Source organism: Brevundimonas diminuta 3F5N, from assembly GCF_900163625.1.
In the GTDB taxonomy this organism is placed as follows: domain Bacteria; phylum Pseudomonadota; class Alphaproteobacteria; order Caulobacterales; family Caulobacteraceae; genus Brevundimonas; species Brevundimonas diminuta_A.
On the sequence record NZ_FUIE01000085.1, the window covers coordinates 1 to 55,359 of the forward strand.

The 55,359-nt window shown below is 68.4% G+C and carries 53 protein-coding genes and 1 pseudogene (1 of these 54 only partly in view); 21 read left to right on the plus strand and 33 right to left on the minus strand.

Translation table 11 applies throughout. From position 1 onward, the window contains the following. Positions 1–200: 200 nt before the first annotated feature. From dnaA to mutM, 6 genes are all read right to left on the minus strand, one after another. Entirely contained in the window at positions 201–1,619 is a 1,419-nt protein-coding gene (dnaA, locus tag FM111_RS15240) for a chromosomal replication initiator protein DnaA (RefSeq protein ID WP_256968368.1), read from the minus strand. Positions 1,620–2,133: 514 nt separating this feature from the next. After that, entirely contained in the window at positions 2,134–2,403 is a 270-nt protein-coding gene (gene rpsT, locus FM111_RS15245) for a 30S ribosomal protein S20 (RefSeq protein ID WP_025978008.1), read from the minus strand. Between the two features lie 166 nt (positions 2,404–2,569). Continuing rightward, on the minus strand, positions 2,570–3,355 hold the full coding sequence (locus FM111_RS15250; protein WP_087141775.1) for an enoyl-CoA hydratase: 786 nt from the start codon (positions 3,353–3,355) through the stop codon (positions 2,570–2,572). Between the two features lie 40 nt (positions 3,356–3,395). Further along, entirely contained in the window at positions 3,396–3,614 is a 219-nt protein-coding gene (locus FM111_RS15255) for a helix-turn-helix transcriptional regulator (RefSeq protein ID WP_087141776.1), read from the minus strand. Beyond that, positions 3,614–4,102: a hypothetical protein gene (locus FM111_RS15260; RefSeq protein WP_143276142.1), complete on the minus strand. Its 489-nt coding sequence runs from the start codon at positions 4,100–4,102 to the stop codon at positions 3,614–3,616. The genes FM111_RS15255 and FM111_RS15260 overlap by 1 nt, the downstream gene beginning before the upstream one ends. Positions 4,103–4,194: 92 nt before the next feature. After that, complete coding sequence (gene mutM, locus FM111_RS15265; RefSeq protein ID WP_087141778.1) at positions 4,195–5,058, minus strand: bifunctional DNA-formamidopyrimidine glycosylase/DNA-(apurinic or apyrimidinic site) lyase; 864 nt, start codon at positions 5,056–5,058, stop codon at positions 4,195–4,197. A 104-nt stretch (positions 5,059–5,162) separates the two neighbouring features. Here mutM and FM111_RS15270 point away from each other — a divergent pair, with 104 nt between their 5' ends. Beyond that, positions 5,163–7,211, plus strand: coding sequence for an OPT family oligopeptide transporter (locus FM111_RS15270; protein ID WP_087141779.1), 2,049 nt, complete (start codon positions 5,163–5,165; stop codon positions 7,209–7,211). Between the two features lie 6 nt (positions 7,212–7,217). On the opposite strand, the gene FM111_RS15275 is transcribed toward FM111_RS15270, so the two are convergent. Next, a complete protein-coding gene (locus FM111_RS15275) occupies positions 7,218–8,105 on the minus strand; it encodes a LysR substrate-binding domain-containing protein (protein ID WP_087141780.1) in 888 nt (295 codons plus the stop codon). Positions 8,106–8,186: 81 nt separating this feature from the next. On the opposite strand from FM111_RS15275, the gene FM111_RS15280 reads away from it, so the two are divergent. Together FM111_RS15280 and typA are read left to right on the plus strand one after the other, a co-directional pair. Next, positions 8,187–9,233: a YeiH family protein gene (locus tag FM111_RS15280; protein WP_087141781.1), complete on the plus strand. Its 1,047-nt coding sequence runs from the start codon at positions 8,187–8,189 to the stop codon at positions 9,231–9,233. A gap of 156 nt (positions 9,234–9,389) precedes the next feature. Beyond that, positions 9,390–11,222 (plus strand): translational GTPase TypA, encoded by a 1,833-nt coding sequence (gene typA, locus FM111_RS15285; RefSeq protein ID WP_087141782.1) that lies wholly within the window; start codon positions 9,390–9,392, stop codon positions 11,220–11,222. A gap of 63 nt (positions 11,223–11,285) precedes the next feature. On the opposite strand, the gene FM111_RS15290 is transcribed toward typA, so the two are convergent. Continuing rightward, entirely contained in the window at positions 11,286–12,950 is a 1,665-nt protein-coding gene (locus FM111_RS15290; protein ID WP_087141783.1) for a GNAT family N-acetyltransferase, read from the minus strand. Positions 12,951–13,080: 130 nt separating this feature from the next. Between FM111_RS15290 and FM111_RS15295 the strand changes: the two genes are divergently transcribed. Beyond that, the gene (locus tag FM111_RS15295) at positions 13,081–13,542 is read left to right on the plus strand and encodes a superoxide dismutase (protein WP_087141784.1); all 462 of its coding nucleotides are present in this window, start codon (positions 13,081–13,083) and stop codon (positions 13,540–13,542) included. A gap of 71 nt (positions 13,543–13,613) precedes the next feature. On the opposite strand, the gene FM111_RS15300 is transcribed toward FM111_RS15295, so the two are convergent. Next, a complete protein-coding gene (locus FM111_RS15300) occupies positions 13,614–13,871 on the minus strand; it encodes a GlsB/YeaQ/YmgE family stress response membrane protein (RefSeq protein WP_087141785.1) in 258 nt (85 codons plus the stop codon). Positions 13,872–14,044: 173 nt separating this feature from the next. On the opposite strand from FM111_RS15300, the pseudogene FM111_RS15305 reads away from it, so the two are divergent. Then, a pseudogene (locus tag FM111_RS15305) lies at positions 14,045–14,266 on the plus strand (helix-turn-helix domain-containing protein); the annotation flags it as partial. A 127-nt stretch (positions 14,267–14,393) separates the two neighbouring features. Continuing rightward, positions 14,394–15,176, plus strand: a complete 783-nt coding sequence (hisN, locus tag FM111_RS15310) for a histidinol-phosphatase (protein ID WP_087141860.1) — start codon at positions 14,394–14,396, stop codon at positions 15,174–15,176. Between the two features lie 4 nt (positions 15,177–15,180). Here the strand turns inward: hisN and FM111_RS15315 are convergent, their stop codons facing one another. From FM111_RS15315 to FM111_RS15325, 3 genes are all read right to left on the minus strand, one after another. Beyond that, a complete protein-coding gene (locus tag FM111_RS15315) occupies positions 15,181–16,212 on the minus strand; it encodes an alpha/beta fold hydrolase (RefSeq protein ID WP_087141787.1) in 1,032 nt (343 codons plus the stop codon). After that, a complete protein-coding gene (locus tag FM111_RS15320; RefSeq protein WP_087141788.1) occupies positions 16,209–17,120 on the minus strand; it encodes a class I SAM-dependent methyltransferase in 912 nt (303 codons plus the stop codon). Before FM111_RS15320 ends, FM111_RS15315 begins: the two co-directional genes overlap by 4 nt. Before the next feature lie 94 nt (positions 17,121–17,214). Beyond that, a complete protein-coding gene (locus FM111_RS15325) occupies positions 17,215–18,015 on the minus strand; it encodes a class I SAM-dependent methyltransferase (protein WP_179205127.1) in 801 nt (266 codons plus the stop codon). A 264-nt stretch (positions 18,016–18,279) separates the two neighbouring features. On the opposite strand from FM111_RS15325, the gene FM111_RS15330 reads away from it, so the two are divergent. Then, positions 18,280–18,759 carry an Hsp20 family protein gene (locus FM111_RS15330; protein WP_087141790.1) on the plus strand — a complete coding sequence of 160 codons (480 nt, stop codon included), beginning with the start codon at positions 18,280–18,282 and terminating at the stop codon, positions 18,757–18,759. A gap of 67 nt (positions 18,760–18,826) precedes the next feature. Here FM111_RS15330 and FM111_RS15335 read toward each other — a convergent pair whose 3' ends face one another. The 3 genes from FM111_RS15335 to gpmA all read right to left on the minus strand — a co-directional run bounded on the left by FM111_RS15335 (position 18,827) and on the right by gpmA (position 21,523). After that, positions 18,827–20,098: a pentapeptide repeat-containing protein gene (locus tag FM111_RS15335; RefSeq protein ID WP_087141861.1), complete on the minus strand. Its 1,272-nt coding sequence runs from the start codon at positions 20,096–20,098 to the stop codon at positions 18,827–18,829. Positions 20,099–20,183: 85 nt separating this feature from the next. Then, entirely contained in the window at positions 20,184–20,813 is a 630-nt protein-coding gene (locus tag FM111_RS15340) for a bifunctional diaminohydroxyphosphoribosylaminopyrimidine deaminase/5-amino-6-(5-phosphoribosylamino)uracil reductase RibD (RefSeq protein WP_087141791.1), read from the minus strand. Then, positions 20,810–21,523: a 2,3-diphosphoglycerate-dependent phosphoglycerate mutase gene (gene gpmA, locus FM111_RS15345; protein ID WP_087141862.1), complete on the minus strand. Its 714-nt coding sequence runs from the start codon at positions 21,521–21,523 to the stop codon at positions 20,810–20,812. The genes FM111_RS15340 and gpmA overlap by 4 nt, the downstream gene beginning before the upstream one ends. Before the next feature lie 210 nt (positions 21,524–21,733). On the opposite strand from gpmA, the gene FM111_RS15350 reads away from it, so the two are divergent. The 3 genes from FM111_RS15350 to FM111_RS15360 all read left to right on the plus strand — a co-directional run bounded on the left by FM111_RS15350 (position 21,734) and on the right by FM111_RS15360 (position 25,991). Next, a complete protein-coding gene (locus FM111_RS15350; RefSeq protein WP_087141792.1) occupies positions 21,734–23,233 on the plus strand; it encodes a phosphomannomutase/phosphoglucomutase in 1,500 nt (499 codons plus the stop codon). A 43-nt stretch (positions 23,234–23,276) separates the two neighbouring features. Beyond that, positions 23,277–24,587, plus strand: a complete 1,311-nt coding sequence (locus FM111_RS15355; RefSeq protein ID WP_087141863.1) for an FAD/NAD(P)-binding protein — start codon at positions 23,277–23,279, stop codon at positions 24,585–24,587. A 117-nt stretch (positions 24,588–24,704) separates the two neighbouring features. After that, positions 24,705–25,991, plus strand: coding sequence for a cystathionine gamma-synthase family protein (locus FM111_RS15360; protein ID WP_087141793.1), 1,287 nt, complete (start codon positions 24,705–24,707; stop codon positions 25,989–25,991). 19 nt (positions 25,992–26,010) lie between these two features. On the opposite strand, the gene glmM is transcribed toward FM111_RS15360, so the two are convergent. After that, on the minus strand, positions 26,011–27,360 hold the full coding sequence (gene glmM / locus FM111_RS15365; protein WP_087141794.1) for a phosphoglucosamine mutase: 1,350 nt from the start codon (positions 27,358–27,360) through the stop codon (positions 26,011–26,013). A gap of 185 nt (positions 27,361–27,545) precedes the next feature. On the opposite strand from glmM, the gene glmS reads away from it, so the two are divergent. The 4 genes from glmS (at position 27,546) to FM111_RS15385 (ending at position 32,896) form a co-directional block, all read left to right on the plus strand. Then, positions 27,546–29,360: a glutamine--fructose-6-phosphate transaminase (isomerizing) gene (gene glmS / locus FM111_RS15370; RefSeq protein WP_087141795.1), complete on the plus strand. Its 1,815-nt coding sequence runs from the start codon at positions 27,546–27,548 to the stop codon at positions 29,358–29,360. A gap of 83 nt (positions 29,361–29,443) precedes the next feature. Beyond that, positions 29,444–30,322 carry a UTP--glucose-1-phosphate uridylyltransferase GalU gene (galU, locus tag FM111_RS15375; protein ID WP_087141796.1) on the plus strand — a complete coding sequence of 293 codons (879 nt, stop codon included), beginning with the start codon at positions 29,444–29,446 and terminating at the stop codon, positions 30,320–30,322. Between the two features lie 436 nt (positions 30,323–30,758). Beyond that, complete coding sequence (locus FM111_RS15380) at positions 30,759–31,991, plus strand: NAD-dependent epimerase/dehydratase family protein (protein WP_087141797.1); 1,233 nt, start codon at positions 30,759–30,761, stop codon at positions 31,989–31,991. 14 nt (positions 31,992–32,005) lie between these two features. Then, on the plus strand, positions 32,006–32,896 hold the full coding sequence (locus FM111_RS15385) for an NAD(P)-dependent oxidoreductase (protein WP_087141798.1): 891 nt from the start codon (positions 32,006–32,008) through the stop codon (positions 32,894–32,896). A gap of 221 nt (positions 32,897–33,117) precedes the next feature. Here the strand turns inward: FM111_RS15385 and FM111_RS15390 are convergent, their stop codons facing one another. From FM111_RS15390 to FM111_RS15430, 9 genes are all read right to left on the minus strand, one after another. Continuing rightward, positions 33,118–33,738 carry a DUF1134 domain-containing protein gene (locus FM111_RS15390; RefSeq protein WP_087141799.1) on the minus strand — a complete coding sequence of 207 codons (621 nt, stop codon included), beginning with the start codon at positions 33,736–33,738 and terminating at the stop codon, positions 33,118–33,120. 159 nt (positions 33,739–33,897) lie between these two features. Beyond that, positions 33,898–36,306 carry a phenylalanine--tRNA ligase subunit beta gene (gene pheT, locus FM111_RS15395; protein ID WP_087141800.1) on the minus strand — a complete coding sequence of 803 codons (2,409 nt, stop codon included), beginning with the start codon at positions 36,304–36,306 and terminating at the stop codon, positions 33,898–33,900. Continuing rightward, positions 36,303–36,722, minus strand: a complete 420-nt coding sequence (locus FM111_RS15400; protein WP_087141801.1) for a hypothetical protein — start codon at positions 36,720–36,722, stop codon at positions 36,303–36,305. Before FM111_RS15400 ends, pheT begins: the two co-directional genes overlap by 4 nt. Before the next feature lie 17 nt (positions 36,723–36,739). After that, a complete protein-coding gene (gene pheS, locus FM111_RS15405; RefSeq protein ID WP_087141802.1) occupies positions 36,740–37,816 on the minus strand; it encodes a phenylalanine--tRNA ligase subunit alpha in 1,077 nt (358 codons plus the stop codon). A gap of 88 nt (positions 37,817–37,904) precedes the next feature. Continuing rightward, complete coding sequence (rplT, locus tag FM111_RS15410; protein WP_087141803.1) at positions 37,905–38,258, minus strand: 50S ribosomal protein L20; 354 nt, start codon at positions 38,256–38,258, stop codon at positions 37,905–37,907. Between the two features lie 112 nt (positions 38,259–38,370). Continuing rightward, the gene (rpmI, locus tag FM111_RS15415) at positions 38,371–38,568 is read right to left on the minus strand and encodes a 50S ribosomal protein L35 (protein WP_003166435.1); all 198 of its coding nucleotides are present in this window, start codon (positions 38,566–38,568) and stop codon (positions 38,371–38,373) included. Between the two features lie 174 nt (positions 38,569–38,742). Next, positions 38,743–40,020 carry an MFS transporter gene (locus FM111_RS15420; RefSeq protein ID WP_087141804.1) on the minus strand — a complete coding sequence of 426 codons (1,278 nt, stop codon included), beginning with the start codon at positions 40,018–40,020 and terminating at the stop codon, positions 38,743–38,745. Positions 40,021–40,100: 80 nt separating this feature from the next. Then, on the minus strand, positions 40,101–40,622 hold the full coding sequence (gene infC / locus FM111_RS15425) for a translation initiation factor IF-3 (protein ID WP_003166438.1): 522 nt from the start codon (positions 40,620–40,622) through the stop codon (positions 40,101–40,103). A gap of 145 nt (positions 40,623–40,767) precedes the next feature. Further along, complete coding sequence (locus tag FM111_RS15430) at positions 40,768–41,730, minus strand: glycosyltransferase family 9 protein (RefSeq protein ID WP_087141805.1); 963 nt, start codon at positions 41,728–41,730, stop codon at positions 40,768–40,770. Positions 41,731–41,812: 82 nt separating this feature from the next. Here FM111_RS15430 and FM111_RS15435 point away from each other — a divergent pair, with 82 nt between their 5' ends. Continuing rightward, a complete protein-coding gene (locus tag FM111_RS15435) occupies positions 41,813–42,553 on the plus strand; it encodes an alpha/beta fold hydrolase (RefSeq protein WP_087141806.1) in 741 nt (246 codons plus the stop codon). A 139-nt stretch (positions 42,554–42,692) separates the two neighbouring features. Here the strand turns inward: FM111_RS15435 and hslU are convergent, their stop codons facing one another. Next, complete coding sequence (gene hslU / locus FM111_RS15440) at positions 42,693–44,000, minus strand: ATP-dependent protease ATPase subunit HslU (protein WP_087141807.1); 1,308 nt, start codon at positions 43,998–44,000, stop codon at positions 42,693–42,695. A gap of 69 nt (positions 44,001–44,069) precedes the next feature. Continuing rightward, positions 44,070–44,639: an ATP-dependent protease subunit HslV gene (hslV, locus tag FM111_RS15445; RefSeq protein ID WP_179205129.1), complete on the minus strand. Its 570-nt coding sequence runs from the start codon at positions 44,637–44,639 to the stop codon at positions 44,070–44,072. A gap of 174 nt (positions 44,640–44,813) precedes the next feature. On the opposite strand from hslV, the gene FM111_RS15450 reads away from it, so the two are divergent. Both FM111_RS15450 and FM111_RS15455 read left to right on the plus strand, forming a co-directional pair. Further along, entirely contained in the window at positions 44,814–45,224 is a 411-nt protein-coding gene (locus FM111_RS15450; RefSeq protein ID WP_087141808.1) for a BLUF domain-containing protein, read from the plus strand. Between the two features lie 61 nt (positions 45,225–45,285). Then, positions 45,286–46,032, plus strand: coding sequence for a HesA/MoeB/ThiF family protein (locus tag FM111_RS15455; RefSeq protein ID WP_087141809.1), 747 nt, complete (start codon positions 45,286–45,288; stop codon positions 46,030–46,032). On the opposite strand, the gene FM111_RS15460 is transcribed toward FM111_RS15455, so the two are convergent. After that, complete coding sequence (locus FM111_RS15460) at positions 46,029–47,015, minus strand: 2-hydroxyacid dehydrogenase (protein WP_087141810.1); 987 nt, start codon at positions 47,013–47,015, stop codon at positions 46,029–46,031. The genes FM111_RS15455 and FM111_RS15460 overlap by 4 nt on opposite strands. A gap of 119 nt (positions 47,016–47,134) precedes the next feature. On the opposite strand from FM111_RS15460, the gene FM111_RS15465 reads away from it, so the two are divergent. The 3 genes from FM111_RS15465 (at position 47,135) to fabB (ending at position 49,553) form a co-directional block, all read left to right on the plus strand. Further along, positions 47,135–47,641 carry an SH3 domain-containing protein gene (locus FM111_RS15465; RefSeq protein WP_087141811.1) on the plus strand — a complete coding sequence of 169 codons (507 nt, stop codon included), beginning with the start codon at positions 47,135–47,137 and terminating at the stop codon, positions 47,639–47,641. An 80-nt stretch (positions 47,642–47,721) separates the two neighbouring features. Beyond that, entirely contained in the window at positions 47,722–48,261 is a 540-nt protein-coding gene (fabA, locus tag FM111_RS15470) for a 3-hydroxyacyl-[acyl-carrier-protein] dehydratase FabA (protein WP_087141812.1), read from the plus strand. 62 nt (positions 48,262–48,323) lie between these two features. Continuing rightward, positions 48,324–49,553: a beta-ketoacyl-ACP synthase I gene (gene fabB / locus FM111_RS15475; RefSeq protein ID WP_087141813.1), complete on the plus strand. Its 1,230-nt coding sequence runs from the start codon at positions 48,324–48,326 to the stop codon at positions 49,551–49,553. 330 nt (positions 49,554–49,883) lie between these two features. Here the strand turns inward: fabB and FM111_RS15480 are convergent, their stop codons facing one another. Both FM111_RS15480 and FM111_RS15485 read right to left on the minus strand, forming a co-directional pair. Then, entirely contained in the window at positions 49,884–51,230 is a 1,347-nt protein-coding gene (locus FM111_RS15480; protein WP_087141865.1) for a S1C family serine protease, read from the minus strand. 127 nt (positions 51,231–51,357) lie between these two features. Next, a complete protein-coding gene (locus FM111_RS15485; RefSeq protein ID WP_087141814.1) occupies positions 51,358–52,563 on the minus strand; it encodes an acyl-CoA dehydrogenase in 1,206 nt (401 codons plus the stop codon). A gap of 141 nt (positions 52,564–52,704) precedes the next feature. Between FM111_RS15485 and FM111_RS15490 the strand changes: the two genes are divergently transcribed. Next, positions 52,705–52,971, plus strand: a complete 267-nt coding sequence (locus tag FM111_RS15490) for a DUF6356 family protein (protein ID WP_087141815.1) — start codon at positions 52,705–52,707, stop codon at positions 52,969–52,971. Positions 52,972–52,986: 15 nt separating this feature from the next. Here FM111_RS15490 and FM111_RS16430 read toward each other — a convergent pair whose 3' ends face one another. The 3 genes from FM111_RS16430 to odhB form a co-directional block, all read right to left on the minus strand. Next, positions 52,987–53,505 carry a hypothetical protein gene (locus FM111_RS16430; protein WP_087141816.1) on the minus strand — a complete coding sequence of 173 codons (519 nt, stop codon included), beginning with the start codon at positions 53,503–53,505 and terminating at the stop codon, positions 52,987–52,989. A 74-nt stretch (positions 53,506–53,579) separates the two neighbouring features. After that, complete coding sequence (locus FM111_RS15500; RefSeq protein ID WP_087141817.1) at positions 53,580–54,023, minus strand: hypothetical protein; 444 nt, start codon at positions 54,021–54,023, stop codon at positions 53,580–53,582. Between the two features lie 91 nt (positions 54,024–54,114). Continuing rightward, on the minus strand, positions 54,115–55,359 hold the 3' portion of the coding sequence (odhB, locus tag FM111_RS15505; RefSeq protein ID WP_087141818.1) for a 2-oxoglutarate dehydrogenase complex dihydrolipoyllysine-residue succinyltransferase. Its footprint extends 261 nt past the window's final position; the window shows 1,245 of its 1,506 coding nt (coding positions 262–1,506); the start codon falls outside the window, past its right edge — the gene reads right to left on this strand; it ends in the stop codon at positions 54,115–54,117.

The following is a 55,359-nucleotide window of genomic DNA, read 5'->3' on the forward strand; positions in this document are numbered from 1 at the left end:
CGCGTAAACTGCGCGGCTAAGCGCCTCTCCCCGCTCATCCCGGCGAAGGCCGGGACCCAGATTGTAAGGCTCGCCATCTGCCGTTGCGGCTCCGGTGGGCCTTTCTAACCAACCGCCAGGTTTGCATCTGGATCCCGGCCTTCGCCGGGATGAGCGGGGAGAGGCGCTTAGCCGCGCAGTTTACGCGCCATTTTTCCTTGTTACCCGCGCAGTTTGCGCGTCAGGGCCTCGACGTCGCGGGCGATCTGGTCGTCCTTGGGTATCAGCTCTTCGATCTTGCGGACCCCGTGCAGGACGGTGGTGTGGTCGCGCCCGCCGAAGCGACGGCCGATGTCGGGATAGGAGCGGGTCGTGTGCTGCTTGCACAGGTACATGGCGACCTGACGCGGGCGGGCGATGGCGCGGGTGCGGCGCTCGCTCAGCAGGTCGGCCTGCTTCAGGTTGAAGTGCTCGGCCACCGTCTTCTGGATCTCGTCCACGGTGATGCGGCGCTCCGGCCCCGTGCGCAGGGCGGCGCCCAGCAGGGTCTGGACCTCATCCACCGTCAGGGCCGACAGGCGGCTTCCGGCGACGGCGGCCAGGGTGTTCACGGCGCCTTCCAGCTCACGCATAGAGCCGGGGGTGCGGTCGATCAGATGCTCCAGCACGTCCGCGCGCGCCTCGCCCGAGACGACGCCCAGCTGGGCCAGGGCGTTCAGGCGCGACTGGGCCACGGCGACCTTGAGATCGCGGTCCGCCGCCTCGACCGGGCAGGTCAGGCCCGCCGCCAGGTGGCTGCGCAGGCGCGGCTCGACGTCGGTCAGGGCCATCGGCGCGCGGTCGGCCGACAGGACGATGCGCTTGCCGTCCTCGATCAGGGCCGTGAGGGTGTTCAGCAGCTCTTCCTGGGTCGAGGTCTTGCCGCCGACGAACTGGACGTCGTCCAGCAGCAGCATGTCGGCCGAACGCAGGCTTTCCTTGAAGGCGGCGGTCGAGCGGTCCTGCATGGCGCGCACGAAGGTCGAAAGGAAACGCTCGGCGGTCAGATAGACCACCTTGGCGTCCGGGCGCAGGCGCTGAGCCTCCCAGGCGATGGCGTTCAGCAGGTGCGTCTTGCCGTAGCCGTAGGGGCCGCAGAAGAAGACGGGGTTGAAGTGGCCGTCAGCCCAGGTCGCCACCTGCTTGGCGATGGCCAGGGCGAAGGCGTTGCCGTGGCCCTCGACGAAGCTGTCGAAGGTCAGGCGCTCCTGCAGGCCGGCGGCGCGCACGGCGCGGGCGCCGTCGGTCGCTGCGGCGAAGGCGGGCGCGGAAGCGGCAGGAGCGGCCGGGGCGGGGCTGATCGAGGCCAGGCGCGGGGCGTCGCGCAGACCGGACGGCGGCGCCGAACCCATCTCGGCGCGGCAGCGCACCTCCAGGCGACGCGACAGACCGTCCAGACCCAGCCACAGCTCGTTCATGCGACGCAGGGCGTTCTTGCGCACCCAGTCGCGGGCATAGGCCGTCGGGGTGACCAGGATCAGATTGCCCTGGGAATCCACGCGCACGGCGGAAGGCGCGATATAGGAGCTGAAGGGACCATCCCCGATCTCAGCCTTCAGGCGGTCCGCCGCCTCGGTCCAGATACGGTTGGGATCCGTCATTCCCGCCATTACCGCGCCCCCGATCATTCAGAACACCCGCCACAAGAGTTATCACCGACGAACGCCCTTCGAGAGGCCATATCCAGGGACGACTTCTCTCGCCTCGCGAAGCCGGGCTTCGCAAGCGGGGTCGTACTCACAGACAGACATCTCGCACCAAGGGAAACCATTGATTTCCCTCGTCTTCATCCAGAAAGGACGGAAGTGCGTTACCCCTTCAACTTACCCCCGGCGCGGCGGAGATCAACGCTGATTCGAGTCGAGATTCGCACTTAAATTGATTGACTCCAGCAAACCTCGGCAGGGCTTGGGAAAATGGCGATTTCGCCTCAATCGAGAACCAGAATCCGTAAGCGTGACTTAGGAGCAGACAGCAAGACGGCGAGGGAGCTTGCGCTTCCTCGCCGTTGAATTTCTTGCATTCTTTTACGAAACGCCCGTTACAGGCCCTCCGTAGCCGTCACATTGCGCCGTTTGACGAAGCCGTGAAGACCCGTCCGAGCGCCGTGCGAAATCAGGCGGCCGACAGCTTCTTCAGCTGGGCGGCCAGACGGCTGACCTTGCGCGAGCCGGTGTTCTTGTGAACGACGCCCTTGGACACGGCGCGCATCAGTTCCGACTGGGCGGTGATGAAGGCGGCCTTGGCGCTTTCCACGTCGCCGCCCGTGACGGCTTCCTGGAACTTGCGCAGGTAGGTACGGACGCGGGTACGGCGGGCCTTGTTCACTTCGGTCCGCGCTTCGATCTTGCGGATCGCCTTGCGGGCGCCTGCATTGTTGGCCATCGGGTAAAAACCTTCGAACGAAAACGCCGTAAACCACACGTCCACGGCGAGAAAATCTCAAGAGCGGGCGGCTATAGCGGAAAGCCCTCGGACGGTCAACGCGATCCCGCTGGAATTGAGTCGGGGCCGGGGTTTGCGCCCCATATCATCCGGCCCCGACATGGATTCAGCGGCCGGTGAAGGCGGGTTTGCGCTTCTCGACGAAGGCGGCCATGCCTTCCTTTTGATCGTCGAAGGCGAACAGGGAGTGGAACAGGCGGCGCTCGAACACCACCCCTTGCGCCAGGGTCGTCTCGAAGGCGGCGTTGACCAGCTCCTTATTGGCCATGACGGCCAGGATCGACTGGCCGGCGATCTTGGCGGCGGCCGCGCGCGCCTCGTCCAGCAGGGCGTCGGCCGCCACAACGCGCGAAACCAGGCCCGAACGCTCGGCCTCGGCCGCGTCCATCATCCGGCCGGTCAGGCACATGTCCATCGCCTTGGCCTTGCCCACGGCGCGGGTCAGGCGCTGAGAGCCGCCGATGCCGGGCGCCACGCCCAGGTTGATCTCGGGTTGCCCGAACTTGGCCGTGTCCGAGGCGATAATGAAGTCGCACAGCATGGCCAGCTCGCAACCGCCGCCCAGGGCATAGCCCGACACCGCCGCGATGATCGGCTTGCGGAAGCTCGCCACCCGGTCATGAGCGCGGGCGAAGAAGTTGCCGCGATACATGTCGGCATAGGCCTGGTCCGCCATCTCCTTGATGTCGGCGCCGGCGGCGAAGGCCTTCACCGAGCCGGTCAGGACGATGCACCTGACGGAGTCATCGTCGGCCACGCTCTCCAGGAAGTCGCCCAGTTCGCCGGTCAGGGTGGTGTTCAGCGCATTCAGCGCCTCGGGCCGGTTCAGGGTGACGACCGCATAGCCGTCGGCGTGGCGTTCGATCAGCAGGGTGGAATAGGCGTCGGCCATCAGGCGCTCCTCTATGCTCGTTGCAGGGAGGTCTAGCGCCTCAGCCCTCCCACTGGAACACCTCGCCGATCTCGACGCCGAAGACCTGGGCGATGCGGAAGGCGGCCTCCAGGCTGGGCGAGTATTTACCCTGCTCCATGGCGACGATGGTCTGACGCGTCATGCCGATGCGGGCGGCCAGATCCGCCTGGGTCATCTCATGGGCGTGGAAGCGCAGCTCGCGGATGCGGTTCCTGATCGGCGGCGGCGCCTTGCCCATCACCGCCCCCGCTTCAGCAGGGCCAGCGACAGGCCCCAGCGCGCCAGTTCCGACAGCATGATGCAGCCCAGCACCGCATTGGCGACCAGCACTAGGCCGTTGCCGGGGATCATCCACCGCGCCAGCCCCTCGGGCTTTACGCTGCCCCAGAAGCCGACGCCGTAGGCGACCGCCGATACCGTGACCAGCAGGCCGATCAGCACCATCAGGGAGACATGGCTGGCCTGCAGCGTCGCCAGTCCCTCGCGCTCGTCACGCGCCCGGCGCTCGGCCTTGGAGGTGGTCAGCATGGCCAGGGCCGTCAGCCCGCTTTCCAGCACCACCACGGCGATCAGGCCGAGCACGAACAGCCCGCCCATGTCGGCGGCGAAGTCCGCCTGCTTCAGCCCTCCGGCCAGCATGCGCTCGCCGAATCGCCAGGCGTAGGCGCCCCAGACCACCAGGCCGGCGACGATGGCGACCCACAAGTGTTTTTCGCGAAACGTCATGACGCGCTCCTGACTGCTGTCACGGAGAAAAGTCACATCATACTGACACGATGTCTATTATTTTTTACATCAAGTCGAAATTTTACGACATATCACCGCTTCTGACAGATCGAGCAGAAGAAGGTCGAGCGGCCGCCCTGAACGATGCGGCCGACCACGCCGGAGCAGCCCTCGGTGCGGCACGGCTCGCCCTCGCGGCCGTAGACATCGAAGCGATGCTGGAAATAGCCTTGGCCGCCCTCGACGTTGGCGAAGTCCTTCAGGGTCGAGCCGCCCGCCGCGATGGCGTCGGCCAGAACGTTGCGCACCTCGACCGCCAGCCGCTCCAGCCGGGGGCGGCTGACCTTGCCCGCCGCCGTCAGGGGCGAGATGCGCGCCCGGTACAGCGCCTCGCACACATAGATGTTGCCCAACCCCGCCACGATGCTCTGATCCAGCAACGACACCTTGATGTTCTGGGCCTTCCCCGCGAAGGCCTCGACCAGATGCGCGCCCGAGAAGGCGTTGCCCAGCGGTTCCGGCCCCAACTTGGCGAACCAGGCGTGATCCGCCACCCCTTCGGTCGGAATCAGGCCCATGAAGCCGAAACGCCGCGCATCGGCGTAGCCCAGCCGCGTCAGCACCCCGCCCCGGTCCGCCGTCAGGCTCATATGTTCATGCTTGCCCGCTAGCGGCGCCTCGGTCTCGAACACGCCCGGCGCGACGCCTTCCAGCGTGAACCGCCCCGTCATGCCCAGATGCGTCACCCAGGTCTCGCCGGTCGACAGGGGGAACAGCAGATACTTGGCCCGCCGGTCCAGCCGCAGCACCGTCGCCCCGTCCAGCCGCTCGATAAAGCGCTCCGGGAAAGGAAAGCGCAGGTCCGCCCGATTCTGGCGCGGCGCGGTCAGACGCGCGCCTTCCAGCACAGGCTCCAGGCCGCGACGGACAGTTTCGACTTCGGGCAATTCGGGCATGGATGCAGAGGTAGCGGTTGAAAGGACGTCAGAGAAGAGGCGCGCCCCGTTGTCACGGCCCGGCTTTCAGGCTTAGCCTCCCGGCAAATTCACGAGGCTACCGCATGACGGACAAACTCGCCGGAACCGGCAAACGCATCGAACTGACGATCCGCGCCCTGATCCTGGGCTGCGTGCTGGCGGCGGTCTTCACGGCGGCCAACACCTATCTGGGCCTGAAGGTCGGCCTGACCTTCGCCTCGGCCATTCCGGCGGCGGTCATTTCGATGGCCCTGCTGCGTGCGTTCCGCGGTTCGACCATCTGGGAGAACATGACCGTCCAGACCGTCGCCTCGGTCGGCGGCTCGATGAGCGCCATCATCTTCGTCCTGCCCGGTCTGGTGATGATCGGCTGGTGGATGAACTTCCCCTTCTGGGAGTCGGTGATGATCTGCGTGCTGGGCGGGGTGCTGGGGGTGACCTTCTCCATTCCCCTGCGCCGCACCCTGGTCGTCCAGGGCGGCCTGCCCTACCCAGAGGGCGTCGCCGCCGCCGAGGTGCTGAAGGTCGGCTCGCCCGGCGCGGAGCAGACCGAGGAGGCCGTGCGCGAGAACAAGTCCGGCCTGTTCGTGGTCATGGGCGGGGCGATCGCTTCAGCCTTCTTCGGCTTCCTGGCCGCCGCCCGCGTCTTCGCCCATGAGACCACCGCCTTCCTGCGCCTTCCGGCCGCGATGGGCGGCGGCGCGACCGGCGTCGGCTTCTCCATGCAGTTCGCCCTGCTGGGCGCCGGCCACCTGATCGGCCTGGCGGTCGGCCTGACCCAGCTGTTCGGCCTGATCCTGGCCTGGCTGATCTTCGTGCCCATCCTGACCTCGCCCGAATTCGTCGCCTGGGCCGCCGCCAACGGCGTGCCGTCCATCGCTGCCGGGGTTCCCGCCGAAGCCGGCGCCGAGGGCCTGGCCATGAGCGTCTGGGCCCAGGAGGTCCGCTTCATCGGCGCCGGGGTCATCGGCGTCGCCGCCCTGTGGACCCTGGCCAAGCTGGCCAAGCCCCTGGTCGCGGGCCTGGCCTCGGCCATCTCCGCCCAGGCGCGCCGCGCCCACGGCGAGACGCTGGAACTGGCCGAGCAGGACATTCCCATCAAGCTGGTCGGCCTGATCTCCGTCGCCGCCCTGGTCGGCATCGCCGTCCTGCTGGCCGTCGTGGCCCAGGGCACCAGCCTGGCCGGATCGGCCCCGCTGCTGGTGATCGGCGGCCTGGTCTATGTCGTGGTCATCGGCTTCGCCGTGGCGGCCATCTGCGGCTACATGGCCGGCCTGATCGGCTCGTCCAACAGCCCGGTGTCCGGCGTCGGCATCCTGGCCATCATCATCGCCTCCCTGCTGATGCTGGGCGTGCTGGCCATCGCCGGGGTGCCCGCCGATCCGTCGATCGTCGCCTTCGCCCTGATCGTCACCGCCGTGGTCTTCGCCGTGGCCGTGATCGCCAACGACAACCTGCAGGACCTCAAGACCGGCCAGCTGGTCGAGGCCACGCCCTGGCGTCAGCAGACGGCCCTGCTGGTCGGCGTCGTCGCCGGCGCCCTGGTTATCCCCTTCGTGCTGGACATGATGAACCAGGCCTTCGGCTTCGAAGGCGGCCCGCCCGCCATCGTCCAGGGCTCGCAGACCCTGGCCGCGCCCCAGGCGACCCTGATCTCGGCCCTGGCCAAGGGCGTCATCAGCGGCGACCTGCGCTGGGACCTGATCGGCATCGGCGCCGTGGTCGGCGTTCTGGTCATCATCCTCGACGTCATCCTGCGCCGCACGACCAATGATAAGATCAAGCTGCCGCCGCTGGCTGCGGGCATCGGCGTCTATCTGCCGGCCGCCGTCACCACCATGCTGGTCATCGGCGCGGTCTGCGGCTGGCTGTACGACCGGGCGGTCAAGTCGACCCGTTACGCCGATGTGGCCCGCCGCATGGGCGTGCTGCTGGCGTCCGGCCTGATCGTGGGCGAGAGCCTGTTCGGCGTCTTCACCGCCGCCGTCATCGTCGGCACCAAGAAGGAGGCGCCCTTCGCCCTGCTGCCTGCCGACAGCGGCTGGCCCGCGATGTGGGCCGGTCTGATCGCCTTCGCCGTCCTGACCTACGCCCTTTACGCCTGGGTGCGCCGCCGCTCGGCGCAGGTCTAAGCCGAACTAGAGGGTGGCGGCGAAGGCTTCCGCCGCCCGACTGGCGCTGCGCTCGCGGTGGCGCAGCCGATAGAAGGGCCGCTCGGGCAGATCCAGCGGCAGACGAACCAGCCGCCCCGCCTCGATCAGGGGCCGGGCGGCCAGTTCCGAAATCGCTGTCACCAGCCCGCCGCCTTCTCCTGTGCTGGCCGCCACCGCCGTCAGGATCGCCTCATTGGACGGCAGCACCAGCGCCGTCTTCAGGTCCGACGCAGCCATACCGCGCGGCAGGGCCGCCTCGAACTCGCTGCGGGTGCCGGACCCCGCCTCACGCAAGGCCCAGTCCAGCGCCTTCAGATCAGACGCCGCCAGAGGCCCGTCCCGATCCACCAGCGGGTGCTCCGGCGCCGCCACCACGATCAGCCGGTCGGCGGCGATGCGCGTCCGCTCCAGCCGGGGCGCGTCCTCGGCGCCCTCGATCAGACCCAGTTCCGCCTCGCCCGCCAGCACCGCCTCGACCACCTGATGGGTGTTGCCGATCGACAGACGCAGCTCGATGCCCGGATGGCTTTGGGCGAAGGCGGCCATGCGCGGCGGAAGCCAATAGGCGGCGATGGTCTGGCTGGCGAACAGCCGCACCGAACCGCGCTTCAACCCCGCCAGTTCGTCCAGCAACCGCTCGGCCGCCTCGGCCCGCGCCAGCACGGCCCTGGCCTCCGGCAGGAACGCCGTTCCCGCCGCGTTCAGCGCCAGGCCGCGCCCGACCCGGTCGAACAACCGCGCCCCGTGCCGCGTCTCCAGTGCATTGACCGCCGCGCTGACCGCCGACTGCGTCAGGTGCAAAGCCTCGGCCGCCCGCGTCATATGCAGACGCTCGGCCACGGCGACGAAGATGCGGAGTTGTTCCAGCGTCATACGTCATTGATCAATTAGATCGATCATTAAGTCCATAACTACGCGTTGGATCGATCAGATGGCGGAGCGGATAAGAACCGCATGACCGCCGTTCTCGACCATGCCGCTTCCTCTCGCCGCCTGACGGGCCTGGCGCGCCTGCTGCCTGGCGTCGCCCTATCGGCCGTGATCGGCGCCGTCGCCTATGGGCTGCAGATCGTCGAGACCCGGCTGTTCGAGCATCCATGGGTCGAGGGCCTGGTGCTGGCCATATTGATCGGGGCGGGACTGCGCCTGGTCTGGACGCCGTCGTCACTGTGGACCCCGGGTGTGACCTTCAGCGCCAAGACCCTGCTGGAGGTCGCCGTGGCGCTGCTGGGCGCCACCGTCTCGGGCGCGGCCGTGGCGGCGCTGGGGCCTTGGCTGCTGCTGGCGATCGTCGGCGTAGTCGCCGTTGCCATCGTCGGCGGCTATGCGCTGGGGCGGGCGTTCGGCCTGCCGCACGCCATGGCCCTGCTGGTCGCGTGCGGCAACGCCATCTGCGGCAACTCGGCCATCGCCGCCGTCGCCCCCGTCATCGAGGCGGAGGGAGAAGACGTGGCCGCCGCCATCGGCTTCACCGCCGTGCTGGGTATCGCCGTGGTGCTGCTGGTACCGGCCGTCGGGGCCATGATGGGCTATGACGCCACGCGGGTCGGGGTGCTGGCGGGCCTGACCGTCTACGCCGTGCCCCAGGTGCTGGCCGCCGCCGCACCCGCAGGCATGGCCGCCGTCCAGACGGGCGCCGTGGTCAAGCTGGTGCGCGTGCTGATGCTGGGGCCGGTCTGCCTGATCCTGGGCCTGATGCGTTCAAAGCAGAGCGAAGCCGGGCGCGGACCCAAGCTGCATCAGATGGCGCCCTGGTTCATCCTGGTCTTCCTGGCCCTGATGGCCGCGCGCTCGCTGGGCTGGCTGCCCGAGGCGGTCCTGCCGCCGCTGCAGGTCTCCGTCTCGGCGCTGACGCTGATCGCCATGGCGGCGCTGGGACTGATGGTCGATCCGCGCGCCGTGGTCCGCGCCGGGCCGCGCGTGGCCGCCGTCGCCGCCTTGTCGGCCCTGCTGATCGGGCTGCTGGCGCTGGCGGTGATCGCCTTCCTGCCGCTGGGCTGACTCCTGGGGTCGCCCGCCTGCTGAACGCGATTACGCACTGGACTGGCGTTTTGGCCCGCATCCCTGTAAGAGGCGCCCCGAACCCTTCCCTTCTCTGCAACCTTCTTGCAGCGGCGCGGCCCATCCGTGACCGAACACAGTCCGCCCGAGCCCGAAATGAACCTGCGCAACATCGCCATCATCGCCCACGTCGACCATGGCAAGACGACCATGGTTGACGCCCTTCTCGCCCAGTCGGGCCTGTTCCGCGCCAATGAGGCGACCACGGAACGCGCCATGGACTCCAACGACCAGGAGCGCGAGCGCGGCATCACCATTCTGGCCAAATGCACCTCGGTGCTGTGGAACGGCAAGGCGGGCGAGACCCGCATCAACATCATCGACACCCCTGGCCACGCCGACTTCGGCGGCGAGGTCGAGCGCATCCTGGGCATGGTGGACGGCTGCGTCCTGCTGGTCGACGCCGAAGAGGGCGTCATGCCCCAGACCAAGTTCGTGCTGACCAAGGCCCTGCGCATGGGCCTGCGTCCCATCCTGTGCATCAACAAGGTCGACCGCGCCCACGCCGATCCGGACCGCGTTCTGAACGAGACCTTCGACCTGTTCGCCGCCCTGGGCGCGACGGACGAGCAGTTGGACTTCCCGGTCATCTACGCCTCGGGCCGTTCGGGCTGGGCCACGCTGGACCTGAACCAGCCGAGCGAGAACCTGCACCCGCTGTACGACCTGATCGTGGACCACGTTCCGGCTCCGGTCGCCCAGGCGCGCGTCAACGAGCCGTTCCAGATCCTGAACGTGCTGATCGAAAGCGATCCCTTCCTGGGCCGTCTGCTGACCGGCCGCATCCACTCGGGCAAGGCGGTTCCCGGCATGGCCATCAAGGCCCTGTCGCGCGACGGCAAGACCATCGAGCAAGGCCGCATCACCAAGGTGCTGGCCTTCCGCGGCCTGAAGCGTCAGCCGATCGATGACGGCGTCGAGGCCGGGGACATCGTGGCCATCGCCGGCATGTCGAAAGCCACCGTGGCCGACACCCTGTGCGCCCTGGAAGTGACCGAGGCCCTGCCGTCGCTGCCGATCGACCCGCCGACCATCTCGATGACCGTGGGCGTGAACGACAGCCCGCTGGCCGGCCGCGAAGGCGACAAGGTCCAGTCGCGCGTGATCCGCGACCGCCTGCTGAAGGAAGCCGAAGCCAACGTCGCCATCCGCATCACCCAGACGCCCGACTCCGACGCCTATGAAGTCGCCGGCCGCGGCGAACTGCAACTGGGCGTGCTGATCGAGAACATGCGCCGCGAGGGCTTCGAACTGTCGATCTCGCGTCCCCGCGTGGTCTATCAAACCAACGAGAACGGCCAGAAGCTTGAGCCGATCGAAGACGTCATGATCGACGTCGACGACGAATTCTCGGGCGTGGTTATCGAGAAGCTGTCGGCCCGCAAGGCCGAACTGACCGACATGGGCCCGTCGGGCGCCGGCAAGACCCGCATCCAGCTGAAGTGCCCGTCGCGCTCGCTGATCGGCTATCAGGGCGAGTTCCTGACCGACACGCGCGGCTCGGGCGTGCTGAACCGCGTGTTCTCGCACTATGAAGAGCACAAGGGCGCCATCGAAGGCCGCCTGAAGGGCGTTCTGGTGTCGAACTCGGACGGCGACACCGCCGCCTTCGCCCTGTGGAACCTCGAAGACCGGGGCGTCATGTTCGTGAACGCCGGCGAGAAGACCTATCAGGGCATGATCATCGGCGAGAACAGCCGCTGGGACGACCTGGACGTCAACCCGATCAAGGGCAAGCAACTGACCAACGTCCGCGCCTCGGGCAAGGATGAGGCCGTGCGCCTGACCCCGCCGCGCAAGATGAGCCTGGAACAGGCCATCGCCTATATCGAGGAAGACGAACTGGTCGAGGTCACGCCCAAGTCGATCCGCCTGCGCAAGGAAATCCTGAACCCCTCCTTCCGCAAGAAGCGCGTCCGCGCCGACTGATCCCGGCGACCAGCCGAAACGAAGAAGGCGGCCCCTGCGGGCCGCCTTTTTTGTGCGTGGCGGCTACTTCTTCAGCCCCAGCAGACCCAGCCAGCCGCCGCTGGTCAGCAGCGCCACGTCCAGCAGGGCCAGCGCTAGAGGCGTGGTCGTGGGAGCGGCGATGAATTTCGGCCGCCAGGCGGGGCCGAACTTGGCCTTGTAGGCGCGCAGGCCCTGGAAGCCGTAGACGGCGCCCCCCTCCTCGAACACCAGGGCGCCGACGCGCGCGAAGACCGGCGCCATGCGGCGATCCTCCAGACCGGACAAGGGCGCCATGCCCAGGTCCAGCCGGTCCATGCCCTGCTCGCGCGCCCACTGGGCCGTGCGGGTGAACAGATAGTCCATGACCCCATGCGGCCCCTCGGGATCATGGCGCATCAGGTCGATCATCGCCTCGCGCCCGCCGGCCCCGACCAGAAGATTGGCGAAGGCGACGATGCGGCCGTTCTCGCGCACCACGGCCAAGGGCTGGCGATCCAGGTAGTCGATGTCGAACCGGCCCAGAGAGAAGGCCTTCTCCGAACCGTTGTGATGTTTGAGCCAGGCGTCGGACACGGCGCGCAACTCGGCCTCCAGCGCCCGCGCCGCGCCCGGCGGCGCCACCTCGAAGCTTGCGCCCTCGCGCTCGGCCCGGTTCACGGCGGTGCGCAGGTTCTGCTTGCCCTTGCCCTCGGTCGTGAAATGGGCGGCGTCGATCACCGCCGCCTCGCCCACCTTGCGCATAGCCAGACCCAACGTCGCCAGGTCGGCCAGCAGCCCCTCGCTCACCGAATAGAAGACCGCCGCCCCGCCATAGCTGTCGGCCATCTCGGCGAAGGCCCACAGAAGCTCCAGCCGCTCTTCCTTCAGCCCGGCCGGTTCGCTCATGGCGATCCAGCGGCGGCCGCGCACGCGATAAGCGATGAAGCTGCGCCTTGATGGGCTGAACAACAGGGCCTTGTCGCCCAGCAGGGCCAGGCTCGCCTCGGGCGTGGCGATCTCGGCCGTCTCCAGCGCCTGCCGGGCGCGATCGACGTCGGCGGGGGCCGCCGGGCCGTGGCTGCGGGCGCCCGGCGCCGTCAGCAGGGAGCGTACCCCGACCGCCAGGGTCAGCAGGGCCAGCACAGCCCCGGCGCGCAGGAAGCCCGAAGCCTGCTTGTCGACCAGAAAGGTCCACCACAGCTCGTCCGTATAGGCCGTGTCGCGATAGGCGAAGAGGCCCAGCCACAGCATGGCGGCCACCGCCGCCGCCAGCATCAGCAGCCAACCGGGCCGCAGCGGCTCGCCCAGACGCGAGCGCCGGTTGAAGGCCGACCGGCACGGCGTCAGCAACGCCGCCGCCAGGGTCAGCTCGATCGCCTCCTCCCAGTCCAGCCCTTTCATCAACGAGAAGACCGCCCCGACCAGCAGGACGCCCAGCGCCGCGTAATAGGCCCCGCGCCGACGCCGCCACAGCCCCGCCGAGATCAGCAGCAGGACGAAGCCGGTCACGCTCGCCGCGAAGTGGGACAGGTCGATCAGCAGCGGCGGATAAAAGCGCCCGAGCGCGCTGAGCCGATCGCTGAAGGCGGGCGTCACCGCCGACAGCAGCATCACCCCGCCCAGCAGGAAGGTGGCGACCGCGAACATCTGCGGCGTCAGCTCATAGGCCAGCCCCGCCAGTCGACGCGTGATCCGCCAAGGGTCGTGTTTTGCGCTCGGTTTGGTCAATCAACCTCCGAAGAGCAAGAATCGGTCGTTTGGGGCAAGTAGAAGGTCATTTCGGGGCAGGTGAAACCATCAGAGATCACGGGGGTTCATTTTTTCGCGAGCGCCGGGCTCGCCCTTTCAGGAGTTTCTCATGATCCGCAAGACCGCCCTGCTGACCGGCATCGCCGGCGCCTTCCTCATCGCCGCCCCTGCTTTCGCCCAGGACGCCACGACGCCGCAGACGCCCGAACCGGCTCCCGCTGAGGCGGCCGCGGCTCCCCAGAGCCTGACCCTCACGCCGGGCTCGACCGTCAAGGGCAGCGACGGCGCCGAGATCGGCAAACTGGTCGGCGTCCAGAACGGCGCCAACGGTCAGGAACTGACCGTCCGCACCGCCGATGGCCAGGTTCGCCCGGTGCCGCTGGCCGGCATCCGTCAGGACGGCGCCGACATCGTCGTCGACGCCAGCGCCTCGGACATTCAGTCGGCCGCTCCGATCGCCTCGGACACGGCTGAGCCGACCCCGGACGCCGCGGCTGACGCCCCCCCGGCCGACGCGCCGCCGGCCGATGAGCCGAGCAGCGACGAACCGAACGGCGACGAACCTCACTAAATCGTCTGGTTCGACGGCAAAAGGGGCGGCCCGTCGGGCCGCCCCTTTTTTCTTGTTCGATAAGGCGCCGATCAGCTCCGCCGCTTCACCAGGCCGAGCAGGAACAACAGGACTACCGCGCCGATGGTGGCGACGATGACGCCGACGATCCAGTTACCCGCCGCGTCCACCCCCAACAGATTGTTGGCCAGGAACCCGCCGATCAGGGCGCCGACGACGCCGACGATCAGATTGGTGAGCAGGCCGTGATCCCGCTTCATGATCTTCTCCGCCAGCCACCCGGCGACGATGCCGATAATGATCCAGGCGATAAATCCAAATCCACCCATGCTTCTCTTCCCTTCCTGAAAAGCTGACTGCCTTGGCCGTAATGCGCGGGCGGGCGTCGGGTTGCGCCTTCGCCTCAGCCTCTCGCCTTTGGGGCGAAAACGGCACGCCGCTTGCGACGCGCCTTGGCGTCCGTGCCGATCCGGCACAGGCCGAGGAAGACAGGAGAGTCGTCATGCCCGCCGAGATCGACCTTCACCTGGGTCGTCGCCTGCGCCGCCGTCGCCGCCTGCTGGGCCTGACCCAGCAGCAGTTGGGCGACCGCATCGGCATACGGTTCCAGCAGATTCAGAAGTATGAGTGCGGCGCCAACCGCATCTCGGCCGCCCGCCTGTGGGAACTGGCCGAGGCGCTGCAGACGCCGGTCAGCTATTTCTACGACGGCGCCGGCGAAAGCCCGGACAGCGGTCAGCCCCGCCCCGACACGCCCCTGGCTGCCGCCGCCTGATCGCCTTCCCGGCTCAATGAGCCCTTGATTCAATGAATTTTGGGCCATCGCGCTCCGGGCGGTGTATGGCCGGGGCATGACCGAGCTGGAAACCTTCGTCGTCGAACTATCGCATGAGGCCGCGCGCGTCGCCCTGCCCTTCTTCCGGGGCGTCTTCCTGCAGGAAGACAAGGGCGGCCCCGGCGCCTTCGACCCTGTCACCGAGGCCGACCGCGCCGCCGAGGCCGCGATACGCCGCCTGATCGCCGCCCGCTATCCCGACCACGGCGTCATCGGCGAGGAATACGGCGAGGACCGGCCCGACGCCGACCACGTCTGGGTGCTGGACCCGATCGACGGCACCCGCGCCTTCATCGCCGGCCTGCCCCTGTGGACCACGCTGATCGCTCTACGCCAGGACGGCGTTCCCGTGATCGGCGCTGTCGGCCAACCCTATCTGGGCGAGGTCTTCCTCGGCGGCCCCTCGGGCGCGCGGTTGTTAAAGGACGGCGCGGAAACCCCGCTGCAGACCCGCGCCTGCCCCGATCTGGGCCAGGCCGTGATCGCCACCACCGATCCCGAGGTCTTCGTCGGCGACGACCGCGCCGCCTGGGACCGCCTGCGCGCCGCCACCCGCCTGGCCCGATTAGGCTGCGACGGCTACGCCTACGCCATGGTCGCGGCTGGACGCATCGACCTGGTGGCCGAAAGCGAGCTGAAGGTCTGGGACTGGTCGGCGCACAAGCCTCTGATCGAGGCGGCGGGCGGCCGCTTCACCGACTGGCGAGGCGGGTCGCCGCACGCCGCCGACGGCCGCGTCCTGGCGACCGGCGACGCGCGCCTGACGATCCAGGCCCTGCCCCTGCTCGGCGTCGTCTGAGCGATCAGGTCGGTTCGGCGGTCCGCGCGGCCGGAGAGGCCGACGGCGCGGCGGCGCCCGGCGCCACATAGTCGGCCAGGGCGTCGAACTCGTGCAGGAAGACGCCGCGCAGGTCGTCGACCTCCATGATGACCTCATGCCTGGCCGTCGGAACCTCGACGTAGCGGCCCCGTCCCATGCGCCGGGCGGCCCAGCGGTTGGTCTGCTTCCAGACCTTGTCGTCCTCGGCCGCCTGAACCACGCAGACGGGGATCTTGACCCCCTTCAGCGCGCGCGGCTTCAGCGCCCGCTCGCCCGCGTCCAGGGCGAAGGCCAGCCAGCCCCAGGTCGGGCCGCCGATGGCCAGGTGCGGGCAGGCGTAGAGCTGTTGCCGCCACAGGTCGTAGCGCGCCTGGTCCGACGTCAGGCCGTCCGTCTCGAAGGTGTGGTCGAAGGGATCGTCCGGGTCGTCCAGCACATAGTCCCCGGCCTTGCCGTGGCGCAGCGCCCAACGCACCGCCAGCTTGACCGTCCACATCGACCGCTTGCCGGTCTTGATCCGCAGCATGGGGCTGGACAGGACGGCGCCGGCGAAACGCGTTTCGTCGCCTTCCAGCGTCAACAGGTTCAGGGCGCCGCCCATGGAATGGCCGACCATGATCCACGGCTTGGGCGCGCGCGCCTCATAGGCGTCCAGCAGGCGGGCGTAGTCATCGAGGAATTCCTCGACCGCGCGGGCGTGGCCGCGCAGGCGGTCGGGCAGCAGCCGCGCCGACAGCCCCTGGCCGCGCCAGTCGTGCGCCAGAACGCAGAAGCCGCGCGCCAGGAAGTTGCCGATCAGCTCGAAATACTTCTCGATCGGCTCGGTGCGGCCGGGGCTGAGGATGACCGTCCCGCGCGGCGTCTTGGCCTGCAGGGTCGAGGGCGTCCAGAAACCGGCGCGCAGGCGCAGACCCCCGGCGCCGCGGAACCAGTCGCCCTCGCCCCCCGGCGGGCTGGCGGCGCCGGGCACCCCCATCAGGGGCGCATGGGCGGCGAAGGCGGCGGTGCGGCTCACTCGGGCTTCCTGAACTTCAGCGTCATGCGGTCGCTTTCGCCGATGGCGTCATACTTCGCCCCGTCGAACTCGGGGTCGGCCGGTTGGCCCAGCGGCGCCGTCAGGCGACGCGGCGGCAGGGTCTCGACGCCGAAGGGGTGATCCTTGGTGTCGGCCGGATTGGCGTTGATCTCGGACGCCTCGACAAAGACGAAGCCGGCTTCTTGAGCTAGCTGTTTGACGAAGGCTTCCTGCACATAGCCGTTGGCGGCGGCCGGATCCTGATCCTCGTCCGGCTGCAAGCGATGCTGCTCGATCCCCAGGATGCCGCCGGGACGCAAGGCGGCGAAGGCGTCGGCGAACGCCTTTTCCGCAATGCCCGCCGCCATCCAGGCCTGAATATAGCGCATGAACAGCACCATGTCGGCCGTCCCCGCTGGCGCCACGGGCGGCGAGCCGGGACCGAAGGCGGGGAACTGCACCGGGCCGTACAGCTTCTTGTCGGCCAGGATGCGGGCCTTCAGGGCGTTGTTGATGGCGACCTGGGCCGGATCGGCGTTCGGCCCCTCGACGAAGCCCGCCAGATAGAGAGCGCCGCCGCCCTTGTTCAGATAAGGGGCCAGAATCTCCGCATACCAACCGCTGCCGGGCCAGAAGTCGATCACCGTCATCTTCGGCTGAAGCCCGAAGAAGCGCAGGGTCTCGACCGGATGACGCCAGACGTCGCGCGCCTTGTCTTCCGCCGTGCGCCACGAACCGGCGACGGCCCACTCCAGCGAGCCTTCGGGCGGACCCTTCGGCGCTTCGGGGGCAGCGGGCGTCGGCGCCTCTTCCTTGCGGCCGCAGGCGGCCAGGCCGAACAGCGGCGCGACCAGGGCCAGGGCGCTCGCGCCGGTCAGGACGGATCGCCGTGTCGATCGTTCTGTCATGCGCGTTTCCTCTCGCCGCCGGATGTCTTCGCTTGGGGCTTAAGGCGCTTCTGCGCCAGCGTCAAAACCACGCACTGCATTGTCATCGCAGCCGTCAATCCGCCGCATGAGGCTTGCGGAAACGCAGGGTCATGCGGTCGCTCTCGCCAATGGCGTCCAGCGCCGCGCGCTCGTCCGGCGTCAGGGCGCGGCCGTCGCGTTCCGAGGTGCGCGTGGGCTTCAACGTCCACACGCCGAACGGGTGGTCGCGGTCATCCTTGGGGTTGGCGTTCAGCTCGCTGCGGGCCTCCAGCTCGAAGCCGGCGCGGCGGGCGGCGTGGATGACCCAGCTCTCGGGCACATAGCCGTTGGGCGCGGTCTCCGTCACATTCAGCCCCTCGGCTGCGCGGTGCTGTTCGACCGCCAGCACGCCGCCGGGTTTCAGCGCCGTGAAGAAGGCCGCCAGATAGGGCTCGGCTCGGCCGTCGCGCGACCAGTTGTGGAAGGCGCGGGCCACCACGACCATGTCCGCCGTCCCGTCCTCGACGCCCATGCCCTCGGTCGGGCGGTTGACCGGGACGTAGCGCCCGCCGGTCGCCGCCGCATAGGGCTCCAGAATGTTGCGCCACCAGCCGGCGCGGCCCGGCTCGATCTCCACCACCGTCAGACCCGGCTGCAGACCCCAGAAGGTCAGGGTCTCGAACGGGTGGCGCTCGCCGTCACGGGCGCGGTCGGCCTCGGGCCGGGTCGTCGCGGCCACGGCCGCCTGCAGCGCCGCATCCTCGGAGAAGCTCGGCATCTCCATCGACAGGCCCTGCCGATGCGGCAGCGGCGCGGCGTCCGGAGGCCCCGACTGCGCCAGAACCGGCGAGGCGAGAACAAGCGCGGCGACGGCGCTGAGGGAGAAGGTTCGCATGACGGGCTCCGGTCGATCCAGGACGACGAAGGTAAAACCCATACGGCGCTTCGCGGCGACGGCAAGGCGCCGATGCGGCGAGCGACGATTTCGCGCGCCCCTTGCGCCGGAAAAACGACCTCCTACCTCTTCATCCGAGAGCGCCGATCCCGGGCTCTCCAGACCCGACGGGGCCGATTTCGGACCGGCGGGACTGAAACCCTCCGTCGTCCGGGGCCAAATCGCCGGGCGGCTCAACCTTGCTGAATGTCAGAAGGATGACCCATGCGTACCTATGATTTCTCGCCGCTGTACCGTTCCGCCGTCGGCTTCGACCGCCTGGCCCGCCAGCTGGAAAGCGCCGCGCGCTCCAGCCAGGAGAACGGCTGGCCTCCCTACAACATCGAGACGACCGGCGAGGACGCCTATCGCATCGAGATCGCCGTCGCCGGTTTCTCGGCCGACGAGCTGAACATCGAGGCGAAGGAGAACCTTCTGACCGTCACCGGCAAGAAGGCGGCCAACGACGACGGCGCCCCCCAGAAGACCTATCTGCACCGCGGCCTGGCCGAGCGCGACTTCGAGCGCCGCTTCCAGCTGGCTGACTATGTGGTGGTCAAGGGCGCGGCCCTGGCCAACGGCCTTTTGACCATCGAGCTGAAGCGTGAACTGCCCGAGGCCCTCAAGCCCCGCAGCATCGAGATCGCCACCAACTCGCCCCTGATCGAAGGCAAGGTCGAGACCAAGGCCAAGAAGGCGGCCTAAAGGCCTTTTGCTTGACTGAAAAGTCGAAGGGGCGGCGTTCGCGTCGCCCCTTTTTCGTGCGCTGTTCCTAGGCCGCGTGCAGATCCGCCGGGTCCAGCCCGCGCGCGCCGTTCGTCTGGGCGCCGGTGAAGTCGGTCTGCTTGGTCTGGGCCCCGTGCAGGGTCGCCCGGCTCAGGTCGGCGTCGACCATCACGGCGCGGCGCAGGTCCGCGCCCGTCAGGTCCGCGCCGCGCAGGATCGCCCCGGTCAGATCGGCGGGCAGCAAGCGATCCGCCGCCAGCATGAGCGGCCCCAGTTGAGCCTCGCGCAGGTCCGACCCGTTCAGCCGCGCCCGCGTCAACCGCGCGCCGCGCAGATCAGCCCGGCGCAGATTGGCCGAGCGCAGGTCCGCGCCCTCCAGTTGCGCGCCCTGAAGCTGCACCCCCTCCATGTCCAGGCCGTAGAAGACCGCCCCCTTGGCCGACAAGGCCGTCAGGTTCAGCCCGCGAATGGTCACCAGCGGCCGCAGATCGACCCCGTCGAACACCGAGGGCTGGCCCTCGGTTCCGCCCGTCTCGCACCATTGGGCGTGGTCGCGCAGCATCTCGGCGGCGGGCATCTGGCTGACCGGCTCGCCCGCCGGGCGATTGTCCACCAGGGCGCCGTCCATATTGGCCCCGTCCGTCCGCCACATGGCGGCCTTGACCCCCACCAGGATGGCGTCGCTGAGATCCGCCCCCGACAGGTCGGCGCCCGACAGGTCCGCCCCGGCCAGATCGGCGCCGCGGAAGCTGGCCTGTTTCAGATTGGCCCGGACCAGCTTGCAGTCCTTCATGATGGCGTCGGTGAAATCGGCGGCCACGGCGACGACGCCGGTCATGCGCGAGCGTTGCAGATTGGCGCCCGCCAGCACGGCGCCCTGCGCCTGGGTGTCGGCGCGCTTCCTCGCCTCGACGACGCGGAAGCCCAGCTTGGCGTCCTTGGCGGCGATGGTGCCTTCGCGCAGGTCGGCCTCGAACAGGTCGGCCCCCGACAGGTCCGCGCCGCGCAGGCAGGCCCCGCGCAGGTCCGCCCGGCGCATGCTGGCGTCGATCAGGGTCACGTCCTGCATGTCCGCGCCGAAGAAGTTGGCGTTGTCCAGCTTGGCGCCCGTCAGGTCGCAGCCGATCAAACAGGCCGCCGTGAAGTCGGCGTCCGCCAGGTTGCGCCCGCGCAAGGAGACGCCCGACAGGTCCATCCAGGCGAAGACCGCCCGCGCCCCGCCCGGCCGCGCCTGCCACAGGCGGTCGTGCTTCAGGCAGACGGCGTCGACCTCTTCCTGAGTCAGCTTTCTGCGGACGGGTTCGACGGCCTCGCTCATGGCGCCGATCATGGCTTACGCCGGATTAAGGAAGCTTTGCGGAAACAACCGTTTTCGCGTCGCTTCCGCCCGCCGGACCCTCGACCTATTCCGTCAGCAGGCCCTGATCGCGCAGGGCCTCGGCCAGTTCGCCTTCCTGAGCCCACAGGCGGGTGTAGCCCGCCTCGCCCAGCCGGTTCAGCTCGGTCGTCAGATCGGCGCGCGGAGAGGCGGCGAACCGCCCGTCGAAGCCCGCCCCGTCAGCGCTGACGCGCACCATCGGGCGGCCCGTCTCCAGCCGGTGCAGGAAGCCCTCGCTCAGAACCGAGGCCGCTTCGCACAACAGTCCCGTCTCGACCATCAGGCCCGACTGGCGCAGCCGCTCCGTGCCCCGGCCCGAGGCGAAGGGCGAAGGGTCCAGCGCGGCGATCACCACCCGCTCGATCCCGGCCTCGGCCAGGAAGTGGGCGCAGGACTTGCGTCCCGACGAGCGGGCGCCGCACGGCTCCAGCGTCACATAGGCGGTCGCGCCCTTCACGGCCTCGCCCGCCTCGGGCACGGCTTGCTCCTCGGCGTGAGGGCGTCCGCCCGGCGCCGTCGCCGCCTCGGCCAGCACGACCCCGTCCTTGACCAGGACGCAGCCGACCGCCGGATTGGGCCAGGTCTCGCCCATGCGGCTGAGGGCCAGATCGATGGCCCGCCGCATGAAGACGGCGTCGTCCGCCGCGCCGCTCACGCGATTTGCGGCAGGGGCTGCGCCCGCCCCTCGTCCAGATAGCGGGCGGCGACCGGCTTCAGCGCCGCGTCCAGATCGATCTCCAGCGGGTTGCCGGTCGGGATCTCGACATCGACGATCCGGTCGTCCGGCACGGCGAACAGCAGTTTGACGATGGCGCGCAGGGAGTTGCCGTGGGCGGCGATCAGCACGTCCTCGCCCGCCTTCAGGCGCGGGGCGATCTCGGCGTCCCAATAGGGCTGCACCCGGTCCAGGGTGGTCTTCAGGCTCTCGGTGTCCGGGATTTCCTTGCCGGCGTAGCGGGGGTCGGCGTCGAAATCGAACTCGCCGCCCGGCGCCAGAGGCGGCGGCGGCACGTCATAGCTGCGGCGCCAGACCTTGACCTGGTCCTCGCCGTGCTTGGCGGCCGTCTCGGCCTTGTCCAGCCCGGTCAGGCCGCCGTAATGGCGCTCGTTCAGGCGCCAGTCCTCGATGACCGGCACATCCTTCAACCCGGCCGTATCCAGCGCCAAAGCGCCCGTGCGCTTGGCCCGCTTTAGCACCGAGGTGAACATGACCGCAGGGGTGAAGCCCGCCTCGGCGATCAGCTCGCCGCCGCGCCGCGCCTGAGCCTCGCCCTCCGCCGTCAGGTCGACGTCGACCCAGCCGGTGAAGCGGTTTTCAAGGTTCCATTGGCTCTGGCCGTGGCGCAGCAGGATCAGGCGGGTCATCAGGGTCTCCGGGAACATCCGTATCTAGGCTCCTCGCTAGGCCCCCGACGCGGGGGCGGTCAAGGTTTCACCGCTCGATGAAATCACCCAATGACGCAGCGCAGCGATAACAACGGTCAAGCGTTGTGGCCTGTTGCGAGAGAGAGCGTTATACGGCCGCGTCGAACTTCGGCCCGTGCGCCTTTCAAGACCTCACGATCAGGAAGACTTATGCAAAAGCCCCGTCAGGACATCCGCCCCAACACCGCGGAGTATGAAACCCTGCCTATGGTCAAGCCGACCGGCTTTCGCGAATACGACGCCCGCTGGATTCTGGAAAAAGAAATCAACCTGCTGGGCATTCAGGCTTTGGGCCTGGGCTTGGCCACCTATGTCCACGAAATCGGCCAGACGCCGAAGATCGCCGTGGGCCATGACTTCCGCGGCTATTCCCTGTCGGTGAAGCAGGCGCTGATCCTGGGCCTGCTGGAAGGCGGCATGGAGGTGCTGGATATCGGCCTGGCCCTATCGCCCATGGCCTACTACGCCCAGTTCGCGCTGGACTGCCCCTGCGTCGCCATGGTCACGGCCAGCCACAATGAGAACGGCTGGACCGGCGTGAAGATGGGCGCTCAGGCCCCCCTGACCTTCGGCCCCGACGAGATGGGCCGCCTGAAGGAGATCGTCCTGAACGGCCAGGGCGTCGCCCGCCCCGGCGGCAGGCTGGAGCGCGTCGAAGGCTTCCGCGAGACCTACATCAAGGACGTGGCGTCCAAGCTGAAGCTGTCCCGCCCGCTCAAGGTCGTGGCCGCCTGCGGCAACGGCACGGCCGGCGCCTTCGCCCCTGAGGTGCTGCGCCTGATGGGCGCCGAGGTGATCGAAATGGACACCGACCTCGACTACACCTTCCCCAAATACAATCCGAACCCCGAAGACCACGTCATGCTGGTGGCGATGGCGGAAAAGGTGAAGGAGACGGGCGCCGACCTGGCCCTGGGCTTCGACGGCGACGGCGACCGCTGCGGCGTGGTTGATGACACGGGCGAGGAGATCTTCGCCGACAAGATCGGCCTGATGCTGGCCCGCGACCTGTCGGCCATCCACCCGAACGCCACCTTCGTCGTCGATGTGAAGTCGACCGGCCTCTACAAGACCGACGCGGTGCTCAAGGCCAACGGCGCCACCACCGTCTACTGGAAGACCGGCCACTCCTACATCAAGCGCAAGACCGCCGAACTGAACGCCCTGGCCGGGTTCGAGAAGTCGGGCCACTTCTTCCTGTCGGGCGATCTGGGCCACGGCTATGACGATGGCCTGGTCGCCGCTGGCGCCGTGCTGGCCATGCTGGACCGCAACCCCGGCAAGTCGCTGTCGGAACTGAAGTCCGCCCTGCCTGACGCCTGGACCAGCCTGACCATGTCGCCGCACTGCGACGACGAGCTGAAATACGACGTGCTGGCCAAGATCGTGAAGGAATACGAGGAACTGGCGGCCTCCGGCGGCGAAATCCTCGGCCGCAAGATCGTCGAGGCCATCACCGTCAACGGCGTGCGCGTCCATCTGGAGGACGGCTCCTGGGTGCTGGTCCGCGCCTCCAGCAACAAGCCTGAGCTGGTGGTCGTGGTCGAGAGCATGAGGTCCGCCGACGACATGCGCGACCTGTTCCGCAAGGAAGTGAAGCCTCGCCTGGCCGCCCACCCGGAAATCGGCGCCTTCAACCAGGAAATCTGATTCCGGTTTGACCGGCGGCGGCGTCGTGGACGATGCTCGCTCCATGAACGACGCCGCCGCCTCCCTCCCCGTGGTCATCGTCGGCGGCGGGTTCTCCGGCGCCATGCTGGCCGCGCGACTGGCCGAGGCGGGCCAGGCCTCGGTCCTGATCGAGCGCGGCGAACAGGTCGGTCTCGGCGTCGCCTATTCCACACCGCTGGACGACCACCGGCTGAACGTCCGCGCCGAGCGGATGAGCGCCCGCGCAGACCGGCCCGCCGACTTCGCCGACTGGCTGGCGGTCCACGCGCCCGCCTTCGCCGATCCGAACGGCTTCGCCCCGCGCCGCCTCTACGGCCTCTATATACTGGCCCGTCTGGCCGAGACCGACGCGGCCCATCCCGGCCTGATGCGCCGCGTGAGGGGCGAGGCTGCGCGCATCGAGGGTGAGAGCGTCATCCTCGCCGACGGCGCCCGCATCCCCGGTCGCGCCGTGGTGCTGGCCACCGGCAACCCGCCCCCGCGCCCCGCCATCGCAGGCGAAGACCCCCGCCGCATCACCGATCCGTGGCGCCCCGACGCCCTGACCGCCGTCGCGCCTGAGGACGACGTGCTGATCCTCGGCTCGGGCCTGACCATGGTCGACGTCATCCTGGCGCTTCAGGCCCAGGGCTGGCGCGGTCGGGCGACGGTCGTGTCGCGGCGCGGCCTGCTGCCTCTCGCCCACGGCGCCCATCACGACGCTCCGATCGACCTGCCGCCCGAGGCGCTGGAGGGCGCCCTGTCGCGCCGTCTGGCCGTCGCGAGGACGCTGGCGAATGCGCACAGCTGGCGACGGGTCATGGAAGGCTATCGCCCCATCACCACCGAACTGTGGCGCGCGGCGACGACCGCCCAGCGCGGCCGCTTCCTGCGCCATCTGCGCCCCTGGTGGGACGTGCGCCGTCATCGCATCGCCCCCGAAATCGCCGCCGTGCTGGAAGGGCTGGAAGCGGCGAACCGCCTGACCGTCGTCGCCGGCCGCGCCCAGGCGACCGCGACCGGCGATCGAAACGCGCGCCTGACCGTCCGTACACGGAATGGCGAGACTCAAGCGCTCTGCGCCGCCTGGCTGATCGACTGCACCGGCCCCGGTCACGACGCCGCCCGCGCCCCCCTGACGGCCGCCCTGATCGCCGAAGGCCGCGCTCGCATCGATGCGGTCGATCTCGGCCTCGACCTCGACGCGGAAAGCCGCGTCATCCACGCCGACGGCGCCGCCGACCCCAGCCTGTTCGTACTCGGTCCACCCGCCCGCGCGGCCTTCTGGGAGACCATCGCCGTGCCGGACATCCGCCAGCGCATCGAGGCCCTGGCCCGCATCCTCGTCGGTTGACGCAAGCCGCTCAGACGAACGGAACTTCCAAGGCTTGGCGCCTTCCTCTCCGAGACTTAGCGTCTGGCGGGCCCTTCCTGGGTCGGCTATCACCGAGACAGGAGAGGAAACACAAAAATGAACCGTCACCGCACCCGCGTACTTGGGGATCGCACCCTCGCGCCTGAAACCCTGATGATGGGCTACGGCTATGATCCGGCCCTGTCGGAGGGCGCGATCAAGGCGCCGCTGTTCCAGGCCTCGACCTTCGTCTTCAAATCGGCCGAGGACGGCAAACGCTTCTTCGAGGTCGCCTATGGTCTGCGCCAGCGCGACCCGGACGAGGCCCTGGGCCTGATCTATTCGCGCATCAACAATCCGAACCTTGAGATTCTGGAAGACCGTCTCGCCGTCTGGGACAAGGCCGACAAGGCCCTGGTCTTCTCCAGCGGCATGGCCGCCATCTCGACCGCCATGCTGGCGCTGGTGCGGCCCGGCGACGTCATCGTCTATACGGCCCCGGCCTATGGCGGCACCGAATATCTGTTCGACCGCATCCTGCCCCGCTATGGCGTCAAGGCCATCAGCGTCCCCGCCGCCGAGGGCGCCGACGCCCTGGACGCGGCCATGATCTCCGCCGCCGCCGAGGCGAAGGCGACGGGCGGGCGCCTGGCCGCCGTCTATCTGGAGACCCCCGCCAACCCGACGAACCAGCTGGTCGATATCGCCCGCGCCGTCGCCGGCGCCCAGGCCTTGGGTCAGGCCGAAGCGCCTGTCATCGCCGTCGACAACACCTTCCTCGGCCCCCTGTGGCAGAGCCCGCTGGAGCTGGGCGCCGACCTCGTCCTCTATTCCCTGACCAAATACGTCGGCGGCCATTCGGACCTGATCGCGGGCGGCTGCATGGGCGGGGCGGACATCATGGCCCGCGTCGGCGAGATGCGGACCATCTGCGGCACGACCGCCGATCCGCACACCGCCTGGCTGCTGCTGCGCAGCCTGGAGACCCTGCACATCCGCATGGAGCGGGCGCAGGACAACGCCCTGATCTTGGCCGAACGCCTGCGCGCCGATCCGCGCGTCAGCGCCGTCCTGACCGCCGGCGGGCCGGACGCCTCGCCCGAACAGCAGGCGATCTTCGAGGCCCAGTGCAAGGGCTCCGGCTCGACCTTCTCGCTAGAGCTTCCCGGCGGCGAGGCCGAAGCCTTCCGCATGCTGAACGCGCTTCGCCTGTTCAAGCTGGCGGTCAGCCTGGGCGGCGCCGAGAGCCTGGCGTCCCACCCCTCCAGCATGACCCACTCGGACTATACGCCCGAAGCCAAGGCGCGCAGCGGCATCGGCGACAATCTGGTGCGCCTGTCGGTCGGCATCGAGAACGTCGACGACCTGTGGGCTGACCTGGATCAGGCCCTGTCCGCGACCTGAGGTCCTTTGCGGCGGGCGATCAGCCCGCCGCCTTCACCGCCTCAGACACCTCATTGACCACGCGTTTGACCAGGGCCTCGTCGTCGCCCTCGGCCATGACGCGGATCAGCTTCTCCGTGCCTGACGGGCGGACCAGCAGACGGCCCGAGCCGTTCAGCGCCGCCTCGGCCTCGGCCATGGCGGCCTTGACCTTCTCGTCCTCCAGCGGCTTGCCGGCGGTATAGCGGACGTTCTGCAGCAGTTGCGGCACCGGCTCGAACTGACGGGCCAGCTCGCTCATCGGCGCCCCCGCCTCGACCAGGACGGCCAGCACCTGCAGCGCCGCCATCAGGCCGTCGCCGGTCGTGGCGTGGTCCTTCAGGATGATGTGGCCCGACTGTTCGCCGCCGATGTTGAAGCCGCCTTCGCGCATCCGCTCCATGACGTAGCGATCGCCGACCTTGGTGCGCTCCAGCGTCAGGCCTTCAGCTTTCAGACGGCGCTCCAGACCCAGGTTGGACATGACGGTGGCGACCACGCCGCTGCCGTTCAGACGCCCGCGCTTGGCCCAGTCCAGGCCGATCAGGGCCATGATCTGGTCGCCGTCGACCACATGGCCCTTCTCGTCGCAGATGATGACCCGGTCGGCGTCGCCGTCCAGGGCGATGCCGATGTCGCAGCGATAGCGCTTCACCGCTTCCGACACGGTCTCGGGATGGGTCGAGCCGCACTCGGCGTTGATGTTCAGACCGTTCGGCTCCACCCCGACGGGGAAGACCTCGGCGCCCAGTTCATAGAGGGTGGTCGGCGCCACGCGGTAGCCGGCGCCGTTGGCGCAGTCGATGGCGATGCGCAGGCCCTTCAGGCTCAACCGCTTGGGGAAGGCCTGTTTGGCGATCTCGATGTAGCGCGGCGGGGCGTCGTCGATGCGCTTGACCCGACCCAGCTTGTTCGACGGCGCCAGGTCCTGGTCCAGAGCCCCGTCCATCATGGCCTCGATCTTCAGCTCGATCTCGTCCGACAGCTTGTAGCCGTCCGGCCCGAACAGCTTGATGCCGTTGTCGGCATAGTCGTTGTGCGAGGCCGAGATCATGATGCCCAGATCGGCGCGCATCGAGCGCGTCATCATGGCCACGCCCGGCGTCGGCAGAGGGCCGAACGTGCGCACGTCCATGCCGACCGAGGCCAGGCCCGCCACCAGGGCCGGCTCGATCATGTAACCGGACAGGCGCGTGTCCTTGCCGATCACCACCAGGTGGCGGCGGTCGTCGTCGGTGCGGAACAGCCGTCCGGCGGCCAGGCCGACGCGCAGGGCGACCTCGGCCGTCATCGGATGGGTGTTGGCCCGGCCGCGGATGCCGTCGGTGCCGAAGTATTTTCTCTCGCCCAAAGGCGCGGTCCTTCGCTGGCGGCCTCGGAATTGCAAAGAAACCTTCCGAAACCCATTTTTTGATGTCGCCGCGCCCGCGATTTCCTAGAGCGGAGACCAAGGGCGGAGGCTGAACCCTCTCGCTTACCTCAATTTCACGGCCCTGCGCAAAAAGCGTCGGCCGCATCCCGATCGGAGCAGACCTCATGTGCGGCATCATCGGCGTCACCGGAACCGGCCCCGTCGTCCCTCGTCTGGTCGACAGCCTGAAACGGCTGGAGTACCGCGGCTATGACTCGGCCGGCGTCGCCGTGCAGAATGAAGGCGGCATCGAGCGTCGTCGCGCCAAGGGCAAGATCCGCGAACTGGAAGCCGTTCTGGCTGCCGATCCGATCGCCGGGACCGTCGGCGTCGGCCACACCCGCTGGGCCACCCACGGCGCCCCGACCACGACCAACGCCCACCCGCACAAGGCCGGGCGCGTCTGCCTGGTCCATAACGGCATCATCGAGAATTTCGCCGAGCTGAAAGCCGAGATGGAGGCCGAGGGCCGCATCTTCGAAAGCCAGACCGACACCGAGGTCGTCGCCCATCTGCTGGATCACAAATTGGCGGCGGGCCTCGCCCCGCTGGACGCCTTCAAGGCCACCCTGGATCGCCTGACCGGCGCCTATGCCCTCGCCGTGCTGATAGAGGGCGAGGACGAGTTGATCCTGGGCGCGCGACGCGGCAGTCCCCTGGTCGTCGGCTGGGGCGAGGGCGAGATGTATCTGGGCTCGGACGCCCTGGCCGTCGGCCCATTCACCCAGAAGATCTCCTACCTTGAGGAAGGCGACTACGTCGCCGTGACCCGCACCGGCGCGCGCATGTTCGACGCTTCGGGCCGTCCAGCCGACCGCGCCGTGGTCCAGGTCTCCGCCTCCTCGGCCCTGGTCGAGAAGGGCGAGTATCGCCACTTCATGGAAAAAGAGATCCACGAGCAGCCCGACAGCGTCCAGCACACCCTGTCGGAATACCTCGACTTGGTCTCCGGCAAGGCCAAGGTCCAGGCCGTCGACTTCGCCGCGATCGAGCGCATCCAGATCGTCGCCTGCGGCACCGCCTTCTACGCCGGCCAGATCGGCAGATACGCCTTCGAACGCTATGCGGGTCTGCCCTGCGACGTCGAGATCGCCTCGGAGTTCCGCTATCGCCAGCCGGCCGTGACCAAGGGCACCCTGGCCGTCGCCGTCAGCCAGTCGGGCGAGACCGCCGACACCCTGGCCAGCCTGACCTGGTGCAAGGCCCAGGGGCTGAAGACCGCCGCTGTGGTCAACGTCCACACCTCCTCGATGGCGCGCGAGGCTGAAATCCTGTGGCCGACCCATGCGGGGCCCGAGATCGGCGTCGCCTCGACCAAGGCCTTCACCGCCCAGGTCGCCGCCCTGTTGTCGCTGGCCGTCGCGGCGGGCGTGGCGCGCGGCAAGATCGACGCCGCCCAGGAGGCCGAGTTGATCAAGGCCCTGTTCGAGGCCCCGCGCCTGATCTCCGAGGCCCTGCAGATGGACGCGGGCATCCACGCCCTGACCGTCGACCTGGCCAAGGCCCGCGACGTCCTGTTCCTGGGGCGCGGTCCGATGTTCCCGCTCGCCATGGAAGGCGCGCTGAAGCTGAAGGAGATCAGCTACATCCACGCCGAGGGCTATGCGGCCGGCGAGCTGAAGCACGGCCCCATCGCCCTGATTGACGAGGCGACCCCGACCGTGGCCCTGGCCCCGCTGGACGACCTGTTCGAGAAGACCGCTTCCAACCTTCAGGAAGTCGCCGCGCGCGGCGGCCCGGTCATCATGATCGCCCCGGAAAAGGCGCCCGACCCGCACGGCGCCGGCATCCGCCGCGTCCATGCGCCGGACTGCCCAGCCCTGATCGCGCCGCTGGTCTACGCCGTGCCGATGCAGTTGCTGGCCTATTACACCGCCGTCCAGAAGGGCACGGACGTCGATCAGCCCCGCAACCTGGCCAAGTCGGTGACGGTCGAATAGGGCGAACGCGATCAGCCACGGGCGTTTGGAAGCTTCACGAATTACGCCTATGACAGGCGCCCCAAGGCTGATCAGGACGATCCATGACGACCTCCCCCGCCCGCCTTCGCAAGGCGGTCCTGCCCGTGGCCGGTCTCGGCACGCGCGTTCTGCCCGGCACCAAGACCACGCCGAAAGAGCTGCTGAACGTCGTTGACCGACCGATCCTCTCCTACATCGTGGAAGAGGCGCGCGAGGCGGGGATCGAGCACATCGTCTTCGTCACCGGCCGCGCCAAACAGGCGATCGAGGACTATTTCGACCACCAGATCGAGCTTGAGGCCCAGCTCCTGGCCAAGGGCAAGACCGAGATTCTGGCCACTATGAACGCCGAACTGGCCCAGGCCGGCGAGATGAGCTTCACCCGCCAGATGCAGCCCAAGGGGCTGGGTCACGCCGTCTGGTGCGCCCGCGACATCATCGGCGACGAGCCCTTCGCCGTCATCTTGCCGGACGTCATCGTGGATTCTCAGCCGGGCGCCCTGAAGCAGCTGGCCGAGGTCTACGCCGAGGTCGGCGGCAACGTCATCGGCGTCGAGGCCGTGCCCGAAGCCGACACCCACAAATACGGCATCATCGACCCCGCCTCCCACGACGGCCGCCGCTACGGCATGAAGGGCATGGTCGAAAAGCCCAAGCAGGGCACGGCGCCCTCGAACATGTCGATCTCGGGCCGCTACATCCTTCAGCCGGAAATCTTCGACCTGCTGGAGACGCAGGAGCGCGGCGCCGGCGGCGAAATCCAGCTGACCGACGCCATGGACCGGCTGATGAAGACGCAGGTCTTCACCGCCTATGAGTATGAGGGCGTGACCCACGACTGCGGCGACAAGATCGGCCTGCTGCGCGCCAACGTCGCCCTGGCCCTGAAACGCCCGGACCTCGGCGACGCCGCCCGCAAGGCGATCGAAAGCCTGCTTTAATTCCCTTCTCCCCTTGTGGGAGAAGGTGGGCGCCGAAGGCGCTCGGATGAGGGGTGTGAGCGCGACCTTTAGACGACGAGGCGGGACAGTAGCGGCAGGTTTGCAAACGCGCCGTCGCCACCCCTCATCCGTCAGGCTTCGCCTGCCACCTTCTCCCACAAGGGGAGAAGGACGAACGGCGCCTGCACGTCAGGCTTTGAAAACCTCTTTTATTTCAACCTTCGGCCTTCTGCGCACCCTGTTCAGCCCGCCTTACCGCCCCATCACCGCATCATCGCCGTTTAAGCCCGATCAACCTCTCCGCATTCAGACGATTCAGACGAATTGGACTCTGTTTTTTCGCCCTGCGTCGCTTTCGCCGCAGCCAAGCGCCACGCTTTCGTCCCCTCGCGCGTTCGGCTAGGCAGGTTAGAGTGCTGAAAACGAGGTTCGACTGATGCGCGTGATGATTCTGGGCGGCGACGGCTTCTGCGGCTGGCCCACGGCCCTGCACCTCTCGGCGCGCGGCTGGGACGTACTGGTCGTCGACAACCTCAGCCGCCGCAACATCGACAATGAGCTGGAAATCTGCTCCCTGACCCCGATCCGCACCATGGGCGAGCGTATCGCCGCATGGAAGGAGGTCTCGGGCCGCACCATCGACTTCGTCAACCTGACCGTCGGCAAGGAATTCGACCGCCTGGTCGCTCTGATCAAGGACTGGGCGCCCGACAGCGTCGTCCACTTCGCCGAACAGCGCGCCGCCCCCTATTCGATGAAGTCGGCCCGGCACAAGCTCTACACCGTCGACAACAATCTGAACGCCACCAACCACCTGCTGGCCGCCATCGTCGAGAGCGGGCGGGACGTGCACCTGGCCCATCTGGGAACCATGGGGGTCTATGGCTACACTACCGCGGGCCTGCGCATCCCCGAGGGCTATCTGAAGGTCACGGTCGACACCGACCACGGCCCGACCGAGCAGGAGATCCTGTTCCCGCCGAACCCCGGCAGCATCTATCACATGACCAAGACGCAGGACGCCCTGCTGTTCCAGTTCTACGCCAAGAACGACGGGCTGCGGATCACCGACCTGCACCAGGGCATCGTCTGGGGCGCCCAGACCGAAGAGACGAAGCAGGACGAGCGCCTGATCAACCGCTTCGACTACGACGGCGACTACGGCACGGTGCTGAACCGCTTCCTGATGCAGGCGGCGGTCGGCTATCCGCTGACGGTGCACGGCTCGGGCGGGCAGACGCGGGCCTTCATCCACATCCAGGACACGGTGCGCTGCGTCGAACTGGCGCTGAAAAACCCGCCCAAGCGCGGCGATCGGGTCAAGATCCTCAACCAGATGACCGAGAGCCGCCGTGTTCGCGACCTGGCGCAGATGGTGGCCGAGATGACGGGCGCCCAGGTCCACAACGTCGCCAATCCGCGTCAGGAAGCCGATGAGAACGAGCTGGTCGTCGCCAATGACCAGTTCCGCGAACTGGGGCTGAAGCCGATCACCCTGGCCGAGGGGCTGATGGCCGATGTGACCGAGATCGCCCGCCGCTACGCCGACCGCGCCGACCGGACCAAGATCCCTTGCGTCACCGCCTGGAACTCGGGCCGCGCCGAAGCCCTGCGCGACGAGGCTGAAACGACCGCCGCCCCGTCCCCCGTCCGCGTCCTGTCCGCCTGAAAGACCGAAGCCCGATGACCGAACCCGCCGCCGCCCCGTCCCTGCTGGTGTTCGGCGGCGGCTATCTGGGGCAGGCGGCGGCGCGCGAGACCCTGCGGCGCGGCGGCCGGGCCTTCGCCACCTCGCGCGACCCCGAAACCCGCCAGGCGCTGGCGGGGCAGGGCGTCACGCCGGTCGATCCCGCCGACGCCAAGGGTCTGAGCGAGGCTCTGGCCGCCGCTCAAGCCGTCCTCATCACCACCCCGCCGGACGCCCACGGCTGCCCCGCCCTGCGCGCCCTGACGCCGCTGGCGGGCGACGCCTGGCCCGACTGGATCGGCTATGTCTCCTCCACCGCCGTCTATGGCGACCGGGCGGGCGGCTGGGCGTTCGAAGGCGATCCGCTGAACGCCGCCACGCTGGAAGGCGCGCGTCGCGCCAGGGTCGAGCGCGACTGGCTGGACGGAGCGCAGGGCATGGGGCTGACGCTGCAGGTCTTCCGCCTGCCCGCCTTCTACGGCCCCGGCCGCAGTGTGATCGACCGCCTGCGCGCCGGAACCGCCCGACTGGTCAAAAAGCCCGGTCAGGTGTTCAACCGCATCCATGTGGACGACGTCGTTTCGGGCCTGTTCGCCTCGATGGCCCGGCCCCGGCCCGGCGGCGTCTACAATCTGACCGACGACGAGCCGACGCCTGCCGATGTCGTCACCGCCTGGGCCGCCGAGCGCCTGAAGCTGCCACGCCCGCCCGAAGTCGACTGGACCGATCCCGAGGTCAGCGACGCCATGCGCCGCTTCTATCTGGACTCCAAGCGCGTCTCCAACGCCCGCGCCAAGGCCGAACTGGGCTGGCGCCCCGCATACCTCTCCTATCGCGAGGGGCTGGAGGCGATCATCACGGGCGACGAACTGAAAGACCTACGTTAGGCTAGACGTTTGAATTGGAGCGCCGAGCAATGAAGACGTCACGGACCTTGCCGCTATGTATGGCTGCTCTACTGGCTTGCAGCGCCATGGGCCTCGGCGCCTTCGCGGCCGCGGCTCAGCAAAGCACAGGCGTACGGGCTCAGGCGCGCAAAGCAGTCGCCACCTGCGGCCAAGGCCAGGTGGCGACTGTCACCAAGAGTGATTTCGCCTGTTTCTGATCGTCAGAAAGGCAGGATGTTGCGCTGGCGGCTGTAGCTCATGGTGCCAACGTTGGCGCCCAGGCGCACGCCGACGCCAGTGCGGATCGGGGCCAGGACGATGCCGTCCGCGCGCTGATAATTCACGCCCAGGCCGGCGACCAGATAGGCCGAGCCCTCAACGCCCGGATAGCGGCGATAAAGCATGTCGGGGTGGAACAGGCCGTAGACCAGGGTGAAGACCCGGCTGGCGTTACCGCCCCAGTCCCAACCGATGGAAGCGCCCTGCCAGTACACTTCCTGCGAGGCCGACAGGTCCTTCATGTGCAGGGCGCCACGGCCGTAACGCAGGCCGGCGACGACAGCGCCCGCGCCTTCTTCGCCGGCGATATAGGCGGTCGGGCGGTCGCCCTGTTCGGCGAAGATGCGTTCGATGGCGCCGCCCACGGTCTCGGCGGCGATGCCCAGCTCGCGGGAGCCGGCAGCAACCAGTTCGTCGAAGGTGTAGGCCTGGGCGTTGCTGTCCGAGGCGATCGGATAGTTGGGATCGGCGGGCGGGCGGCTGGCGCAAGCGCCGAGACCGGCGGGCAGGGCGCCGGCGGCGGCGAGGCCGAGGCTGGTGCGGATCAGTTGGCGGCGGTGCATGGTCGAGGCTCCCGGCAAAGGACGGTGCGCCCGTCGTCGCGGGCTTGGCCTACCGTCCGTGCCTTTTACGGCAGCCTTGGGGCTTTAAGGTTAACCGAAGATTGCTTGGCCGTGGAAGTTCCGGCGGCCCAGGCTCTGGACCGCCGGATTTTTCTGCATTCAGGCGCGCAGGGTTCCCCCCGCCTTGGCGGCGGCGGCCTTGATCTTGGCTGTCAGGGCTTCGATTTCGGCCTCGGCAAGTGTGGCGGCGCGGGGCTGGATCTCGACCTCGATCGCCACCGACTTCTGGCCCTCGGGCACACCCTGGCCGCGATAGACGTCGAAGACGCGGACATCGGCGATCAGGGCCTTGTCAGCGCCCGCCACGGCGCGGGTCAGGTCGCCCACGGCCTTGGCCTCGTCCATCAGGAAGGCGAAGTCGCGGGTCAGCGGCATCAGGTTCGGCAGGTCCGCCGCGCCGCGCGCCTTGCCGCCCCCACCCTTGCCTTTTTGGCCCCGCGGTTCCGGCACGGAATCGAGCACGATCTCGAAGGCCAGCATGGGGCCGTCGGCATCCAGCGCCTTCAGCACGCGCGGGTGCAGGGCGCCGAACTCGACGATGATGTTCTTGGGCCCCAGCTGCAGCCGGGCCGAGCGACCGGGGTGCCACCAGTCGCGGTTCGAGCCTTGCGCCAGTTGCAGGGAGGCGACCGGGGCGCCGATCTCTTCCAGCAGAGCCAGCAGGTCGCCCTTCAGCGCGAACAGGGGGTCTTCCCCCGCCCCGCCCCAGTGGCGGTCGGCGTGCGGCGCGACGAGGCCGGCGATGACGGTGCGCTGGCCGGTCGGCTGATCGTCCAGATAGATGGGGCCGATCTCGAACAGGGCGACGTCGGCATGGCCGCGCGCGGCGTTGCGCGCCGCCGCCTGGATCAGGTTGGGCAGGGCCGAGGGCCTCATACAATCCAGATCGGCTGCGATGGGGTTCTCCAGCACCAGCCGCTCATCGCCGCCGCCGAACAGGACGGCGACCGCCTGCTTGGTGAAGGACCAGGTGACGGCCTCGTCATAGCCCTGGGCCGCCAGCGCGCGCCGCGCCGTGCGCACGCGCGCCTGACGCGGGCTCAGCACCCCGCCGGGGGCCGGAGCGACGGGCGGCAGGGGCGCGTCGGGCAGGGCGGCGTAACCCTCGATGCGGGCGACCTCCTCGACCAGATCGGCCGGACCTTCGACGTCACGACGCCACGACGGCGGCGTCACCGACCAGGGCGAGCCGCGCATGACGGTGAAGCCCAGGGCGAACAGGATCTCGAAGATCCGGTCCTCGCCCAGGTCCATGCCCGACAGACGCTTCACATAGGTCGGGTCGAACGCGAAGGCGGCGGGCGCGGCCGGGGCCTGGCCCGCCACCGTGATCGTAGACGGCTCGCCGCCGCACAGGTCGAGGATCAGCTGCGTCGCCAGTTCCAGCCCCGGAACGACCGAGGCCGTGTCGACGCCGCGCGCAAAACGATACTGAGCGTCCGAGTTGATCCCCAGCGCGCGGCCCGTCTGGGCGATGGCGATAGAGTCGAACCAGGCGCTCTCGACGAAAACGTCGACCGTTTCGTCCGAGCATCCCGTGGAGACGCCGCCCATGACGCCGCCCAGGCCGATGGCGCGCTGGCCCCCGGCGTCGGAGATGACGCAGTCGGCGGCGCCCGGCGCATAGGTCTTGCCGTCCAGGGCCTCGATCTGATCGGCGTCGCCGCGACCCGCGCGTACGACGATCCCGTCGCCCGAAAGGCTCGCCAGATCATAGACGTGCAGCGGACGCGCGCGGTCGTAGGAAATCAGATTGGTGATGTCGACGAGGCGGTTGATCGGACGCAGACCGATCGCCGTCAGCCGCTGTTGCAGCCACTCCGGCGACGGGCCGTTCTGCACGCCCCGGATCACGCGGCCGGCGAAGACCGGGCACAGCTCGGGCGCCTCAAGCGTCACCGAAACGGGGCTGTCGAACGCGCCGGCGATGGGAACGATCTCCGGCGTCGTCAGCTTGCCCAACCCCGCGGCGGCCAGATCGCGGGCGATGCCCGCCACGCCCAGCCAATCGGGGCGGTTCGGCGTCACCTCGAAGTCGATGACCGGCTCGGCGCCGAAAACGCCCGCAGCGGGCTGGCCGACCTGCAGATCGGCCGACAGCTCCAGGATGCCATCGCTCTCGTCGGGCAGCTCAAGCTCCGCGCCCGAGCACAGCATGCCGTTGGACACCACGCCGCGCACCGGCTTCTCGACCAGGGTCACGCCCAGGCCCGGCACATAGGCGCCGATAGGAGCGTAGATGGTGGTCAGGCCCGCCCGCGCGTTCGGGGCGCCGCAGACGATCTCCTTCAGGCCGTCCACCGTCTCGACCTGGCAGACCTGCAGCCGGTCAGCGTTCGGGTGACGCTCGGCCGAGATGATCTTGGCCACGGTGAAGGGGGCCAGGGCGGCGATGGGATCGTGGACCTCCTCGACCTCCAGCCCGGCCATAGTCATGGCCTCCGCGACCTGATCGACCTCGGCCTCGGTGTCGAGGTGGGCCTTCAGCCAGGAAAGCGTGAATTTCATTGGGTCGCACTGTCCTGAGGCTGCGCCAGGGCCTTGGCCATGTTGTCAAGGAAGGCGGACGAGCCGGTGAAGCCGACGCCCAGGAAGTTGCAGTTGATGAACTGGCAGTTCTTGAACGGGATCGGGCCGGTCACGCGCTGCGGGCCCTGCGGGCTCAGCATCAGGTTGCGCGGGTCGCCATGGGCGTCGCCCATGTTGCAGCCGTCGAAATTGCAGCCCTCCAGCGGCAGCAGGACGGCCGGACCCTCGATCAGGCAGTTCTCGAAGCGGCGGCCTTCAATGACCATGGCGCCGGCGCGCGCCGTCTCCATGAACAGCTGGGGCAGCCAGACCGTCTTGTTCGCATAGTCGGGGCCAGGGCCCAGCAGCTCCAGGACGATCGGTTCAGCGGCGGCGGTGTTGGTCGCGTCGGTCATGGGATGTCTTTCTCGATTCAGCTGAGGCCCGACGCCGGGTTCGGCGCGGCGAAGGCGGAGAAGCCGTAGTGCGCCAGCCAGCGCGTATCGGCCTCGAACATGGGGCGCAGGTCCGGCACGCCGTACTTCAGCATGGCCAGGCGGTCGACGCCCATGCCGAAGGCGAAGCCCTGGTACTCGTCCGGGTCGATGCCTGCGTTGCGCAGCACATTGGGGTGCACCATCCCGCAGCCCAGGATCTCCAGCCAGTCCTCGCCCTCGTTCAGGGTCAACTTGCCGCCCGAGCGGTCGCAGCGGATGTCCATCTCGGCCGAGGGTTCGGTGAAGGGGAAGTGGTGCGGGCGGAAACGGGCGTGAACATCATCCAGCTCGAAGAAGCGGGCGATGAAGGTTTCCAGCGTCGTTTTCAGGTGACCCATGTGGATGTCGCGATCGATCACCAGACCCTCGATCTGATGGAACATCGGCGTGTGGGTCGCGTCGGAATCCTTACGGAAGGTGCGGCCGGGCGCGATGATGCGGATCGGCGGCTTCTGCGACATCATGGTGCGGACCTGCACCGGGCTGGTGTGGGTGCGCAGCACCTTGCGCTCGCCCGTTTCCGGGTCGGGCTTCAGGAAGAAGGTGTCGTGCATCTCCCGCGCGGGATGCTTGGGCGGGAAGTTCAGAGCCGTGAAGTTGTGGAAGTCGTCCTCGATGTCCGGCCCCTCGGCGACCGAAAAGCCCATGTCGGCGAAGACGGCGACCATTTCGTCCATGACCTGCATGGTCGGGTGCACCCCGCCCTTGCGGCGCGGGCGGCTGGGCAGGGTCAGATCGACGCGCTCGGCCAGCAGGCGGGCGTCCAGCTCGGCGGCCTCCAGCTCGGCCTTCTTGGCGGCCAGGGCCGACGACACCCGGTCGCGCAGGCCGTTGATGACGGGGCCGCGCTCGCGGCGCTCATCGGGGCTCAGCGCCCCCATGCCTTTCAGCAGGCCCGAGATCGAGCCGGACTTGCCGAGGGCGGCGACGCGGATGTCCTCCAGACCCGCCACGCTCTCGGCCGAGCCGATGGCGTTGATGAGGTCCAGTTCCAGTTGAGCGAGATCGGTCATGGGCTTCGTCTAGCCGTTAGGATCGAAAGCAAAAAGCCCCCCGGCGCGAACCGGAGGGCTTTTGCTTCATCCCGGATGGGAGAAAGGCTTAGGCCAGGGCCGCGCGAACCTTGTCGGCGATGCCCTTGAAGCTGGCTTCGTCGGCGGCGATCGTCGACAGAACCTTGCGGTCCAGCTCGATGCCGGCCTTGGCCAGGCCGTGCATGAACTGCGAATAGGTGAAGCCTTCCAGGCGGGCGGCGGCGTTGATGCGCTGGATCCACAGGGCGCGGAACGAGCGCTTCTTGTTGCGACGGTCGCGGTAGGCGTACTGACCGGCGCGATCCACCGCAGCCTTGGCGGTGCGGATGGTGTTCTTGCGGCGGCCGTAGAAGCCCTTGGCCTGCTTCAGAACTTTCTTGTGCTTGGCGTGGGACGTAACGCCCCGAGTGACGCGAGCCATTTTGGTTTTCCCTTCGGGAAGCCTCTAACGTTCGCCGCGCGGCGGCTCACTGCATGAGAGGCTTTAGTTCAAATTCGATTATGCGGAGAGGATCAGAGTTGCAGCGCGCCGATCAGGCGTACGGCATGTAGGACTTGATCTTCTTGGCGTCGGCGTCGGCCATGACCGAAGTGCCGCGGTTCTGGCGGATGTACTTCGAGTTGTGGCTGATCAGGCGGTGGCGCTTGCCGGCCACGCCAGCCTTGACCTTGCCCGTCGCGGTGAATTTGAAGCGCTTCTTGGCGCCCGACTTCGTCTTCAGCTTCGGCATTTTCACTCTCTGTCTTTTAGAGGGCTACCGCTCTTCGAGCTACTTGAGCCCGACCAGCGCCAGCCTGATTTAAGACCGCCCAGGCATGCCTGTTCGCCCGGCGGTCCGGTACGCGAAGGCGCGGCTTCTACGCCAAACGGGGACCGGAGGCAAGAAGAGTCCGCGTGAGCGAACTCAGACCTGAGCCGCCCGGCGGCGCGCAGCGCGCCCGGCGTTGATCGCCATCATCGCCGCCGGAACCGTCAGCACCGCTCCGACCAGGAAGGGCCAGTCCGGCCCAACGGCCGAATAGAGGACGCCCGCAACCATGGGGCCGACGATGCGCGCCATCGATCCGGCCGCCATGTTCAACCCCAGCATAGCCCCCTGCCGATCCGGCGGCGACGAGCGACTGATCAGGGCCGAGATGTTGGGCATGGCCAGGGACATGCCGCAGGCGCCGATCCCCATGACGATGGGAATGATCCACCCGGCCGACACCGGAATGACGAACAGCCCCAGGTCGATCTGCGTCGCGGGGAACCAGGCCGGGGGAGCCGCCACCTGCAGAATGAGCGACGTCCCGAACAACAGCATCCCCGCCGCCAGCACCCGCGCCTCGCCGAACCGCCGCGCCAGCCGACCGGCCAGCAACCCCTGGTTCACCGCCGAGACCAGGCCCACGATCATGAAGCTGAGCCCCACCTCGCGCGCGGTCCAGGCGTAGCGGTTCTCGGCCCACAGGCCGAAAGCGGCCTCCATCGCCGAAAAGCCCGCCAGATAGATCAGGCTGACCACCAGGACGCGCGACACCACCTCATCCGTGCGGGCGAACCGAATGCCCGCCAGGAAGGCCGGACGCGGCGCCGCCGGATCGGCCTTGGCCCGGCTCTCGCGCAGGAAGAACATCACCCCCAGCGCCGCCAGCACCGCCGCGCCCGAAGCGGCGAAGATCGGCAACTGATAGCCGACATGGCCCATCTGCGGCTGGGCCAGCAGACCGCCCATGCCCGGTCCGACGATGAAGCCCAGGCCGAAGGCGGCGCCGATCAACCCCATGCGCCCGGCCCGGCGCTCGGGCGGGGTGACGTCGGCGATATAGCCCTGAACGGTCGAGATATTGCCCGCGCCCAGCCCCGTGAACATCCGCACCAGGATCGCCGCCCAGATGTTGGGCGCGAAGGCCAGTAACAGATAGCCCACGGCGTTGGCGGCCAGGGTGATCAGCAGAACCGGCTTGCGCCCGATCCTGTCCGACAGCCGCCCCCAGAAGGGCTCGGCGAAGAACTGCCCCAGGGAATAGGCCGAGAACATCAGGGTGATCTGCCACGGCTCAGCCTGAAGGCTCTGCGCGAAGAAAGGCAGCAGCGGCACCACCAGGCCGAACCCGACCAGGTTGATGAAGACCACGGCGAACAGCACCGCCAGGGTCGGCGTCCCCGCGCCGGAAGCCTTTGTCGTCTGCGCCGTCATTCGTTCTCGTCTCGCCGGATAGTAAGACGCCCCAGCCATGCGGCCGGGGCGTCTTCAAAGTCTTCAGTTTCAGTCCGCGATCAGCGAGGCGCCAGGATCATGATCATCTGGCGGCCTTCCATCTTGGGCGCGAACTCGACCTTGGCCTCTTCCTCGAAATCGGCCTGGACCTTGTTCATCAGCTTCATGCCCAGTTCGGGGTGGGCCATTTCACGGCCGCGGAAGCGGATGGTCACCTTGACCTTGTCACCGTCATCGAAGAAGCGGTGCATGGCCTTGGCCTTCACGTCATAGTCGTGCGTGTCGATGTTCGGCCGAAGCTTGATTTCCTTCAGCTCGACGACCTTCTGACGCTTGCGCGCCTCAGCCTTCTTCTTCTGTTCCTGGAAACGATGCTTGCCGTAGTCCAGAATCTTGCACACCGGCGTTTCCGCATTGGCGACGATCTGAACCAGGTCCAGGCCCGCCTCTTCGGCGGCCTCCAGCGCAGCCGACAGCGGCATGACGCCCTGTTTTTCCCCGTTCTGGTCAATGAGCAGAACGCGGGCGGCGCGGATATCCTGGTTGATGGGCGGCCCGTCCTTTACGGGCGGCGCTTGCATGGGACGGCGAATGGGCGTCGTTTCCTTATGTGATCAGAAGATAGGCGAAACTGGTTGCAGGGATTCAGCGCGCAAGGCTGCGGCTGTGTTCCAAGCGGCCGGAATATGGCGACGCAAGGCCGATGTTTCAAGGGATTTCGGCCTTTCAGGCCTTTACGACGGCTTCGGCGACATAGGCGTCGTGCAGGTCCAGCACCGCCTCGAACACATGATCGACGCTCAGATCCTCGATCGGGGCGAACTGGCCGCGCGTCTCATTGGACGCCGCCGTGCGCGTCTTCGGCCCCCACGGGCCATAGAGCCACCACTCCGTCGGACCGAACAGGCCCAGCGTGGGCCGCCCCAACGCCGCCGAGACGTGCATCAGACCGGAGTCGTTGCCGACGAACAGGGTCGCCCGGTCGATGGCGGCGGCCGAGCACAGAATGTCGCCCTTGCCCACGCAGTCGATGGCGCGCGGTCCCCCCGCCTCCAGCGCCGGGGTCGCGGGCGGCCGATCGCCAGGCCCGCCGACGGGCATGAAACGCCAGCCGTCGAAGCGCGGCTCAGCCTTCAGCTTCTCGACCAGCGCGCCCCAGCGGTCGGCGGGCCATGACTTGCCCGGCTGGTGCGCGATGGGGGCGAGCGCGATGATCGGCCCTTCGCCCGGCCCGGCGGCCAGTTGCGGGTCGATGATGGCGGCGGCCTCGACGCGGGCCTGATCGTCGAGGAAGATTTCCGGGTCCAGCGACGTCGGCGAGCCCATCAGGCGCGAGACCATCTCAACCTTGCGCAGACCGGTCTCCCAGCGGCGGTTGTAGACGACGCGTCGTTTGGCCGGGATCAGATAGGCCAGGGCCGAGCCGCGAATGTCCACGACCATGTCCCACTGCGTCCCGCGCACCTGCTTCCACAGATCGACCCAGTGTCCGGCGGCCTTCTTCTTGTCGAGAATGATGACGCGCTCGACGTTCGGCGCCGAGCGGAAGAAGGGGGCGGGCGGACGACCGCAGGCGACGGTGATCTGAACGCCCGGCAGCTGACGCGCGATCTCGCGGATCACGCCCGAGGAGATGACGCAGTCGCCGATCCGGTTGGAGCTGACGAACAGGGCTTTGGGAGCAGACAAGCGGGCGCCTCGCGGCCTCTGTGAACACGGTCCGTCTCTGCTAAAGCCATTCCCCGAGGAATGACAGTCCGAGGAGTTTCCCATGTCCGACATCCAGACCCTGATCCGCCCCGACGGCGAGACGCTGGCCTATAAGGCGGTCAAGGGCGATGGCCCGACGGTCATCTGGATCGGCGGCTTCCGCTCGGACATGGAGGGGACCAAGGCGCTGGCGCTGGACGCCGCCGCCCGCGAGCGCGGCTGGAACTATGTGCGCTACGACCACTTCGCCCACGGCGTGTCGAGCGGAGACTGGAAGCAGGCCACCATCGGCCGCTGGCGCGAGGACGCCATCGCCCTGATCGACAGTCTGGAAGGCCCGGTGATCCCGGTGGGCTCGTCCATGGGCGGCTGGGTCGCCCTGCTGGCGACGCTGGCGCGGCCGGAACGGATCAAGGGCGTGGTGCTGGTCAATCCGGCGCAGGACTTCACCGAAAAGCTGATGTGGCCGGGGCTGGCCGACCACGAGCGTCAGGCCATCCTGCGCGAAGGCGAGACGGTCATCACCGAGGAGGGCCTCGGCGCCTACATCCTGACCCGGCGAATGTTCGAGGAGGCGCGCGACTGGCTGCTGCTGGACGGCCGGATCGAGATCACGGCGCCGATCCATGTGCTGCAAGGCCGCGCCGACGACGTGGTGCCGTGGCGCCATCAGGTCGAACTGGCCGAGCGCCTGACCGGCGGGGACCTGCGCCTCGACCTGGTCGAAGGCGGCGACCACCGGCTGTCCAGCCCGGCGGAGCTGGAGCGGCTGGTCGCAGCGGTGGCGGCGATGCGGGGCTGATTTCCTCCCCATGCAATGGGGAGGTGGATCGACGGCGCAGCCGACGAGACGGAGGGGCCGCTTGGTTCCAACGTCGCAAACCCCTCCTCCACTTCGTGGTCCCCCTCCCCACATCGTGGGGAGGAAAGGCTTCAACCGATCACAGGATGAACCGGCTCAAATCCACGTTCTTGGCCAGGTCGCCAACCTTCTCGCGCACCTTGTCCCCGTCGAAGGTCAGGGTCTGGCCGGACAGGTCCGAGGCCTTGAAGCTGGTCTCTTCCAGCACCCGCTCCATCACCGTCTGAAGACGGCGCGCGCCGATGTTCTCGACGGTGGAGTTGGCGGCCACGGCGGCGTCGGCCATGGCCTCGACCGCATCATCGGTGAAGACCAGTTCGACCCCTTCGGTCGCCAGCAGGGCCTGGTTCTGACGGATCAGATTGGCCTCAGGTTCGGTCAGGATGCGCTTGAAGTCGTCGCGGGTCAGGGCCTTCAGCTCGACCCGGATCGGCAGGCGACCCTGCAGTTCCGGCAGCAGGTCCGACGGCTTGGCGACGTGGAAGGCGCCCGAGGCGATGAACAGCACATGGTCGGTCTTCACCGGCCCGTACTTGGTCGAGACGGTCGTCCCCTCGATCAAGGGCAGCAGGTCGCGCTGCACGCCTTCGCGCGACACGTCGGCGCCGCCGCCGCGATCCTGACGCGCCGCCACCTTGTCGATCTCGTCCAGGAAGACGATGCCCTCGTTTTCGGCCAGCAGCAGAGCTTCCTTGGTCAGGCTTTCCTGATCCAGCAGCTTGTCGCTCTCCTCGGTGACGAGGGGCGCCAGGGCGTCGCGCACGGTCAGCTTGACCGTCTTGGTGCGGCCGCCGCCCATCTTGCCCAGCATCTCCGACAGGTTCAGCAAGCCGACGTTGCCGCCGCCGCCCGGCATATCCAGCCCCTGCAGCGGCGAAGTCGTATCGGCCAGGGCGATCTCGATCTCCTTGTCGTCCAGTTCGCCGGCGCGCAGCTTCTTGCGGAAGGCCTCGCGCGTGGCGGGCTGCGAACCGGGGCCCACCAGGGCGTCCAGAATGCGTTCCTCGGCCTGGCCCTCGGCGCGAGCCTTGACGCCCGAGCGACGCTTGTCGCGCACCATGACCAGGGCGCTCTCGACCAGATCGCGCATGATCTGATCGACGTCGCGGCCGACATAGCCGACCTCGGTGAACTTGGTCGCCTCGACCTTGAGGAAGGGCGAGCCCGCCAGACGCGCCAGACGCCGGGCGATCTCCGTCTTGCCCACGCCCGTCGGACCGATCATCAGGATGTTCTTGGGCGTGACCTCGTCGCGCAGGTCGTCGGGCACGCGCTTGCGGCGCCAGCGGTTGCGCAGGGCCACGGCCACGGCGCGCTTGGCGTCGTCCTGGCCGACGATGAAGCGGTCCAGTTCAGAGACGATTTCGCGGGGAGACAGATCAGTCATTCTTTTTTCCAGAAGCGCCTGTGTGCGGCGCTATCGTTCGCCGCGCGGCGGCTCACTACTTGAGCGCCTTCACAGGCTCTCGATGGTCAGGTTGCCGTTGGTGTAGACGCAGATGTCGGCGGCGATCTTCATGGCCTTGCGGGCGATCTGTTCGGCGTCCAGTTCGGTGTGCTCGTCAATCAGGGCGCGGGCGGCGGCCAAGGCGTAGTTGCCGCCCGAGCCGACGGCGGCCACGCCGTATTCCGGCTCCAGCACGTCGCCGACGCCGGTGACGGTCAGAATGGTGTCCTTGTCGGCGACCAGCAGCATGGCCTCCAGACGGCGCAGGTAGCGGTCGGTGCGCCAGTCCTTGGCCAGTTCGACGCAGGCGCGCGCCAACTGGTCCGGATACTGCTCCAGCTTGGCCTCCAGCCGCTCGATCAAGGTCAGAGCGTCGGCCGTGGCCCCGGCGAAGCCCGCCAGCACCTTGCCGTTCGCCAGGGTCCGCACCTTGCGCGCGGCGCCCTTCACGATGGTCGGCCCCATCGAGACCTGGCCGTCGCCGGCGATGACGGTGCGGCCATTCTTGCGCACCGCCAAAATGGTGGTGCCGTGCCAGTCGGGGAAGTTGGAGGCGGTCGTGTTCATGGCCGCTGACATGGCGAAGCCCGCCGTCCGCCGCAAGATCAGGCTTTGTCGCAACCGGCGTCCCGGCGCGAAAAGCTTAACCATAAGCAATTCTTAATCGCGCCATGAAAAGTGGACCGCCCTCGGTCGATCCGCCGCCTTGCCCGCTCGCGAGGAGGGGGGCGCGTCTTGTATTTTTGAGTTCCCTTGCCCCTGCACCGCGCCATCTATGTCAGCGACGCCGTCGGCGGCGCGGCGACCAGCCTTCTGATCCTGGCGGAGATCCTCGGCGAGTCCGAGCGCAACAATCGCCGCGACGGCCTGAGCAGCGCCCTGATGCGTCATGACGGGCGCTTTCTTCAGATCATCGAGGGCCGCCGGGCCGATATCGACCGCCTGATGGACCGGCTGCGACTCGATCCGCGTCACGAGAACCTGCGCCTGTTGTCCGACACGCCCGTCTCCGGCCGCCAGTTCGGCGACTGGCCCATGATCCTGGCCGAGCTGACGCCCGCAGCGGCCCAGCTGCTGAACGGCGAAGCCCTGGACCAGCTCAGCCCCGCCCGCGCCGAGGCCCTGCTGACGCTCGCCGTCAGCGCCGCCCCCGTTCCGGCCTGACGCATCGGTCCGACTGCGCTAGACAGTCGGCGTGACCCAATCTTCCGCTCCTCTCGCCCCCGTGCGTTTCTCCGACGAAGAGGTCGAGCGCTACGCCCGCCAACTGGTGCTGTCCGAGATCGGCGGCCCCGGCCAGCAGGCGCTGAAACGCGCCCGCGTGCTGATCGTCGGCATGGGCGGGGTGGGCAACCCGGCGGCCCTCTATCTGGCCGCCGCCGGGGTCGGGACGCTGGGCCTGATCGACGACGACACGGTCGCCCTGTCGAACCTGCAGCGTCAGATCGCCTTCACCACCGACGACCCCGAGCGCTCCAAGGTCGAGGCGGGCGCAGAACGGCTGAACGCCCTGAATCCGCACGTCACAGTCCAGACCTTCAACCAGCGCGTCACGCCGGACAGCGCGGCGGCCCTGATGCAGGACTTCGATCTGGCGCTGGACGGCACCGACGACTTCGAGACGCGACTGGCCGTCAACGCCGCCTGCGTGGCGGCGGGCAAGCCGCTGGTGTCCGGCGCCCTGGGCCGCTGGTCGGGACAGGTGTCGGTGTTTGAGGGGCGGCCCTGCTACCAGTGCCTGGTGCCCGAGATTCCGCCCGACGCCGAGACCTGCGCCCGCGTCGGCGTGGTCGGCGCCCTGGCCGGCGTCATCGGCGCCATGGCGGCGCTGGAGGCGATCAAGCTGATCACCGGCGCGGGCGAGCCGCTGACCGGCCGCCTGATGCTCTACGACGGTCTGGCCGGAACCAGCCGGGTGGCGAAGATCGCCGCCGACCCCGCCTGTCCCGTCTGCGGCTCAGATCACGCCTAGAGCATCGCCGGGATGACGCGGTCAGGCGGGCGGTGGCCGTTCTGCCAGGTCATGATGTTGGCGATCACCCGGTCGCCCATGTCCTGACGCGCCTCAATCGTGGCCGAGCCGAGGTGTGGCAGCAGCACCACGTTCGGGCGGCCGATCAGGCCGGGGTGGACCTTCGGCTCGTTCTCGAACACGTCCAACCCCACGCCGAACAGGGCGCGGCGGTCCAGCGCCTCGACCAGGGCCGCCTCGTCGATCAGCTCGCCGCGCGCGGTGTTGACCACGATGGCGTGCGGCTGAAGCCGGGCCAGGCGTTCGGCCGACAGCAGGTGGTGCGTCTCCTTCGTCGCCGGGCAGTTCAGCGAGATGACGTCCATCCGCGCCAGCATCTGGTCCAGATCATCCCACCAGGTGGCGCCCAGCTCCTCGGCGATCATGTCCGGGACGGGTTTGCGGTTGTGATAGTGGACCTGCATGCCGAAGGCCTTGGCGCGGCGGGCCAGAGCCTGGCCGATGCGGCCCATGCCGACGATGCCCAGACGCTTGCCCCACAGCTTGCGCCCGCACATCCAGGTCGGGCTCCAGCCCTCGAACTGACCTGCAGCGACGACAGCGGCGCCCTCGACGACGCGGCGGCTGACGGCCAGGATCAGGCTCATGCCCAGATCGGCGGTGTCCTCGGTCAGGACGCCCGGCGTATTGGTGACGATGATCCCGCGCCCGACGGCGGCGTCGATGTCGATGTGGTCCACGCCCGCGCCAAAGTTGGCGATCATCTTCAACTGTTCGCCCGCGCCCGCGATCAGGTCGGCGTCCAGATGATCGGTGATGGTCGGCGCCAGCACGTCGGCCCTTTGCAGGGCGGCGGCCAGGTCATCGCGCGACATCGGCCGATCGGTGAGGTTCAGCTCGGCGTCGAAAAGTTCGCGCATCCGCGTTTCGACGGCGTCAGGCAGGCGTCTGGTTAATACGACCTTAAGCTTGCGAGCGGACATAGGGGACCTGGGTTTTCCACGGGCGGCGCCCGTTCGGAACGGGTCGATATTCGGTGTCTAGCAAAGCTGCGGTCAGGTTCAAAAGGGCGCCTCGCGTCGCGGCCCTCGCCGCCGTCCTCATGACCGGCGTTCTCTTGGCGGCGGGTTCGACCATGCCCGACGGCCGCCCGACCCCGACGGGGCTGGAGGTGCCGCGCTGGGTGACGCTGAAGTCGTCGCAGGTGCGGGCGCGCCAGGGACCGGGCCTCGACTACCGCATCCTGTGGGAATACCGCGCCGCAGGCCTGCCCGTTCAGGTGATCGCCGAGACGCGCGAATGGCGCAAGATCTGCGACCCGGAAGGGTCCGTCGCCTGGATCCACCGCACCGTCGCCTCGGGTCGTCGCAGCGTCTTCAACCGCTCGAACGAAGCGGTGCCGATCCGCTCGGGCCGGTCCGAGACCGCCTCGGTCCGCGCCCTTCTGTCGCCGAACGCCCTGATCCCCCTGGACGAGTGCGAGGACGGCTGGTGCCGGGTGCGGGCGCGCAAGCTGCGCGGCTGGATCGCCGAACGCGCTGTCTTCGGCACGCAGGAGCGGGCCCTGTGCAACGCCGCACGCCCGGCCGGCGCCGGCCGCGCCTCCTGATCTCATATAGTGACGGCATGGTTGAGCGCGGCCTCCGGGTCGTGTAACCCGCCAGCAACACCTTTCGGAGCCGATTTCCCTTGAGCCAGTCGCAATATCCGTCGTCGTTCGATCACGAAGGCCTGCTGGCCTCGGGCCGGGGCGAGCTGTTCGGTCCGGGCAACGCCCAGCTGCCGGCCCCGCCCATGCTGATGTTCGACCGGATCAAGACCATCAGCGCCGACGGCGGCGACTACGGCAAGGGCTATGTCGAGGCTGAACTCGACATCAACCCGGACCTCTGGTTCTTCCAGTGCCACTTCATCGGCGATCCGGTCATGCCGGGCTGCCTGGGCCTGGACGCCATGTGGCAACTGGTCGGCTTCTACCTCGGCTGGATCGGCGGCCCCGGCAAGGGCCGGGCGCTGGGCGTCGGCGAGGTCAAGTTCACCGGCCAGGTGACGCCGGACATCAAGAAGGTGGTCTACAAGGTCCACCTGAAGCGCGTCATCAACCGCAAGCTGGTCATGGGCATCGCCGACGGCGTGCTCGAGGCCGACGGCGAGGTCATCTACACCTGCGCCGACATGCGCGTCGGCCTGTTCGGCGGTGCGGCCCCGGTGGAACCGGACGCCGCCTGACACCACTTGTTGGATAGTCGCGGCCAACGCGGCGTCCGAAGACTTTGAGGATTGGAAACACCATGCGGCGTGTCGTCGTCACCGGACTGGGCATCGTCTCTTCCATCGGCACCGGCCAGGATCAGGTCGCGGCCTCCCTGCGCGACGCCAAGTCAGGCGTCCAGCACGCCGCCGACCACGCCAAATACGGCTTCCGCTCCCAGGTCTGGGCGCCGCCGGCCCTGGGCCACACGGCCGAGGACTGGGCGCCGCTGGTCGACCGCCGCGCCGCGCGCTTCCTGGCCAACGGCACGGCCTGGGCGCACATCGCCTTTGAAGAGGCGCTGAAGGACAGCGGCCTGTCCGCCGACGAGATCAAGAACGAGCGCATCGGCCTGATCGTCGGCGAGGGCGGCCCCTCGACCCAGATCATCCTGCAAGCGGCGGCCACCACGGTCGAAAAGGGCTCGCCCAAGCGCGTCGGCCCCTTCGCCGTGCCCAAGGCGATGGCGTCCGGCCCCTCGGCCGTGCTGGCCACCTGGTTCGAGCTGAAGGGCATCAACTATTCGATCAGCTCGGCCTGCGCGACCAGCGCCCACTGCATCGGCGCGGCCGCCGAGCAGATCGCCTGGGGTAAACAGGACGTGGTCTTCGCGGGCGGCTGCGAGGACATCGACTGGTCCATGTCGAACATGTTCGACGCCATGGGCGCCATGTCCTCCAACTTCAACGACACGCCCGACAAGGCCAGCCGCGCCTATGACACGACGCGCGACGGCTTCGTCATCGCGGGCGGCGCGGGCATCGTGGTGCTGGAAGAGTACGAACGCGCCGTGGCGCGCGGCGCGACCATCTACGCCGAAGTCACCGGCTACGGCGCCAACTCGGACGGCTACGACATGGTGGCCCCTTCGGGCGAGGGCGCCGAGCGCTGCATGAAGATCGCGCTGGAAATGGCCGGCAACCCCAAGATCGACTACCTGAACCCGCACGGCACCTCGACGCCGGTCGGCGACAGCAAGGAGATGGGCGCGGTTCGCAACGTCTTCGGCGACGCCATGCCGATGATCTCCTCGACCAAGTCGCTGACGGGCCACTCGCTCGGCGCAGCGGGCGCGCAGGAAGCCATCTACTGCCTGCTGATGATGAAGCATGGCTTCGCCGCCGAGAGCGCCCACATCGAGACCCTGGACCCCGAGTTCGAGGGCATGCCGATCCTGCGTCAGCGCCACGACGGCGAACTGAAGCACGTCATGTCCAACAGCTTCGGTTTCGGCGGCACCAACGCCACCCTGATCCTGTCCAAGGTCTAAGCTTCACCGATCGGGAAAATACGAAGCGACACGAAAACGCCCCCATTCGGTCCTTCGCCCGCCCGGAACGACGCGCACACATGCATCATCGGCCCGTCGGAGTTCGGAAAAGTCCCGGATCCTGAACAGCCCCCCCAGCCCCCTGGATTTTTCCGCGTAGGGCTTCGGCGGGTCGATGCTTCCTCCAAGCGAGACGCCCGCGCCTGCCCCTCCTCCCCCTCCCCGGCAGCGCGGGCGTTTTGCTGTCCGCTTCCCACCAGACGCATAAGACTTCGCCCGCGCGACGCCGGGTCACGCGGGCGATTCCGATAAGCCTTCAGGTACGTGGGATCAGGCCGGCAGGTCGATCTCGACCCGTTCGCTGTCGCGCAGCACGATGACCGGCACGACCGCCTCGCCCGCCGCCTGAAGCCGCTGGGCCAGATCCTTCATATCCGCGATCTCGGCGCCGTTCGCCTGGACCACCACATCGCCGGCCTGGAAGCCCGCGGCGGCGGCGGACGATCCCGCCTCGACCACCGCGATCTGAGCCCCACGTCCCGAGGCCGGATTGCGCACCGTCAGGCCGCGCGCCATGGCCGCCTGAACGCCGACACGCACCGGCGCCGGATCGGACGGCTCGATCGTCAGCCGGGTCGAGGCCTCGCGGCCGTCGCGCAGATAGACGACCGGCATCTGGGTTCCGGCGCGGGCGATGCCGACCGTGGCCTGAACCGAACCTGCGTTGGCCACCGGGCGGTCCTGGATGCGCGTCAGCACGTCGCCGGGCTTCAGCCCCGCCTTCTCGCCCGCCGAGCCCGGCTCGACGTCATAGACCACGGCGCCGCGCACAATGTTCAACCCGACCTCGCGCGCCCGCTCGGCCGTCAGGGAGCCGAGGCCCAGGCCGACGCGGCCGCGCTTGACCTCGCCGGTGGCGCGCAGCTGGTCGACCACGAACATCATGATGCGCGTCGGCACGGCGAAGGCGATGCCGTCGTTGCCGCCGCCGAACCCGCCCGACAGGATGGCCGTGTTGATGCCGATCAGGCGCCCCCGGCTGTCCAACAGCGGCCCGCCCGAGTTGCCCGAGTTCACCGCCGCGTCGGTCTGGATGTAGTCCTCGATGGCGTCGCCCATGCCCGAGCGGTTCAGACCCGAGATGACGCCCATGGTCAGGGTCTGGTCCAGACCCAGGGGATAGCCGACCGCGAACGCCAGGTCGCCGCTGCGCAGGGTGTCGGAATCCACCGTCGCCACCTGCGACAGGCCCGTGGCGTCGATCTTCAGCACGGCGATGTCCGTCGCCTTGTCGGCGCCGATCAGTGTGGCGTCGAACAGGCGGCCGTCGATCAGGTCGACCGTGAACTTCTGACCGTTCTCGATGACGTGGTGGTTGGTGACGATGATGCCTTCGCGCGCGTCGATGATGACGCCCGAGCCGCCCTGCGACGGCTTGGGATTGTTTTCCGAGCTGGGACCGCGCGACTGGCCCAAGGTCGTCACCTGGACCACGGCGGGCAGGCTTTCCTCCAGCCCGGCGGCGAAGGTGAAGACGCCGCGCCGGGCGTCATAGGGCATGGCCGCCACAGGCGACTGGACAGCCGTCGCCGTCGCGGCCACGGGCGCAGCCTGGGCCATGCCGCTGAAGCTGAAGATCGCCAGGGCGGCGCCGGCCAGCAGGCTGTGTTTCGTCATTCCGGTTTCCTTCACGCGCCGACCGCCTTCGGTCGACAGACGGGCGAGCATCGCCGCCCTGCAGGCGAGACAAACGCGCGACAACGGCAAAGGATCGTCGCGTCGCGCGTTTTCTGCAACGCTTGTCTCAGAAGGCGGCTTCGCCGGTGATGGCGCGGCCCAGGATCAGGGCGTGAACGTCGTGCGCGCCCTCATAGGTGTTGACCGTCTCCAGGTTCATGGCGTGGCGCATGACGTGCAGTTCGCCGGTGATGCCGGCGCCGCCGTGCATGTCGCGGGCCTCGCGCGCGACGGCCAGGGCCTTGCCGCAGTTGTTGCGCTTCATCAGGCTGATAGCCTCCGGCACCCACGCGCCGGTGTCCAGCAGACGGCCCAGGGCATAGGCGCCCTCGAAGCCGAGGAAGATCTCGGTCTGCATGTCGGCCAGCTTTTTCTGCACCAACTGGCGCGCAGACAGCGGGCGGCCGAACAGGGTGCGCTCGGCCACATAGTCGCGGCTGGCGTGGAAGCAGAACTCGGCTGCGCCCATCGCGCCCCAGGCGATGCCGAAACGCGCCTTGTTCAGGCAGGAGAACGGTCCGCGCAGGCCCTGGACGCCCGGCAAGATATTGGCTTCCGGCACGAAGACGTCGTTCAGGCCGATGTCGCCCGTCACCGAGGCGCGGAGCGACAGCTTGTCGCCGATCTTGCCCGTGGTGAAGCCGTCGAAGTCGCGCTCGACGATGAAGCCTCGGATCACGCCATCCAGCTTGGCCCAGACGATGGCCAGGTCGGCGATCGGCGAGTTGGTGATCCAGTATTTGCCGCCGTTCAGGCGATAGCCGCCGTCGACCGCGACCGCCGTGGTCTTCATCGAGGCCGGGTCCGACCCGCCGTCCGCCTCGGTCAGGCCGAAGCAGCCGACCAGCTCGCCCGCCGCCATCTTCGGCAGGAACTTCATCTTCTGCTCTTCGGAACCGAAGGCGTAGATCGGATACATGGCCAGCGACGACTGCACCGACATGGCCGAGCGATAGCCGCTGTCGATCGCCTCGACCTCGCGCGCGATCAGGCCATAGGCGACATGCGACGCTTCAGAGCCGCCGTACTGTTCCGGCAGCATGGCGCCCAGGAAGCCCATCTCGCCCATCTCGGTCATGATGGCGCGATCGAACACCTCGTCGCGGAAGGCGGCGACGACGCGCGGCAGCAGGGCCTCGCGCGCATAAGACCGCGCCGCGTCCTGCACCATCCGCTCCTCATCAGTCAGACGGCCCGTCAGGTCGAAGGGGTCGTCCCAGCGGAAGGTCTGGCCCGAAGATTTCTGGGCGGAAGTGGTGTTGCCGTCGGCCATCGGTCGTCCTTTTAGATCTTGGCAGGGGCCTCACGCGGGGTTGAAGCGGCGTGACGAAGCGCCCCCTGTTGCTTCGGCGGGTTTAGGCCAGAATGCGACCGCCGGGTAGAGGGACCGGTGCGACCACGCTAGGCTGTCTTCATGTCGAACGCTTTCAACCGCCTGTTCCGCGACCACCCGCGTGAGGTCGACGAGACCTACCTCGAGCATATGGCCGCCTCGTCGCGCTTCGGCTTCAAACTGCTGCGCCTGGCGGGCTGCGCCTTCATCCATGCGGTGACGCCCGGCCTGCACAAGACGACGGTCTCCGACGCCATTCGTGGCATGGCCCACGACATGGGCGGCCGCGCCGCAGAGGCCCGCGAATGCCGCATGCGCGACGCGGGCGTCTGGGACGTCGGCCTCTAGGCCCCCGACGCGCCCTCAGTCCGGCGTCTGGGCGCGGCTGTAGAAGCCCGAGATGTCGGAACCCATGCCGCAGAAACGACCGGCGGCCGTGCTGTCCTCGACGAAGGCGCCTTCCGGTCCCACGCGCACCATGACCACCGGCGCGTCGGCGCCGATGTCGGCCGCCGTCAGTTCGTTCACCTCGCCCTCGAAGGGGATGAGCTTGGCGTGGATGACGTCGTCGCGATCCTGGGCGCCGCGCGCCTGAAGCTCGCAGTCGGCCGCCGTGGCCCCGCCGTTCGGAACGCCCCCAGCGCGGATCAGCACGCGCCATTCACCGCCTTCCTCGATCAGCTTGAGGTCGGCCTGGGCCGGATCGGTGCGGCGGAAGTCGGCGCTTCTCTCGGCGGCCGCCGGGGCCATTGCGGGCGCAGGCGCAGCGGCGTCTTCAGCCTTGGGCGCGGCGGCGGGCGCCTCGGCCGGAGCGGGTCCGCAGGCCATGAGAGCCGCCGCCAGGGTCAGGGCGCCGGACGCGGGGATCAGATTGAGACGCAAGCAAACTCTCCATCACAAGGAAACGCGCGAAGCTCCGTTATTTTCAACGCGCCCGTCAACCGCTCGCCAACGCCTCAACCCAGGGCGCCGTTCACCAAGGCCCACAGATAGGCGCCTCCGGACAGCAGCAGGATCGCCACGATCAGCGCCAAACCCGCCCATTGCAGCGCGCTGAAACGACGCGGCATGGCCGTGCCGACAAAGCCTGCTCCGGTCGCAAAGGCGAACAGGGCCAATCCGCGCGACGCCGTGCGAACCGTCGTATCGGGTCCGTCCAGATCATCGCCCTCATCCGTCGCGAACTCGCCGGTCCCCGCACGCGCCAGCAGGTCACGCGCCCGCGCCGCCTGATCCGCCCGCCCCATCAGCCGGATGCCCAGGGCGCGCTGCATCAAGGGATCGACCGTGGTCTGAAACCGCTCCGTCACCGACACCTCGATATCGTGCGACGACAAGAAGGCGGCAGCCAGATCGGCCTCATAAACGTCGTGGTAGCGGGCGATCTCGACCAGGCTCATGCCGTCAGCCTAGCACGCCTGCGGGGCGCGCAATTGAAAACGGCGGGACCCGAAGATCCCGCCGTCGTCAGTCGTTCGCGTGATGCGGACCTTATAGGTCCAGCAGGGCGCGCGCCGGGTCTTCCAGCAGTTCCTTGATGCGGACCAGGAAGGTCACGGCTTCCTTGCCGTCGACGATGCGGTGATCGTAGCTGAGGGCCAGGTACATCATCGGGCGGATCTTGACCTCGCCGTTGATGGCCATCGGGCGCTGCACGATGTTGTGCATGCCCAGGATGCCCGACTGCGGCGCGTTCAGGATCGGCGTCGACATCAGCGAGCCATAAGTGCCGCCGTTGGTGATGGTGAAGGTGCCGCCCTGCATCTGGTCCATGGTCAGGGCGCCGTCACGGGCGGCCTTGCCCAGGGCGCCGATGCCCTTCTCGATGCCGGCCAGCGACAGGACGTCGGCGTCGCGCAGCACCGGAACCACCAGGCCCTTGTCGGTGCCGACGGCGATGCCGATGTCGTAGTGGTTCTTGTAGATGATGTCCGTGCCGTCGATCTCGGCGTTGACCGCCGGGATTTCGTGCAGGGCCTGAACCACTGCCTTGGTGAAGAAGGACATGAAGCCCAGCTTCACGCCGTGACGCTTCTCGAAGACTTCCTTGTACTGGGCGCGCAGGGCCATGACGTTGGTCATGTCCACCTCGTTGAAGGTGGTCAGCTGGGCGGCCGTGTTCTGGGATTCCTTCAGGCGGCGGGCGATGGTCTGACGCAGGCGCGTCATCTTCACCCGCTCTTCGCGCGGCTGATCGGCGCGCGGGGCCGCCGGAGCAGCAGCGACGGGCGCAGCCGGCGCGGCGGCGCCGATGGCGGCGATGGCGTCGGCCTTGGTGATGTTGCCCTTCGGACCCGAGGCCGACAGCGAGGCCGGGTTCAGATTGTTCTCAGCCACCACGCGCTGGACGGCGGGCGACAGGTGGGTCGAAGCCGGAACCTGGGCCGAACCGGCGTTGGCCGGAGCGGCGGCCGGAGCCGGAGCAGCAGCCGCAGCAGCCGCAGCGGCGGCGCCCGAGGCGGCGACCGAACCGATCACCTGGCCGGGCGTCACGGTGTCGCCGTCAGCGGCGATGATGGTCAGGACGCCGGCGGCCGGGGCCGAGACTTCCACGGCTACCTTGTCGGTCTCGATCTCGACCAGCAGCTCGTCCTTGGCGACGGTGTCGCCCGACTTCTTCAGCCAGGTTCCGATCGAGCCTTCGGCGACGCTCTCGCCCATGGTCGGCACGGCGATGTCGACCGCAGCGCCGCCCGAAGCGGCCGGAGCGGCGGCGGCGGGGGCCGAAGCCGCCGC

Excerpts from the sequence above, each read along its gene's own strand:
- FM111_RS15250 (WP_087141775.1), bottom strand. The coding sequence starts at position 3,355 with ATGGCCGACGCCTATTCCACCCTGCTGATCGAACGCCACGCCGACGGC.
- hslU (WP_087141807.1), bottom strand. The coding sequence starts at position 44,000 with ATGACTGATCTGTCTCCCCGCGAAATCGTCTCTGAACTGGACCGCTTC.
- FM111_RS15325 (WP_179205127.1), bottom strand. The coding sequence starts at position 18,015 with ATGCGAACCTTCTCCCTCAGCGCCGTCGCCGCGCTTGTTCTCGCCTCG.
- FM111_RS15480 (WP_087141865.1), bottom strand. The coding sequence starts at position 51,230 with ATGACGAAACACAGCCTGCTGGCCGGCGCCGCCCTGGCGATCTTCAGC.
- hslV (WP_179205129.1), bottom strand. The coding sequence starts at position 44,639 with ATGTCAGCGGCCATGAACACGACCGCCTCCAACTTCCCCGACTGGCAC.
- pheS (WP_087141802.1), bottom strand. The coding sequence starts at position 37,816 with ATGACCGATCTCGCTCAACTGGAACTGGACCTCATCAACGCCATCGGC.
- pheT (WP_087141800.1), bottom strand. The coding sequence starts at position 36,306 with ATGAAATTCACGCTTTCCTGGCTGAAGGCCCACCTCGACACCGAGGCC.
- FM111_RS15270 (WP_087141779.1), top strand. The coding sequence starts at position 5,163 with ATGACGGACAAACTCGCCGGAACCGGCAAACGCATCGAACTGACGATC.
- FM111_RS15385 (WP_087141798.1), top strand. The coding sequence starts at position 32,006 with ATGACCGAACCCGCCGCCGCCCCGTCCCTGCTGGTGTTCGGCGGCGGC.
- FM111_RS15355 (WP_087141863.1), top strand. The coding sequence starts at position 23,277 with ATGAACGACGCCGCCGCCTCCCTCCCCGTGGTCATCGTCGGCGGCGGG.
- FM111_RS15275 (WP_087141780.1), bottom strand. The coding sequence starts at position 8,105 with ATGACGCTGGAACAACTCCGCATCTTCGTCGCCGTGGCCGAGCGTCTG.
- FM111_RS15490 (WP_087141815.1), top strand. The coding sequence starts at position 52,705 with ATGTCGAACGCTTTCAACCGCCTGTTCCGCGACCACCCGCGTGAGGTC.
- FM111_RS15335 (WP_087141861.1), bottom strand. The coding sequence starts at position 20,098 with ATGAGCGAGGCCGTCGAACCCGTCCGCAGAAAGCTGACTCAGGAAGAG.
- rplT (WP_087141803.1), bottom strand. The coding sequence starts at position 38,258 with ATGGCTCGCGTCACTCGGGGCGTTACGTCCCACGCCAAGCACAAGAAA.
- FM111_RS15465 (WP_087141811.1), top strand. The coding sequence starts at position 47,135 with ATGACCGGCGTTCTCTTGGCGGCGGGTTCGACCATGCCCGACGGCCGC.
- dnaA (WP_256968368.1), bottom strand. The coding sequence starts at position 1,619 with ATGACGGATCCCAACCGTATCTGGACCGAGGCGGCGGACCGCCTGAAG.
- glmS (WP_087141795.1), top strand. The coding sequence starts at position 27,546 with ATGTGCGGCATCATCGGCGTCACCGGAACCGGCCCCGTCGTCCCTCGT.
- typA (WP_087141782.1), top strand. The coding sequence starts at position 9,390 with ATGAACCTGCGCAACATCGCCATCATCGCCCACGTCGACCATGGCAAG.
- FM111_RS15420 (WP_087141804.1), bottom strand. The coding sequence starts at position 40,020 with ATGACGGCGCAGACGACAAAGGCTTCCGGCGCGGGGACGCCGACCCTG.
- galU (WP_087141796.1), top strand. The coding sequence starts at position 29,444 with ATGACGACCTCCCCCGCCCGCCTTCGCAAGGCGGTCCTGCCCGTGGCC.
- FM111_RS15360 (WP_087141793.1), top strand. The coding sequence starts at position 24,705 with ATGAACCGTCACCGCACCCGCGTACTTGGGGATCGCACCCTCGCGCCT.
- FM111_RS15500 (WP_087141817.1), bottom strand. The coding sequence starts at position 54,023 with ATGAGCCTGGTCGAGATCGCCCGCTACCACGACGTTTATGAGGCCGAT.
- hisN (WP_087141860.1), top strand. The coding sequence starts at position 14,394 with ATGACCGAGCTGGAAACCTTCGTCGTCGAACTATCGCATGAGGCCGCG.
- mutM (WP_087141778.1), bottom strand. The coding sequence starts at position 5,058 with ATGCCCGAATTGCCCGAAGTCGAAACTGTCCGTCGCGGCCTGGAGCCT.
- FM111_RS15380 (WP_087141797.1), top strand. The coding sequence starts at position 30,759 with ATGCGCGTGATGATTCTGGGCGGCGACGGCTTCTGCGGCTGGCCCACG.
- FM111_RS15390 (WP_087141799.1), bottom strand. The coding sequence starts at position 33,738 with ATGCACCGCCGCCAACTGATCCGCACCAGCCTCGGCCTCGCCGCCGCC.
- rpsT (WP_025978008.1), bottom strand. The coding sequence starts at position 2,403 with ATGGCCAACAATGCAGGCGCCCGCAAGGCGATCCGCAAGATCGAAGCG.
- FM111_RS15400 (WP_087141801.1), bottom strand. The coding sequence starts at position 36,722 with ATGACCGACGCGACCAACACCGCCGCCGCTGAACCGATCGTCCTGGAG.
- FM111_RS15255 (WP_087141776.1), bottom strand. The coding sequence starts at position 3,614 with ATGGGCAAGGCGCCGCCGCCGATCAGGAACCGCATCCGCGAGCTGCGC.
- FM111_RS15320 (WP_087141788.1), bottom strand. The coding sequence starts at position 17,120 with ATGACAGAACGATCGACACGGCGATCCGTCCTGACCGGCGCGAGCGCC.
- infC (WP_003166438.1), bottom strand. The coding sequence starts at position 40,622 with ATGCAAGCGCCGCCCGTAAAGGACGGGCCGCCCATCAACCAGGATATC.
- FM111_RS15460 (WP_087141810.1), bottom strand. The coding sequence starts at position 47,015 with ATGTCCGCTCGCAAGCTTAAGGTCGTATTAACCAGACGCCTGCCTGAC.
- FM111_RS15485 (WP_087141814.1), bottom strand. The coding sequence starts at position 52,563 with ATGGCCGACGGCAACACCACTTCCGCCCAGAAATCTTCGGGCCAGACC.
- rpmI (WP_003166435.1), bottom strand. The coding sequence starts at position 38,568 with ATGCCGAAGCTGAAGACGAAGTCGGGCGCCAAGAAGCGCTTCAAATTC.
- fabB (WP_087141813.1), top strand. The coding sequence starts at position 48,324 with ATGCGGCGTGTCGTCGTCACCGGACTGGGCATCGTCTCTTCCATCGGC.
- FM111_RS15350 (WP_087141792.1), top strand. The coding sequence starts at position 21,734 with ATGCAAAAGCCCCGTCAGGACATCCGCCCCAACACCGCGGAGTATGAA.
- FM111_RS15435 (WP_087141806.1), top strand. The coding sequence starts at position 41,813 with ATGTCCGACATCCAGACCCTGATCCGCCCCGACGGCGAGACGCTGGCC.
- FM111_RS15330 (WP_087141790.1), top strand. The coding sequence starts at position 18,280 with ATGCGTACCTATGATTTCTCGCCGCTGTACCGTTCCGCCGTCGGCTTC.
- FM111_RS15295 (WP_087141784.1), top strand. The coding sequence starts at position 13,081 with ATGATCCGCAAGACCGCCCTGCTGACCGGCATCGCCGGCGCCTTCCTC.
- FM111_RS15280 (WP_087141781.1), top strand. The coding sequence starts at position 8,187 with ATGACCGCCGTTCTCGACCATGCCGCTTCCTCTCGCCGCCTGACGGGC.
- gpmA (WP_087141862.1), bottom strand. The coding sequence starts at position 21,523 with ATGACCCGCCTGATCCTGCTGCGCCACGGCCAGAGCCAATGGAACCTT.
- FM111_RS15260 (WP_143276142.1), bottom strand. The coding sequence starts at position 4,102 with ATGACGTTTCGCGAAAAACACTTGTGGGTCGCCATCGTCGCCGGCCTG.
- FM111_RS15300 (WP_087141785.1), bottom strand. The coding sequence starts at position 13,871 with ATGGGTGGATTTGGATTTATCGCCTGGATCATTATCGGCATCGTCGCC.